46 protein-coding genes, 2 tRNA genes and 2 pseudogenes are annotated in these 48,150 nt (G+C 69.5%); 24 read left to right on the plus strand and 26 right to left on the minus strand.

Annotated elements, in window-relative coordinates; all coding sequences use genetic code 11:
* A pseudogene (locus tag ACYVD1_RS23525) lies at positions 1 to 319 on the minus strand (HNH endonuclease signature motif containing protein); the annotation flags it as partial.
* A 1,167-nt stretch (positions 320 to 1,486) separates the two neighbouring features.
* Here ACYVD1_RS23525 and ACYVD1_RS23530 point away from each other — a divergent pair.
* Positions 1,487 to 2,503, plus strand: a complete 1,017-nt coding sequence (locus ACYVD1_RS23530; protein WP_460776656.1) for a chitinase — start codon at positions 1,487 to 1,489, stop codon at positions 2,501 to 2,503.
* A gap of 140 nt (positions 2,504 to 2,643) precedes the next feature.
* Here the strand turns inward: ACYVD1_RS23530 and ACYVD1_RS23535 are convergent, their stop codons facing one another.
* On the minus strand, positions 2,644 to 5,271 hold the full coding sequence (locus ACYVD1_RS23535) for a bifunctional FO biosynthesis protein CofGH (RefSeq protein ID WP_460776657.1): 2,628 nt from the start codon (positions 5,269 to 5,271) through the stop codon (positions 2,644 to 2,646).
* A 99-nt stretch (positions 5,272 to 5,370) separates the two neighbouring features.
* On the opposite strand from ACYVD1_RS23535, the gene ACYVD1_RS23540 reads away from it, so the two are divergent.
* Positions 5,371 to 6,312, plus strand: a complete 942-nt coding sequence (locus tag ACYVD1_RS23540; RefSeq protein ID WP_460776658.1) for a lysylphosphatidylglycerol synthase domain-containing protein — start codon at positions 5,371 to 5,373, stop codon at positions 6,310 to 6,312.
* A 67-nt stretch (positions 6,313 to 6,379) separates the two neighbouring features.
* A complete protein-coding gene (locus tag ACYVD1_RS23545; protein WP_460776659.1) occupies positions 6,380 to 7,153 on the plus strand; it encodes a hypothetical protein in 774 nt (257 codons plus the stop codon).
* On the opposite strand, the gene ACYVD1_RS23550 is transcribed toward ACYVD1_RS23545, so the two are convergent.
* The 3 genes from ACYVD1_RS23550 to ACYVD1_RS23560 all read right to left on the minus strand — a co-directional run bounded on the left by ACYVD1_RS23550 (position 7,139) and on the right by ACYVD1_RS23560 (position 11,297).
* Positions 7,139 to 8,254 carry a glycosyltransferase family 4 protein gene (locus ACYVD1_RS23550; protein WP_460776660.1) on the minus strand — a complete coding sequence of 372 codons (1,116 nt, stop codon included), beginning with the start codon at positions 8,252 to 8,254 and terminating at the stop codon, positions 7,139 to 7,141. The genes ACYVD1_RS23545 and ACYVD1_RS23550 overlap by 15 nt on opposite strands.
* A complete protein-coding gene (locus ACYVD1_RS23555; RefSeq protein ID WP_460776661.1) occupies positions 8,251 to 9,171 on the minus strand; it encodes a glycosyltransferase family 2 protein in 921 nt (306 codons plus the stop codon). The genes ACYVD1_RS23550 and ACYVD1_RS23555 overlap by 4 nt, the downstream gene beginning before the upstream one ends.
* A 74-nt stretch (positions 9,172 to 9,245) precedes the next feature.
* Positions 9,246 to 11,297: a hypothetical protein gene (locus tag ACYVD1_RS23560; protein WP_460776662.1), complete on the minus strand. Its 2,052-nt coding sequence runs from the start codon at positions 11,295 to 11,297 to the stop codon at positions 9,246 to 9,248.
* A gap of 172 nt (positions 11,298 to 11,469) precedes the next feature.
* Here ACYVD1_RS23560 and ACYVD1_RS23565 point away from each other — a divergent pair, with 172 nt between their 5' ends.
* Positions 11,470 to 12,267 carry a TIGR03089 family protein gene (locus ACYVD1_RS23565; protein WP_460776663.1) on the plus strand — a complete coding sequence of 266 codons (798 nt, stop codon included), beginning with the start codon at positions 11,470 to 11,472 and terminating at the stop codon, positions 12,265 to 12,267.
* 49 nt (positions 12,268 to 12,316) lie between these two features.
* Here ACYVD1_RS23565 and ACYVD1_RS23570 read toward each other — a convergent pair whose 3' ends face one another.
* The 3 genes from ACYVD1_RS23570 to ACYVD1_RS23580 all read right to left on the minus strand — a co-directional run bounded on the left by ACYVD1_RS23570 (position 12,317) and on the right by ACYVD1_RS23580 (position 14,993).
* Complete coding sequence (locus ACYVD1_RS23570) at positions 12,317 to 12,541, minus strand: hypothetical protein (RefSeq protein ID WP_460776664.1); 225 nt, start codon at positions 12,539 to 12,541, stop codon at positions 12,317 to 12,319.
* 257 nt (positions 12,542 to 12,798) lie between these two features.
* Positions 12,799 to 14,013, minus strand: a complete 1,215-nt coding sequence (locus tag ACYVD1_RS23575; protein ID WP_460776665.1) for an amidohydrolase — start codon at positions 14,011 to 14,013, stop codon at positions 12,799 to 12,801.
* Between the two features lie 161 nt (positions 14,014 to 14,174).
* Complete coding sequence (locus tag ACYVD1_RS23580) at positions 14,175 to 14,993, minus strand: helix-turn-helix domain-containing protein (RefSeq protein WP_460776666.1); 819 nt, start codon at positions 14,991 to 14,993, stop codon at positions 14,175 to 14,177.
* A gap of 206 nt (positions 14,994 to 15,199) precedes the next feature.
* Between ACYVD1_RS23580 and ACYVD1_RS23585 the strand changes: the two genes are divergently transcribed.
* Together ACYVD1_RS23585 and ACYVD1_RS23590 are read left to right on the plus strand one after the other, a co-directional pair.
* Positions 15,200 to 15,679, plus strand: coding sequence for a PLD nuclease N-terminal domain-containing protein (locus tag ACYVD1_RS23585; protein ID WP_460776667.1), 480 nt, complete (start codon positions 15,200 to 15,202; stop codon positions 15,677 to 15,679).
* Between the two features lie 123 nt (positions 15,680 to 15,802).
* A complete protein-coding gene (locus ACYVD1_RS23590) occupies positions 15,803 to 16,516 on the plus strand; it encodes a peptidylprolyl isomerase (RefSeq protein ID WP_460776668.1) in 714 nt (237 codons plus the stop codon).
* 37 nt (positions 16,517 to 16,553) lie between these two features.
* Here ACYVD1_RS23590 and ACYVD1_RS23595 read toward each other — a convergent pair whose 3' ends face one another.
* Complete coding sequence (locus ACYVD1_RS23595; RefSeq protein WP_460776669.1) at positions 16,554 to 17,726, minus strand: cysteine desulfurase family protein; 1,173 nt, start codon at positions 17,724 to 17,726, stop codon at positions 16,554 to 16,556.
* Positions 17,727 to 17,810: 84 nt separating this feature from the next.
* On the opposite strand from ACYVD1_RS23595, the gene aroA reads away from it, so the two are divergent.
* On the plus strand, positions 17,811 to 19,151 hold the full coding sequence (aroA, locus tag ACYVD1_RS23600; RefSeq protein ID WP_460776670.1) for a 3-phosphoshikimate 1-carboxyvinyltransferase: 1,341 nt from the start codon (positions 17,811 to 17,813) through the stop codon (positions 19,149 to 19,151).
* Entirely contained in the window at positions 19,148 to 20,179 is a 1,032-nt protein-coding gene (gene rsgA / locus ACYVD1_RS23605) for a ribosome small subunit-dependent GTPase A (protein ID WP_460776671.1), read from the plus strand. The genes aroA and rsgA overlap by 4 nt, the downstream gene beginning before the upstream one ends.
* Positions 20,180 to 20,267: 88 nt before the next feature.
* Here the strand turns inward: rsgA and ACYVD1_RS23610 are convergent, their stop codons facing one another.
* The 3 genes from ACYVD1_RS23610 to ACYVD1_RS23620 form a co-directional block, all read right to left on the minus strand.
* Entirely contained in the window at positions 20,268 to 20,594 is a 327-nt protein-coding gene (locus ACYVD1_RS23610) for a hypothetical protein (RefSeq protein WP_460776672.1), read from the minus strand.
* Between the two features lie 113 nt (positions 20,595 to 20,707).
* Entirely contained in the window at positions 20,708 to 21,010 is a 303-nt protein-coding gene (locus tag ACYVD1_RS23615; RefSeq protein ID WP_460776695.1) for a DUF2087 domain-containing protein, read from the minus strand.
* A gap of 67 nt (positions 21,011 to 21,077) precedes the next feature.
* Positions 21,078 to 21,686, minus strand: a complete 609-nt coding sequence (locus ACYVD1_RS23620; protein ID WP_460776673.1) for a TetR family transcriptional regulator — start codon at positions 21,684 to 21,686, stop codon at positions 21,078 to 21,080.
* Between the two features lie 200 nt (positions 21,687 to 21,886).
* Between ACYVD1_RS23620 and hisN the strand changes: the two genes are divergently transcribed.
* The 5 genes from hisN to ACYVD1_RS23645 all read left to right on the plus strand — a co-directional run bounded on the left by hisN (position 21,887) and on the right by ACYVD1_RS23645 (position 26,630).
* Entirely contained in the window at positions 21,887 to 22,693 is an 807-nt protein-coding gene (gene hisN, locus ACYVD1_RS23625) for a histidinol-phosphatase (RefSeq protein ID WP_460776674.1), read from the plus strand.
* Positions 22,694 to 22,809: 116 nt separating this feature from the next.
* Entirely contained in the window at positions 22,810 to 23,355 is a 546-nt protein-coding gene (locus tag ACYVD1_RS23630) for a hypothetical protein (RefSeq protein WP_460776675.1), read from the plus strand.
* Positions 23,356 to 23,587: 232 nt separating this feature from the next.
* Positions 23,588 to 24,829, plus strand: a complete 1,242-nt coding sequence (locus tag ACYVD1_RS23635) for an ABC transporter permease (RefSeq protein ID WP_460776676.1) — start codon at positions 23,588 to 23,590, stop codon at positions 24,827 to 24,829.
* 10 nt (positions 24,830 to 24,839) lie between these two features.
* Positions 24,840 to 25,910, plus strand: a complete 1,071-nt coding sequence (locus ACYVD1_RS23640; protein WP_460776677.1) for an HlyD family efflux transporter periplasmic adaptor subunit — start codon at positions 24,840 to 24,842, stop codon at positions 25,908 to 25,910.
* Positions 25,911 to 26,630, plus strand: coding sequence for an ABC transporter ATP-binding protein (locus ACYVD1_RS23645; RefSeq protein ID WP_460776678.1), 720 nt, complete (start codon positions 25,911 to 25,913; stop codon positions 26,628 to 26,630).
* 120 nt (positions 26,631 to 26,750) lie between these two features.
* Here the strand turns inward: ACYVD1_RS23645 and ACYVD1_RS23650 are convergent.
* The 3 genes from ACYVD1_RS23650 to ACYVD1_RS23660 all read right to left on the minus strand — a co-directional run bounded on the left by ACYVD1_RS23650 (position 26,751) and on the right by ACYVD1_RS23660 (position 30,344).
* Positions 26,751 to 26,827, minus strand: a tRNA-Met gene (locus tag ACYVD1_RS23650).
* Positions 26,828 to 27,087: 260 nt separating this feature from the next.
* A tRNA-Met gene (locus ACYVD1_RS23655) sits at positions 27,088 to 27,164 on the minus strand.
* 222 nt (positions 27,165 to 27,386) lie between these two features.
* Positions 27,387 to 30,344 carry a UPF0182 family membrane protein gene (locus ACYVD1_RS23660; RefSeq protein WP_460776696.1) on the minus strand — a complete coding sequence of 986 codons (2,958 nt, stop codon included), beginning with the start codon at positions 30,342 to 30,344 and terminating at the stop codon, positions 27,387 to 27,389.
* 296 nt (positions 30,345 to 30,640) lie between these two features.
* On the opposite strand from ACYVD1_RS23660, the gene ACYVD1_RS23665 reads away from it, so the two are divergent.
* Positions 30,641 to 31,168, plus strand: coding sequence for a PPA1309 family protein (locus ACYVD1_RS23665; protein WP_460776679.1), 528 nt, complete (start codon positions 30,641 to 30,643; stop codon positions 31,166 to 31,168).
* 91 nt (positions 31,169 to 31,259) lie between these two features.
* On the opposite strand, the gene ACYVD1_RS23670 is transcribed toward ACYVD1_RS23665, so the two are convergent.
* From ACYVD1_RS23670 to ACYVD1_RS23680, 3 genes are all read right to left on the minus strand, one after another.
* Positions 31,260 to 32,327, minus strand: a complete 1,068-nt coding sequence (locus ACYVD1_RS23670) for a YlbL family protein (protein WP_460776697.1) — start codon at positions 32,325 to 32,327, stop codon at positions 31,260 to 31,262.
* Between the two features lie 359 nt (positions 32,328 to 32,686).
* The gene (locus tag ACYVD1_RS23675; protein ID WP_460776680.1) at positions 32,687 to 33,124 is read right to left on the minus strand and encodes a molybdenum cofactor biosynthesis protein MoaE; all 438 of its coding nucleotides are present in this window, start codon (positions 33,122 to 33,124) and stop codon (positions 32,687 to 32,689) included.
* 118 nt (positions 33,125 to 33,242) lie between these two features.
* Positions 33,243 to 34,313: an NAD-dependent epimerase/dehydratase family protein gene (locus ACYVD1_RS23680; RefSeq protein WP_460776681.1), complete on the minus strand. Its 1,071-nt coding sequence runs from the start codon at positions 34,311 to 34,313 to the stop codon at positions 33,243 to 33,245.
* A 120-nt stretch (positions 34,314 to 34,433) separates the two neighbouring features.
* Between ACYVD1_RS23680 and ACYVD1_RS23685 the strand changes: the two genes are divergently transcribed.
* The 5 genes and pseudogenes from ACYVD1_RS23685 to ACYVD1_RS23705 all read left to right on the plus strand — a co-directional run bounded on the left by ACYVD1_RS23685 (position 34,434) and on the right by ACYVD1_RS23705 (position 37,317).
* Positions 34,434 to 35,864, plus strand: a complete 1,431-nt coding sequence (locus tag ACYVD1_RS23685; protein WP_460752546.1) for a zinc-dependent metalloprotease — start codon at positions 34,434 to 34,436, stop codon at positions 35,862 to 35,864.
* The gene (locus ACYVD1_RS23690) at positions 35,865 to 36,440 is read left to right on the plus strand and encodes an NUDIX hydrolase (protein ID WP_460776682.1); all 576 of its coding nucleotides are present in this window, start codon (positions 35,865 to 35,867) and stop codon (positions 36,438 to 36,440) included.
* Entirely contained in the window at positions 36,431 to 36,802 is a 372-nt protein-coding gene (locus ACYVD1_RS23695) for a hypothetical protein (RefSeq protein ID WP_460776683.1), read from the plus strand. The genes ACYVD1_RS23690 and ACYVD1_RS23695 overlap by 10 nt, the downstream gene beginning before the upstream one ends.
* A 56-nt stretch (positions 36,803 to 36,858) precedes the next feature.
* Positions 36,859 to 37,060: pseudogene (locus ACYVD1_RS23700) on the plus strand (type II toxin-antitoxin system prevent-host-death family antitoxin).
* Complete coding sequence (locus ACYVD1_RS23705) at positions 37,057 to 37,317, plus strand: Txe/YoeB family addiction module toxin (protein ID WP_460776684.1); 261 nt, start codon at positions 37,057 to 37,059, stop codon at positions 37,315 to 37,317. The pseudogene ACYVD1_RS23700 and the gene ACYVD1_RS23705 overlap by 4 nt, the downstream one beginning before the upstream one ends.
* Positions 37,318 to 37,331: 14 nt before the next feature.
* Here the strand turns inward: ACYVD1_RS23705 and ACYVD1_RS23710 are convergent, their stop codons facing one another.
* The 6 genes from ACYVD1_RS23710 to ACYVD1_RS23735 form a co-directional block, all read right to left on the minus strand.
* Entirely contained in the window at positions 37,332 to 37,895 is a 564-nt protein-coding gene (locus tag ACYVD1_RS23710) for a M48 metallopeptidase family protein (protein WP_460776685.1), read from the minus strand.
* A gap of 348 nt (positions 37,896 to 38,243) precedes the next feature.
* A complete protein-coding gene (locus tag ACYVD1_RS23715) occupies positions 38,244 to 38,402 on the minus strand; it encodes a hypothetical protein (protein WP_460752525.1) in 159 nt (52 codons plus the stop codon).
* A 57-nt stretch (positions 38,403 to 38,459) separates the two neighbouring features.
* A complete protein-coding gene (locus ACYVD1_RS23720) occupies positions 38,460 to 38,738 on the minus strand; it encodes a WhiB family transcriptional regulator (protein ID WP_460752522.1) in 279 nt (92 codons plus the stop codon).
* A 205-nt stretch (positions 38,739 to 38,943) separates the two neighbouring features.
* Complete coding sequence (locus ACYVD1_RS23725; protein WP_460776686.1) at positions 38,944 to 39,294, minus strand: hypothetical protein; 351 nt, start codon at positions 39,292 to 39,294, stop codon at positions 38,944 to 38,946.
* A gap of 259 nt (positions 39,295 to 39,553) precedes the next feature.
* Positions 39,554 to 40,444 (minus strand): acyl-CoA thioesterase II, encoded by an 891-nt coding sequence (gene tesB, locus ACYVD1_RS23730; RefSeq protein ID WP_460776687.1) that lies wholly within the window; start codon positions 40,442 to 40,444, stop codon positions 39,554 to 39,556.
* The gene (locus ACYVD1_RS23735) at positions 40,437 to 42,545 is read right to left on the minus strand and encodes an ATP-dependent DNA helicase UvrD2 (protein WP_460776688.1); all 2,109 of its coding nucleotides are present in this window, start codon (positions 42,543 to 42,545) and stop codon (positions 40,437 to 40,439) included. The genes tesB and ACYVD1_RS23735 overlap by 8 nt, the downstream gene beginning before the upstream one ends.
* Positions 42,546 to 42,768: 223 nt before the next feature.
* Between ACYVD1_RS23735 and ACYVD1_RS23740 the strand changes: the two genes are divergently transcribed.
* Together ACYVD1_RS23740 and ACYVD1_RS23745 are read left to right on the plus strand one after the other, a co-directional pair.
* Positions 42,769 to 43,059, plus strand: coding sequence for a mycoredoxin (locus ACYVD1_RS23740; protein ID WP_460776689.1), 291 nt, complete (start codon positions 42,769 to 42,771; stop codon positions 43,057 to 43,059).
* Between the two features lie 110 nt (positions 43,060 to 43,169).
* Positions 43,170 to 43,658, plus strand: coding sequence for an ANTAR domain-containing response regulator (locus ACYVD1_RS23745; protein ID WP_460752503.1), 489 nt, complete (start codon positions 43,170 to 43,172; stop codon positions 43,656 to 43,658).
* Between the two features lie 55 nt (positions 43,659 to 43,713).
* Here the strand turns inward: ACYVD1_RS23745 and nudC are convergent, their stop codons facing one another.
* A complete protein-coding gene (nudC, locus tag ACYVD1_RS23750; protein ID WP_460776690.1) occupies positions 43,714 to 44,664 on the minus strand; it encodes an NAD(+) diphosphatase in 951 nt (316 codons plus the stop codon).
* A 120-nt stretch (positions 44,665 to 44,784) separates the two neighbouring features.
* Entirely contained in the window at positions 44,785 to 46,167 is a 1,383-nt protein-coding gene (locus ACYVD1_RS23755; RefSeq protein ID WP_460776691.1) for a dipeptidase, read from the minus strand.
* A gap of 84 nt (positions 46,168 to 46,251) precedes the next feature.
* Here ACYVD1_RS23755 and ACYVD1_RS23760 point away from each other — a divergent pair, with 84 nt between their 5' ends.
* The 3 genes from ACYVD1_RS23760 to ACYVD1_RS23770 all read left to right on the plus strand — a co-directional run bounded on the left by ACYVD1_RS23760 (position 46,252) and on the right by ACYVD1_RS23770 (position 47,867).
* Complete coding sequence (locus ACYVD1_RS23760) at positions 46,252 to 46,644, plus strand: ArsR/SmtB family transcription factor (protein ID WP_460776692.1); 393 nt, start codon at positions 46,252 to 46,254, stop codon at positions 46,642 to 46,644.
* 26 nt (positions 46,645 to 46,670) lie between these two features.
* Entirely contained in the window at positions 46,671 to 47,153 is a 483-nt protein-coding gene (locus ACYVD1_RS23765; protein ID WP_460776693.1) for an SRPBCC family protein, read from the plus strand.
* Positions 47,154 to 47,330: 177 nt separating this feature from the next.
* Positions 47,331 to 47,867 carry an EF-hand domain-containing protein gene (locus ACYVD1_RS23770; protein ID WP_460776694.1) on the plus strand — a complete coding sequence of 179 codons (537 nt, stop codon included), beginning with the start codon at positions 47,331 to 47,333 and terminating at the stop codon, positions 47,865 to 47,867.
* Positions 47,868 to 48,150: the final 283 nt, after the last annotated feature.

The raw sequence follows: 48,150 nt of genomic DNA on the forward strand, positions 1-48,150 counted from the left end.
GCGCCAGCTCGGCGCGCCCGTTGGCCTCAACGGGGGCCATCCCCACCGAGTGGATCAGCCAGTTCTGCACCGACCTCTGCCCACCCGCCTCCAACAGGGTCCCGGCCGCCTCCAGCTGCGCCAACCGGAGCAGCATCGCAAGCTGGGCCCGGTCGAAGTCCTCGAACACCTGAGAAATCACATCCAGGACCTGGCCGGCCGCACCCGTCGGGGGCACTTCCGCCATTTCCGAGGCGATCTTTCCCCGGGCAGCACCCATGGCGGCCACGGCGGGGGTGTTTCCCGCCGTGTTCCCGCACTGCCCGAAAGAAGAAGTCATACCACCAGGATATCAAGAAAGGCATAGAAAGGACCTATCCCGGAGGTGACAACACCCTTACCAGGCCACCCCGACCCGCCTTTCCCATTCCCCGGAAAGAAGCCTTCCAGGAAAGGGACCCAGCCTCCCTTGGCCGCATTCCTGGACAAAGCGGACAAATGTGTGCCCCTATGGGAATGATCTTGCTACCAGAGTCAATCTCGGCGCCGAAATTGCTACTGGTAGCAAGATCATCGGAAAAAGGCCCAGCGGGAGGGGTTCGCCGCGCACCTTGACCAGCCGCGACACCCGCAACCGGTCGGCTCCGGCGGAGTGGATCACTGGCCGCAGGCCGCGCTGTTCGGGGTTCGCAGGGGTGAGTGACCAGCCGCGACACCCGACCCGTCAACGCTCCGGCGCAGGGGCAGGAATCGGCCGCCAGGCCGACAGAATCCGTTTTTCGGGCGAAGCCCGAATTCGCCACGGGCCTCGACCACGCGTCCCCCTTTCCCGATAGCCGCCAACCCGCCGTCGCAGCGGAGCGGGTCAAGGTGGAGCGCCGTTGACGCGCGAAGCGCTCGATGGCGACGACCTTGACGCGCGCAGCGGAGACGGCCACAATCACGCGGCGGGAAAGGAGGGAACCCCAACCCGAAAGAAAACCCCAGCCGATAGGGAAAACCCACTCAACAGAACAGGTCAGGCTTGAAGAGGGGGCAGCCACAAAGACATCCCCCAATCCTGAAACACCCACCACCCACCCCCCGACACCATGAAGACGCACGATCAGCCGCTGGCGTTGAAGCGTTGGCACCGCTTGCAGTTGGCACCGCTTGCAGTTGGCACCGCTTGCAGTTGGCACCGCTTGCAGGTGACCGCAACCGCGAACGCCATCCCGAGACCCGGCCCTGGCCCCGAGGCCCGGCCCTGATCCCGAGGTCCAGCCCTGATCCCGAACCCCAGGAGCGGCGCACCCTAAGACAACGGTGCCGGAGGCGGCCGCAGGCTGCGGGCCGGTACCCGCCTGGTGCCCGTGGGGCATGAGTGGAACCGGGTGCCGAATAAAACTACAAACTTTCCTTACCATTCCCGTTGACGCGCCACCCCGGCAACTCTAAGGTCTCCTAACAATTACCGGCTCACAGAGCACCACCCTTCGTCACCCCGCTCGGCGAAAGGAGCACTCAGATGCTCAGCATCCGGAACACCAGGCTCGCCATGACCGGCGGCCTCGCTGCGGCGGCGACCATGCTGGTCTCCGCCTGCGGCTCCCCCAACACCGAACCCACGCAGGCCGAAACCGTGTCCGACGCCGTCGAAGTCCAGCAGGACGGCCAGTGGCTCACCGGCTACTGGCACAACTTCGACAACGACTCCACGGTGATGCCGCTCTCCGACATCCCCAGCGAGTACAACCTGGTGGCCGTCGCCTTCGCCGACAACCACCCTGAACTCGAGGGCGGCATCACCTTCGACCTGGCCAGCGACGAGCTCGACGGGTACACCGACGAGGAGTTCCGGGACGACATCGCCGCCATCCAGGACGAGGGCCGCAAGGTGATCATCTCGGTCGGCGGCGAGATCGGGCACGTGGACGTCACCAATCCCACCGAGGCCCACAACTTCGCCGACACCACCTACGAGCTCATGCAGGACTACGGGTTCGACGGTGTCGACATCGACCTGGAACACGGCATCGACGCCGAGCACATGACCGACGCGCTGCGCGATCTGAGCGACCAAGCCGGTTCGGACCTGATCATCGCGATGGCCCCGCAGACCATCGACTTCCAGACCCCCGACGAGGACTACTACCAGCTGGCCGACAACATCTCCGACATCCTCACCATCGTGAACATGCAGTACTACAACTCCGGTTCCATGGCGGGGTGTGACGGCAACGTCTACGAACAGGGCACGAGCGACTTCGTCGCGGCCCTCGCATGCATCCAGCTGGAGATGGACCTGGAACCGGAGCAGGTCGGCCTCGGCCTCCCGGCCGTCCCCTCCGCCGCGGGCGGCGGCTACCTGGAACCGAGCGGCATCGTCGACGCCCTCGACTGCCTGGAGACCGGCGACAACTGCGGCTCCTTCTCCCCCGAGAGCCCGTACGGCCCGATCGGCGGCGTGATGACCTGGTCGATCAACTGGGACGCCACCAACGACTACGAGTTCGCCGACACGATCTCCGCGGCACTCGACTGACCCCACTTCCGCGGGGCCACTCCCGACCCGCGGCAAGCGGCCCGTCGCACCTCCCATCCCCGACGGGCCGCCCAAGAAGAGGGGCGGGACGCCATCCCCCGGCGTCCCGCCCCTCGCCTGTGGCGCACACTCCGTTCGATTCAGGCCAAGGGAAGGTTGGGGCGCAGCACGCTGGGGGCGACGCCGTCGCTGGCCTCGGCCACTCGCTGGCGCTCCTCGGGAACCGGGCCGTACGTGGTGGTCCGCTGGCGCAGGGGGCGGCCCGTGGGCCCGACGAGTGCCTTGATGTCGCTGATCGTCTTGAACGACCCCTGCCCGGAGCCGGCCATGCGGCTGATGGTCTCCTCCATGAGGGTGCCGCCCACGTCGTTGACCCCGCCGTCGAGGAGCTGTCGGAAGGTGTCCTCGTTGAGCTTGACCCAGGAGCCCTGGATGTTGTCGATGTGTCCGTGCAGCAGCAGGCGGGCCAGGGCGTGCACCGCGCGGTTCTCGCGGACGGTGGGCCCTGTGCGGGCCAGCCCGGCGAGGTAGATCGGCGAGTTGGTGTGCACGAAAGGCAGCAGCACGAACTCGGTGAACCCACGCCTGCCGTTGCGCTCCATCGAACGCTCCTGTAGCGAGCGCAGCAGCTTGATGTGCGACACCCAGTGGTGCGGTGAGTCCACGTGCCCGTACATCATCGTGGACGTGGTCGGGATGCCCAGGTCGTGGGCGTTGGTGACGACGTCGATCCACTCTCTGGTGGGCAGTTTGCCCTTGGTGAGGATCCACCGGACCTCGTCGTCGAGGATCTCCGCGGCGGTCCCCGGGATGGAGCCGAGCCCGGAGTCGCGGGCCCGCGTCAGCCACTCGCGCACCGGCAGGTTGGTGCGGGCCGCCCCGTTGACCACCTCCATCGGACTGAAGGCGTGGACGTGCATGTCCGGAACGCGCTCGCGCACGGCGGCGGCGATGTCGAAGTAGGCGGTGCCGGGCAGGTCCGGATGGATTCCCCCTTGCATGCACACCTCGGTGGCCCCGGCCTTCCACGCCTCCTCAGCCCGGTCGGCGACCTGGTCCAGGGAGAGCGTGTACGCGTCGGCGTCGGTGCGGCGCTGAGCGAAGGCACAGAACCGGCAGCCGGTGTAGCAGACGTTGGTGAAGTTGATGTTCCTGGTCACGACGTAGGTGATGTCGTCGCCGACGGTGTCGCGGCGGACCCGGTCAGCCAGGCCGGTGAGCGCCTCGAGGGCGTCGCCGTCGGCGTGCAGCAGCGCGAGCGCCTCGGCGTCGGTGAGCCCGGACGGGTCGCTCTCGGCGCTGCGCAGAGCGGAGGCGATCTCGGGGTCCAGGCGCCTGGGCTCGGCGCCCTTGCGGTCCACGCCCGGGGTGAGTTCGTCCCAGTCGCCGTAGACCGCGTCGAAGTCACTGCGCCGGTCCGACGTGCGGCCTTCGGTGTCGATGTCCGTGTGCAGGTCGGTGCGGCCGGAGGAGACCAGGACCGCGTCGGGCTCCTGCCAGGGGCGGCCCACCAGCGGGGCGTCCTCGACCGCCAGGCCGGTCTCGGGGTCGGCCAGCGCGGCCACGTGCTGGGCCAGGCGCGGGTCCAGCCACGGTTCGCCGGCGCGGATGTACTCCGGGTAGACGGTGAGGCGCTCGCGCAGTGTGAACCCCTGGTCCGCGGTCCGGGCGGCGAGGTCGTCGATCTGGGGCCAGGGCCGCTCGGGGTTGACGTGGTCGGCGGTGAGCGGCGAGACCCCGCCCCAGTCGTCGATGCCCGCGCGGAGCATCAGCTCGTACTCGTCCACGCCGCCCTGATCGGCTGCGATGAGGTTGGGCGGGGCCTGGATGTGCGCCTTGGGCCCCATGACGAGGCGGGTGACGGCGATGGTCGCGGCCATCATGTCGCGCTCGGCGTCAGGGCGGTGCATCATCGCGGTGTCCGGTTTGGCCCGGAAGTTCTGGACGATGACCTCCTGGATGCCGCCGTAGCGGCGGGCGACCCCGCGCATCGCGAAGATCGACTCGGCCCGGTCGGCGACCGTCTCACCGATCCCCAGCAGGATGCCGGTGGTGAAGGGGACGCTGGAGCGACCGGCGTCCTCCATCGCGCGCAGCCGCACGGCCGGGTCCTTGTCGGGGCTGCCGTAGTGGGGCTGTCCCTTCTCGGTGAACAGCCGCCGTGACGTGGTCTCCAGCATCATGCCCATGGAGGGCGAGACCGGTTTGAGGCGCTGGAAGTCCGACCAGGTCAGCACCCCGGGGTTGAGGTGCGGGAGCAGCCCGGTCTCCTCCAGGATCATGATGGCCATGGCGCGGACGTAGGACAGGGTGTCGTCGTAGCCGCGGGAGTTGAGCCACTCCTCGGCCTGCTTCCACCGGTCCTCGGGCCGGTCCCCGAGCGTGATGAGGACTTCCTTGCAGCCCATTTCGGCGCCCTTTCGGGCGATGTCGAGGACCTCGTCCGGGGACAGGAAGGGGGCATCCAGGCGGCCGGGGACGGTGGCGAACGTGCAGTAGTGGCAGCGGTCACGGCACAGCCGGGTCAGCGGGACGAAGACCTTGCGGCTGTAGGTGATGACGCCCTCTCGCCCGGCGGCCGCCAAGCCGACGTCACGTACCCGTCCCGCGTAGTCCAGGAGGCGTTCGAGGTCCTCACCTCGGGCGTGCAGCAGCACCTCCGCTTCGGCGACGTCGAGGGTTTTCCCGTCCCGAGCTCGGGCCAGTGCCCTACGCGTCGCGGACGCCGTCGGTGTGGGGATGGGGACTGGGTCGTTCGCACCACTCATACCGGCCCACACTACGCGTCCGGTCCCGGCCGCCGACGGCCGCCACCCGGGGTCGGCGCTGAGCGGACACAGGCCGGTTTCCGGGAATAAAGTGGGCGCGTGCTGACTCGGCTTCGACGCAACATGTGGGTGCGCCTGGCGCTGCTCGCGCTGGTGTGCGCGTGTGCGGGCGTGGCTCTCCACGCCAACTGGACGCAGGCCCGTGACGCCGTCTCAGAACTCCCGCTGTGGGTGCTGCCCGCCGCAGTCCTGGCCGGGATGCTGGGGCTGGCCGCGCAGATGCTGGCGTGGCGCTCGCTGCTCGGCGGTCTGGGGTCGCCCCTGCCTCGGGCGGTCGCGGCACGGGTGATGTTCGTCGGGCAGCTCGGCAAGTACCTGCCCGGTTCGGTGTGGGCGTTCGTGGCCCAGGTGGAGCTGGCCCGGGACTGGCGGGTGCCGCGGTCGCGCGGAGCGGCGGCGACCCTGCTGGCTATCGCGGTGACGGTGGCGGTGAGCTTGGCGGTCGCCGCGGTGGCGCTGCCCCTCTCGTCCACCGAGGCCGCGCGCCGCTGGTGGTGGGCGCTGGCCGCCGCGGCGCTGCTGTTGGCGTGCCTGCACCCGCGCGTGCTGGGCTGGGGGATCCGGCTGGCGGCGCGGCCCTTCGCCCGGTTCCGCGAGGTGGCTGAGGCGGGACCGTTGGCTGTCAGGGAGGGTTCGGTCGCCGCGTCCGTGGGCTGGACGTTGGTGGCCTGGATACCGCTGGGCCTCCACGTGTGGCTGCTGACCTGGGCGGTGGGGGGCGACGCGGCGGCTTCGGTCGGACCCGCGGTGGGCGCCTATGCCCTGGCCTGGACCCTGGGGCTGTTGGTGGTGTTCGCCCCCGCGGGGCTGGGGGTACGCGAAGTCGTTCTGGTGGTGGCGCTGGCACCGGTGGTGGACGCGGGCGCCGCGCTGGTGGTGGCGGTGCTGTCCCGGTTGGTGATGACCGTGGCGGACGTGGGCTGGGCGGGTCTGGCGATCCTGGTGTCGAGGGCACCGGAGCCGGACTCCGAACCCGCATGAGCTCTGGGCCCCAGACAAATAGGAAAGAAACCTTTCACTACGGGCCGATCCGTTCTATGCTCGACCCGTGACTACTTGGGCCCCCCGCTTCCCACGTGTCCTGTCCGCGCTCGCCGCGTCGCTGACCCTCGTACCTCTGGTCACCGGTGCCGCCGACCAACCGCCCGAGGGCTTCCTCGAGCACCCGGAAGTCGTACCCGCGACGATCGAGTGCGATGAGGGCCCAGGCACCGTCTCGGTGGTAGGACAGGTCTTTCCGACCCTGAGCCGAACCGGTGGCGGGCAGGCGGACCTCCCCCTGAACGTCGCCGCCTCCCTGCCCGGGGACGGCGCGGAAGCCGACGGCAGCGCGCAGACTGACGGCGACGCAGACGCTGGCAGCGAAGCCATCGAACTCGAACTCTCCCTGGTGCCGCACCAGGACACCGTCCAGAACGTCACCGCCGACGAGATGGCGGCCGCCTCGGACCGAGCCGGGCGCCTGACCACGGAGCTCACGGGTGAGTCCGGCCACCTCGTGTCAGGGGACGACGACCCACTGCTGACCTGGGACGACTGGGATCCCCCGCTCGGCATCTACGAGGTCCACGTCGAGACCGGCGCGTTCACGCTGTCCGGGCCCGGAGACTGCGAAGTGGTGAGCCCCGGCCCCGTCAGTAGCATCCAGGTGGGCTCTGAGGACGAGTGGTCCGAGGCGGCTTCGGAGGCCGCGTCCGCCGATGAGAGCGGGTTGGCCGCCTACCTGCCTTGGGCGGTCGCGGTCATGGGGGTGCTCGGCGCACTCTGCCTGGCCGTCCCCGCCGTGCTGTACCTGCGGAAGGGGCGCTCAGCTGCCGAGTAGGCGCTCGGTGTACGCCTCCCAGTACGGCTCGGCATCCACCGGACGCGCACCCGCGCGGAGCCGCTCCCGCACCCCCGGCCCGTAGAACCCGGCCAGCGCCCGGGCCAGGTCGGCTGCGTCCCCCGGTTCGCACAGCAGACCGTCCACCCCGTCCGCGACGTGGTCGGCAAGGGTGCCCGCACGCGTGGCGACCACCGGCAGACCGTACTCGTGCGCCAGCCACACGTTCTGGGTCGCGGTGGCCGAGCGGTACGGCAACACGAGGGCGTCGGCACCGGAGAGGAGTTCGGGGAGTTCCTCCGCGGGCACGTAGCCCTCGCGGAAGCGGACCCGGTCGGCCACGTCCAGCTCTCCCGCCAGCGCGGCCAGGTCGCCGGAACCGCCCCAGAACTCTCCGGCGACGGTCAGGGTGACGTCGTCCGGCGCACCTTCAGCCAGTGCCCGCAACAGCACGTCCACGCCCTTGTAGGGCCGGACGATCCCGAAGAACAGCAGGTGGCGGCGTTCGGCGGTGTCCTCCTCCGAGCGCACTCCCCCGGTGTCGGGCAGGTGGGGCGGCATCTCCGCGACCACGGGTTTCCCACCGCCGAGAAGGCCTTCGGCGAGATGTCCCTGCTCCTCGGAATGGGTCAGCACCCCGTCCACCCGGCGCAGCAGCGCGCGGACCAGGGAGACGTCGATCGCCCGGCGCTCGTGCGGCAGGACGTTGTGGCACAGCGCCACGACCCGGGGGCCGCCCCCCGCACCCCTGCTCGCCGCCCTGATTCCGGCGAGGATCCCCAGGTAGGCGGGGACTTGGACCGGAGAGAAGAGGGTGAGCACCACGAGGTCGCTGTCGCGGGCCAGCCGCCGCCCCGTCCGCCACCAGCCGTCCGGCCGGTACCAGGCCAGATCGTGCCGGGCCTCGGGAAACGGTTCTCCCTCGGGTTCGGTGATGGTCTGCTCACCCGGGTACAGGAACGCCGGGTACTGCGCACGCCACGACTCGATCCGCACGCCGTGGCCGAGACCGCTCAGCCGGTGGGCGAGCTCGGTGGTGTGGCGGGCACCGCCTCCCTTGTAGGGGTGGACGGGACCGACGAGGGTGATCCGCTGGGTCACGGGTGCTCCCTGGAACGCACGATGAGGTCGGCCAGGAGCGCTATCGCCGCGATGATCAGCCCGGTCATGAGGATCATGACGGTGTTGTTGGGCATGTAGAGCGGATTGCGGACCTGGTCGTAGACGAACTTGGCCGCACCGATTCCCAGGAGCCACAGCGCAGGCGGCATGAGGACCTTCAGCGGGTTGAAGTACATGACCATGCGCAGCACCTGGAGGATGTACCGGTAGGCGTCGCGCACGAAGTGGAACTTGGACGTGCCCGCGCGCTTGGCGTAATCGATGGGCACGTACTTCACGGGGTGCTGGTTGGAAAGGAACGCCAGCGTGATGGTGGTGACGCAGGAGAACCCGGGCGGCAGCAGGCGCAAGTAGGGACGGGCGACGTCGCGGCGGAACACGCGCAGACCGGAGTTGAGGTCGGGGATCCGGGTGTTGGTGAGCCGCTCCGCGATCTTGCGGATCAGCCACTTGGCGGGTACCCGGAAGGCCTTGTGCGTGCCCATCTCCTGGGTCCGGGCGCCCACGACCTGGTCGATCTCGGGGTCGGCGTCGAGCATGCCCACGAGCTCGGGGATGCGCTCGTTGGGATAGCTCATGTCCGCGTCGGTCCACACGACGTACTCGCCGCGCGCCCGCTGGCTGCCGATCCGCCGCACGGTGCCCGAACCGCCGTTGTGCCCGAAGGCCACCACGCGCATGTGCGGGAAGAGGTCCGCAACCTCGCGCAGGCGGTCGAGGGTGCCGTCGGTGGAGGCGTCGTCGACCGCGAGCAGCTCGTACGGGTAGCCGGAAGCGTCCATCGTCGAGCAGATGCGTTTGATCTCGTCGACGACGTGCTCCTCCTCGTTGTAACAGGGGAGGACGATGGTGGCTCTGGGATGGTCGGTGCTCACTTCGGCGTCTGCGTAGCTCATACAGTTCTTCTCGGCGGGGTGATCGGAGGGTTCGGGGCCGGGCGGCCACGGGTCGGGCCGCCCATCGTGCCCGGTCACTGGGGGGCGGGCAGGACCGCGGTCCACACGCTTCCGGTGAAGGTCCAGTGTCCGGTCGGGGGTTCCATGAGGGTACTCGGGTCCATCTCCGCCACGACGTGGAAGTGCCTCTCCGGTTCCACCGAGGCGTCGGTGAACTCGTCGACGCGGTCCCATTCCGACCCCGCGAGTACCGCGTCTCGGCCGCGCTGGTGCACGGCGCTGACCACCCGGCCCACCGATTCCGGGCCGGCCTCGTCCAGGGCCGCGGTCGGCACACCGCACACGTTGCGCAGCAGGGGCATATAGCCACCGGCCATGTCGGAGTCAACCACGATGACCGAGGAATCAGGGGGTAGCGACGCGCAGAGGCGTTCGGTCTCGGCGGCCGATCCCACATCCTGCCGGTACCCCATGGCCCCCGAAGCGGCGGTGACGAGGGTGGGGCCCAGCAGGGAGGCGGCGGCGCTGGCGGCGACCACCGCGGGCAGGGACCGGACGAGGGCACCTCCCCGAGCCCGGCGCGAGGCAGCCTCGCAGTAACGGGTCAGCCAGGCCACGAACCAGACGGCGAAGAGGATGAACGCCGGGATCACCAGCACGATCAGCCGTCGGCTGGCCCAAGGGTGATCCGGGGTGATCGCCGGTCGCAGCAGGATCGTGGCGACCGTCCACACCAGCAGCATGGCGGGCAGCAGCCACTGGAAGTCGCGGCGCTGCGTGAGTCTGCGCAGGACGAGGGCCGCCCCGAGAGAGCCGAGCAGGACCGTACCCAGCCCCACGTACCAGCCCACCCAGTACAGGCTCATGTCGTAGTAGGTGCGGCTGCCCTCGATGGGCAGGCCCTCCATCTCCTGCACGGCCGCGACCCACTGGTCGGTGAAGTCGCTCCCGTGCCCGTAGTCCGGCCACAGGAGGGGCCGCACCGCGAAACCCACCATGACCAGCAGCGTGATGAGCGCCATCGCGCTGGGGAGCCACCGCACCCGTTCCGTGTGCGGTAGGCCGTACCGCCACAGAGCAGAGGTGAGCACGACCGTGGCGAAGACGACCACGGCGCTGATGATGAGCAGGGGGTGCAGCGAGTCGGACAGGTATTCCAAGTAGGGGTACGAGTAGCCGTATCCCGCGACCAGCCCGTAGACGACACCCGCACCGAGCCCGCCGAGCAGGGGCAGCGCCTGGCCGCGGCGGGCGACCAGGAGCAGCCCGATGAACCCCACCACCGGCAGCAGGTCGCGGATGGCGTCGATGCGCACCAGCACACCCAGACCGAACACGGCCCCCGCCGCGGCGGCGAGCGTCTGAGGTGCCCGCCACCGCTCAGTGAGTCTCCGGCGCCTGGACAGGGCGTCGAAGGCCAGGACCAGCCCGCCGAGGAGCAGGATCTGGGCGAGTGGCTCGCTGTAGGTGAACCGGCTGACCCACTGCTGCGGCAGGCAGACCGCCAGAACCAGGGCGGCCAGCGGGGCCCAGCGGGCACCGACCAGGCGCGCGGTGAGCCCGGCGAAGGTGAGGACGCCCAAGGCCCCCAGGACCGGGGTGGCCACGAGCATCCCGCCAAGGCCGCCCAGCCAGTAGCCGACCGACAGCACCAGCGGCGCCCCGGCCATGAACTGCGGCCAGATGACGTCGTCGCGTTCGTAGTAGGCGAGGCTCTGGTAGCTGAGGGCGGGGTCGTCGCCCGCGATGAGTTCGCGCTGCTGCGGGATGGGCAGGTAGCCGTTCTCCGCGATCCAGGCCGTGTACATGGCGTAGGAGGCCGGGTCCCGGCGAATGACCAGCGCTTCGGCGTGGAAAGCGATCTGCACCGCGGCGAAGGCCACCGTGATCACCAGGACCGCGATCACCGGCCACCAAGGCACATCCTCCTCGGCCGGCGGATCCGGGACGAGGCGCGGCAGCAGGGCACAGGCCGCGACCACGGCCGGGAGCCCAAAAACCAGACCGGTCAGCGGGGTGAAGTGGCCGAGAACCAGGAGGGGGAAGGCGACAAGGAGCCAGGCCGACAGGGCGATCGCGGGGAGCGCGGTCACACGGGCGAGGAGCCGTCCGGGAAGCAGGCGCATGAACGCAACTCTGGCAGCTCACCTGATGGTACGCACACCGCAGTACACCGCGGTCAGGCCTACAGTTTGGGCATTACCGCAGGTAGGCACCTGTGCCGACGCCGGTCCCGGCAACGTCGGCACGCCACTCGCGACGGGCGGCACCCACCGAAACACGCCCTAGCATGGCCCCATGTCCGAATCTCCCGCGCAGCTCTGGCGCGCCCTCGTCTCCACTGATCCCTCCCGCCCGTTCGTGACCGCCTACGACGACCTCGGCGACCGGATCGAGCTGTCCCGGGCCACGCTCGACAACTGGGTGTCCAAGACCTCGAACATGCTCGTGGACGGCTTCGGCACGCAGCCCGGCGACCGCGCGGCGCTCGCTCTGCCGCCGCACTGGCAGTCGTTTGCGTGGGTGCTGTCCTGCTGGTCGGTGGGCGCCTCGGTCGTACTCGCGGCCGACGGCATCGCCCCGGACACCGAGGTCGCGGTGGTCGGCCCGGACCTCCTGGAGGCCGCCTTGGACAGCGGGGCCGAGGAGGTCGTGGGAACGTCCCTGGACCCGTTGGGCCTGCCGTTGCCCGAGGCCCCGGCCATGGTCACCGACTACACCGTCGAGGTGCGCGGGCACGGCGACCACTTCTCCCCGTACCCGGTGGACCCCGGTGAACCCGCGGTCGAGGCCTCCGGGCAGACGCTGACCGGCACCGAGGTGGTGGCGGCCGGCCGGGCCCTAGCCGAACGGTGGAACCTGAACGGGGAGGACCGGTTGGCGGTCGTGGTGGACCCTGACGCCCCGCTGACCGACCTGGGCGCGGACCTTTCGGTACTCACCGCGGCGGTCGCCTCGGGGGTCCCCCTCGTGCTGACCCCGCCGCCCGCCGAGGACGGCCTGGACGCCTTCCTCAAGCGGATGGGTACCGAACGGGTGAGCGTCCTGTACGGAACCCGGCCCGAAGGCGAACTGCCCTTCCGCCGGGTGGGCTGAGGCACACCGGCCCCGGCCCGCACGTCCCTTCTCCTTCGAGCAGGGGCGGTCACCCCGGTCCGACCGGATCCGGTTTCCGCGCCCGCTCCGCCTGGGCCCCCTCGTCGGTACCGCGGTCATCCTTCTTGCCAGACCCGCGGTCGGCGCGGTCCCTCTCCTTGGCGTCGGCCCGAGCCTCCTTGCGGGCCTGGCGGGCGACGCGCTCCATGCGGGCGGCCCGCTCCATCTCGGCGCGGTAGTAGTCGGCGGCCTGGGCGGCCTGGTCCGGGTGCATGGTGTCCCCTCCGGTGCGTCCGTTACCGCCGGAGTTCCTTTCTCCGGCTGCTTACAGACTTCCGGTAAGGCACCAGCCGCCACATCGGGAGAGATCACCAGATACCGGCGCCGTGGCCTGCCTTAGGGGGCCGGGTCGCGGCGCCGGGGTGCCTTAGACGCGCCTCAGGCCTCCCTAGGAGGGCCATTCCCAGGGAGGCCGTCAGTAAGAGCGTCAGGCACAGGGAACCGGGAGGGGCTCGGGAGGCCGTGCGGGGTTCAGGACTCCCGGTAGTAGGGGTCGACCGCCTCGCCCCTGCGCTTCTCTTCGTCGTAGGTGTACACCTCGCGGCCGCCGACGAACACGCGCTGGGCACGGCTCATGATGTCGAGCGGGTCGCCCGACCACACCACCACGTCGGCGTCCAAGCCCGGCCTGAGGGAGCCCACCCGGTCGTCCAGGCCCATGATCTCAGCGGGGTTGACCGTGAGCGCACGGATGGCGGAGTCGCGGTCCATACCGTCCTTGACGCACAGGATGGCCTGGTAGACGAGGAACTCGATCGGGATGACCGGGTGGTCGGTGGTGAGCGCGACCTTGACGCCCGCGCGGTCCAGGATCCCCGGGTTGGCCAGAGTCTTGTTGCCGACCTCGACCTTGGAGCGGCTGGTCATCAGCGGTCCACTGATCACCGGGATGTCGCGGGCGGCGATCTCGTCGGCCAGCAGGTGGCCCTCGGTGCAGTGGTTGATGATCAGCCGGTACCCGAACTCGTCGGCCAGGCGGAGCGCCGTGTGCATGTCGTCTGCGCGGTGGACGTGCTGGCACCAGGGCAGTTCGCGGTCGAGGACCTTGACCAGCACCTCCAGGGTGTTGTCGCGGTCGAAGGGCTGGCCCTCCTCGACGGCGTGGTCGCGCTTGGCCTTGTAGTCCTGGGCCTTGGTGAACGCGTCGCGGATGACCGCGGTGACACCCTGGCGGGTCGACGGGAGCGTTTCCTTCTTCCCGTAGATCCGCTTGGGGTTCTCCCCCAGCGCGCTCTTGATGCTCACCGGCTCCCGCATGAGCCGGTCCTCCATGCTGCGCCCCCACGTCTTGATGGCCACGGTCTGACCACCGATGGGGTTACCCGAGCCGGGCTTGATCACGGAACTGGTGACGCCCCCGGACAGGGCGTCCACGAAGCCCTGGTCGGCGGGGTTGATGGCGTCCAACGCGCGCATGCGCGCCCCGTTTGGGTCGGTCATCTCGTTGGTGTCGTCACCGGCCCAGCCGATGGTCTCCTCGTGGATGCCGATGTGGCCGTGGGCCTCGACGAAACCGGGGAGGACCCACTTGCCCGCGGCGTCGACGATCTCGGCGCCCTCGGGAACGGTGACGTCCGCGGCCGCGCCGACGGCGGCGATCCGGCCGTCGGTGATGAGGACCGTCCCACCGTCGATGGGGTCTCCGTCGACGGGAACGACGTATCCGGAAGTGATAGCGATATCCATGGCGGGCAACCTAGCCCATCGGGGGGCGCGTTCCCAAGGCTCTCCCGCAACCGATGCCCTAACGACCTATCATCCGCTGACCCCGAGGGCAGCGAGCCACCACACAGAGTCACAGCCGATTGGCCGTCTTGGCCAGCGGCCCAGGGCCGACTCAGCAGCAGCTACCCGGCGGGCCAGCGCGCGGTGAGGAGTTCGGACTCCGGGGCCAGGTCGACGCCGGCCTCCTCGATGGAGTCGCGCACCATCCGGCAGTGGCCGACGTCCTCGCTGTCCCCCGTGAGGTCGCCGCCCTGCGCCGCGAAGGCGTAGACCATGCTGGGCCGGTCCGTGAACTCCATGATGCGGAAGGCCCCGCCGAGCCCCGGGTGATAGGGGGTCTGCTCGGGGATGACCGCGAGTCTCACGATGCCCGCCATGATGAGGTCGGCGAGGAAGTCGCGCTGACCGTTGAGGACGTCCGCGCCGCCCTGCGGGCGCAGGAGCACGGACTCGTTGAGGACGACCCGGAGAGCGGGCCCGCCCGGCCCGGTCATCGCCGCCCGGACAGCCATCTCCTCCTCGACCATGGCCTCGATGTCCTCGTGCTCCAGGTGGGGGTGGCTGGGCTCCAGGATCGCCCGCGAGTACTCGCGGGTGCGCAGGAAGACCGGGACCGCCATCGGCTGGTGCTCCCACAGCCGCGCGGCATGGGTGCCCAGTTCGCTCATGTCGCCGAACTCGTTCGGGAAGGCCTCGGCCTGGAGGGTGATGGCCCAGGCGTCGACCAGCTGGTGCTCGGTGCCGAGTGCGGTGTCGACCCGCTCCACCAGGGAGCGCGCCGGGCGGCACTGCGCATCCTCGACCTCTCGGAGCTTGTCGTCGCTGACCCCGACGCTCTTGGCGAGCTCGGCGCGCGAGAGGCCCCGGTCGGAGCGGGCGCGCAGCACCCGCGACCCGAAGGGGAGCCACATCGCCGACGGCAACGCGGTGTTCACGCTCATAACCTCTCCCGTCCTCGCCCAACACCTCCAGGGGTATGCGGTGACGTACCCTCGGAATCGACGCCCCAGCCCCTTCGTTCGACCTTCTCCCGTGCCGGGGCGGCTGGTCAAGCGACCGGGCGGGTGCGGCCATCCGTGATAAGTCAGTACATAGAAGGCATTGTCTCCCCGCGCCTGTCGAGTGTTTCCCCCGATTGGAAGGTCCGTTGGTCTACCTCGCCCTCTTCCTCGCAATAGTGTCGATCGGGTTCTGGGTCTACGCGTTGTTCGACTGCGTAGGGTCGGACGCCGAACGGGTCCGGCTTCTGCCCAAGCCGCTGTGGGTCCTGGTCGTGCTGTTCCTGCCGAAGTTCGGCGGGGCGCTCTGGTTCCTTCTGGGCCGTCCGCCACGGGACCCCGCGCTCGCCAGCGGACCGGCCGGTCCGCCCCCGCCCTTCCCCGAGTACGAGCACCCCGGGCGGGCACGCGCCGCCTCCCCCGAGGAGGACGAGGCGTTCCTGCGGCGCTGCCGTGAGCGCGCCGAGGAGCAGCGCCGCCGGGCTCGGGAGATCCAGGAGCGCGAGTCCCGGGAGTACCAGGAGCGGGCCCGAGGCGGGCAGGCGAACCGGGAGACCGAAGAGAACCTCGGTTCGCAGCCGGGAGAGCGGCGCGAACACGAAGGCGACGAGGACCCCGCGGGACCTTAGTCGGGACTTTCGTCCCGTTTTGGCCGCAGAGTTTCGGTCGAGCGCGCCTCGGGTGCTGGGACTCTCCCATTCCCAGTAGCCTGTGTGCCGCCCCGCCGCGAACCTGATCTCGGAAGTGAACCGATGTACCGCTTGACCCTGCCGGTATCGATCCTTGCCTGCACCGCTCTGCTCGCCACCGCGGCGTGCCAGGCGGACGACCCCGTGGAACCCGAAGCGGGCGACGAACAGACGTCCGAAACCACTGAGGAGAACGCCGACAACGGCACCGCGGAGAACGGTGCCGAAGAGGACGGGGAGGGTCCTCCCGACGTGGACGTCTCCGATGTCGAGGGCGCCACACTGCACACCAGCGAGGGTGACATCGAGCTGGCGCTCCATGCCGACGTCGCCCCGATGACCGTCGCCAACTTCGTCGGCCTCGCCGAGGGCGAGGGCGTGCCCAACCCGGAGACGGGCGAGGCCGAGTTCTACAACGACACGGTCTTCCACCGGGTGATCAGCGGATTCATGATCCAGGGCGGCGACCCGGAGGGCAGCGGCCGAGGAGGTCCGGGTTACCAGTTCGAGGACGAGCTCGACGACGACTACACGTTCGAGGAGCCCGGTGTGCTGGCCATGGCCAACTCGGGACCGGGCACCAACGGCTCCCAGTTCTTCGTCACCCTCGAACCGACCCCGCACCTGAACGGGGAACACACCATCTTCGGCCAGGTCGCCGACGAGGACTCGCTGGACGTCGTCGACGCGATCGGCGCGGTGGAGACCGACGCCGGCGACCGTCCCAACAGCGACATCGTGCTGGAAACCGTCACCATCGAACGCGCGGACGACTAGGGATCCTCCCCTCGGGAGAGGGCTACCCTCCGGAGGCTCAGCGCCGCCGTTTGGCCATGGCGGCGCGGGCTCGCTCCACGGCCGGGCCGATCTCCTCGACCAGCCGGTCCACGTCCGCGCTGGTCGACGTCCGGCCCAGGGACAGCCGGAGGCTGCTCAGGGCCACGTCGGGTTCGGCGCCCATGGCCAGCAGCACGTGGCTGGGCTGGGCCACCCCCGCGGAACAGGCCGATCCGGTGGAGCACGAGATACCCCGGGCGTCCAACAGCATCAGCAGCGCGTCCCCCTCACAATTCGGGAACGACAGGTGGGCGATCCCCGGGAGCCGCCGGTCCGGGTCACCGTTCACCACCGCGTCGGGCACGACCTCGCGGACCCGGCGCTCCAGTTCGTCCCGGAGCCCGGTCAGGTGCTTCACGTGTTCCTCACGGCCTTCGACGGCGGCGTGCACGGCGGTGGCGAGGCCGCGGGTGAGCGGCGCCGACAGCGTTCCGGAGCGGATGTCGCGTTCCTGTCCGCCGCCGTGCAGGACGGGCACAGGTGTGAGCCCGCGCTCGACCACCAGTGCGGCACTTCCCACGGGGCCGCCGAGCTTGTGGCCGCTCAGCGTCAGCGCGCTCACCCCGCTCGCGGCGAACGCCACATCCTCGACACCGACCGCCTGCACGGCGTCCGTGTGGAAGGGCACTCCGTACTCGGCGGCCACGGCGGCCAGCTCACGCACCGGCTGGACGGTACCGACCTCGTTGTTGGCCCACATCACGGACACCAGCGCCACCGATGCGGGGTCGCGCTCGATCGCCGCGCGCAGGGTCTCCGGCCCCACCCGGCCCACGGCGTCCACCGGAAGGGCCTCGTAGAGAGCTCCCTGGTGGTCGGCCATCCAGTGGGCGGGGTCCAGCGCGGCGTGGTGCTCCACGGCGCTGACCAGGATCCGCCTGCGCTGGGCGGATTCGGCGTTGCGCGCCCAGTAGAGGCCCTTGATCGCGATGTTGTTCGACTCGGTCCCGCCCGCGGTGAACACCACTTCGTGCGGCGTGGCCCCCACCGCCGCGGCGATGCGTTCGCGCGACTCCTCGACGGTCCGCCGGGCGGTCCGTCCGTGGCCGTGCAGGGAGGACGGGTTGCCGAGGGCACCGAGTTCCGCCGCCACATCGGCGATCACCTCGGGGCGGACCTCGGTCGTGGCTGCGTGATCCAGATACACCATTGCGCGTTCCAGGATACGTCCGCCCCACCCGCCCGAGGCCAAGGAGCCCCCATCCCCGTCTCCCACGCCCGATAACCTTGTGTCATGCCTGACTCCGCGTCCACGCAGCCCGACCAGACCGCCGCCACACCCGCCGGGGAGCACTGGCCTGCGCCCACCGCGGCACAGCCGGTACGCGCCCGGGTCTCCCTGCCCGGGTCCAAGTCCGTCACCAACCGCGCCCTGATCCTGGCGGCCCTGTCCGAGACCCCGTGTGTGGTGCGGCGTCCGCTGGCGAGCCGGGACAGCGAGCTCATGGTCGGCGCCCTGCGTGCGCTCGGTGTCGACGTCACCGAGATCGACGCCGACACCCCGGCCTCCGCGCCCGACCTGTCCGTCACACCGGCTGCCCTGCGCGGCCCGGCCAGCGTGGACGTCGGCAACGCCGGGACCGTCATGCGTTTCGTGCCGCCGCTGGCCGCCCTCGCCTCCGGTGACGTGCGCTTCGACGGCGACCCGCGCTCCCGCGAGCGGCCTGTCGGCGAACTCCTCTCCGCCCTGCGCGCACTCGGCGCGGACATCGACGATGACGGGCGCGGTGCCCTGCCCCTGACCATCCGCGGTTCCGGTGCGGTGCGCGGCGGCGACGTCACCCTGGATGCCTCGGGGTCCTCCCAGTTCGTCTCCGCGCTCCTGCTCAGCGGCGCCCGCTTCACCGAGGGCGTGCACGTGCGGCACGAGGGCCCGCCGGTCCCATCCCAGCCCCACCTGGACATGACCGTCGAGATGCTGCGGTCGGTCGGCGTCACCGTCACCACCGGTGAGAACTCGTGGCGGGTGGAGCCGGGTCCGGTCCGGGCCTCCGAGATCACCGTCGATCCCGACCTGTCCAACGCGGCCCCCTTCCTCGCCGCCGCCCTGGTCAGCAAGGGCGAGGTGACGGTCGAGGGCTGGCCGGAGCACACCACCCAGGCCGGTGACGCCCTGCGCGGGCTGTTCGCCCGCATGGGCGGCGAGGTCTCCCGGTCGGGGGCCGACCGCACGGACCTGACCCTGCGCGGTACCGGTGAGATCCACGGCATCACCGCCGACCTGCGCGACGTGGGTGAGCTCACCCCCACCGTCGCGGCCATCGCGGCCCTGGCCGACTCCCCCTCCCGATTGACCGGGATCGCCCACCTGCGCCGCCACGAAACCGACCGCATCGCCGCCCTCGCCACCGAGATCAACCGGCTGGGCGGTGATGTCGAGGAGCTGCCCGACGGCCTGGTGATCCGGCCGCGGCCGCTGCACGGAGGGGTGTTCCATTCCTACGACGACCACCGGATGGCCACGTCCGGCGCGGTCATCGGGCTCGCGGTGCCCGGCGTGGAGGTGGAGGACATCGCCACCACGCGCAAGACCCTGCCCGACTTTCCGGGCCTGTGGTCGGAGGTCCTGACATGAGCCGCACGCGGGGCGGGGGACGCCACCTGGACGAGGACGACATCCGCGTACGCGCCCGGGGCGGTTCCAAACCGCGCACCCGCAAGCGGCCCAAGCACGAGAACGCGGTCGAGGGCCTGGTCACCGCCGTCGACCGGGGCCGGTACCGCTGCTTGGTGAACGGCGTACCCGTCGTCGCGATGAAGGCCCGCGAACTCGGCCGGGGCGCCATCGTGGTCGGTGACCGGGTGGACGTGGTCGGTGACCTGTCCGGCAGACCGGACACCCTGGCCCGCGTGGTCCGGGTCAGGCAGCGCGCTTCGGTACTCAGGCGTACCGCGGACGACACCGATCCGGTCGAACGGGTGGTCGTCGCCAACGCCGACCAGCTCGCCATCGTCTGTTCCCTTGCCGACCCCGCGCCGCAGCCCCGCTTCGTGGACCGGTGCCTGGTCGCCGCCTACGATGCCGGGCTGGAGCCGCTGCTCTGCCTCACCAAGGCGGACCTGGCCGCACCCGACGAGATGCTGAGCACGTACAAACCCCTCGGGCTGCCGTACGAGGTACTCAGCCCAGATGGCGGCGTCGACCAGTTTCGCGACCGCCTCGCCGAGAAGACCACCGTGTTCGTGGGTTCTTCGGGGGTGGGAAAGTCAACCCTGGTCAACCGCCTCGTCCCGGGCACGGACCGGGCCGTCGGCCACGTGAACTCCGTGACCGGCCGCGGTCGCCACACGTCGACCTCCGCGCTCGCCCTCCCGTTCGAAGGGGGTTGGCTGATCGACACCCCGGGCGTGCGCAGCTTCGGGCTGGCCCACATCTCCCCCGAGGAGATCGTGGCGGGATTCCACGACCTAGCCGAGCTCGCCGAGGAGTGCCTGCCCGACTGTTCCCACCAGGCCGACGCGCCCGAGTGCGCGATCGAGGCGGCCATGGAACGGGGTGGAGCCGACCCGGAACGCGTGGCCTCACTCAGGCGCCTCCTGAGCAGCCGTGAGGGCGATGAGGACGCCGAGGCGGAGGCTGCGCCACCGGGCCCCCACACCTGACCGTGCGGGCCGCTCTCCGTGGTCGCTGCCAGCTCCGTGGATAGGGGCGGTTCTCAGCGTGCTGCCGGGGCCGGAGGCCCTGGACCGCTCACTCCGAGACGGTCCACTCGCCGTCCTCGCAGATGGGCGGCTCGTGCACGAACCTCTGTCCGTCCTCGGTCTCCGCCAGGACGTACAGGTCGTCTCGGCACTGGGTGTCGGCGAAGATCGAGAACGGCCACCAGCCCCAGGGCGGATCCGGATCATCCATCGGGGGAGTCATCTGCCGAACCATGCCGGGCTCGACCGCGAAACTGGCGAAGTCCGCCTGTCCCCATTCGGTTTCTGCTTCCGGGTCCTCCTCAGTGGTGACGAGGATCGGCACGTCCAGCCCGTTCCGGACATCGAAGCCAGCTTCCTCGGAAGTACAAGACACCAGTGTCAGAACCATCAGACCAGCGATTCCGGCCGCGGCAGAGCTCTTGGCTCGGGGCGAATTGGCGAGCATCCCTCCACCCTCGCAGCCCGCCACCCGTGCCCTGTACCGGGTCACAGGTCCACCGTCCCACCGCAGCGCCAGTAGCGGGTGCGGTCGTGCTCCATGAAGCCCTCGTCCGTGAGGCTTCGGCGCAGAACCACCAGGTCGGCGCTGAAGCGCCGAAGCACCTCGTTGACCTCGTCCTCTGTGTAGCGCACGCCGGGTTCGAAGGCGCGGGCGACCTGGTCGAGCAGGACGAGGCGGGCCGAACGGCGGACCGGGACGGACGTGATCCGCCCTTGGGGCATGTGGATCCGGAGCACCTCCCGGCGCTCGCTCTCGGTCAGCTCTCTCGGTCCCGGCCCTTCCCGCACCGCGGCCTCCACTGGTCGTTTCCTCAGGCACCCCAGCGCGTTGAGCCCTTGAGTGCCTTGGAGCCCCTCAGCCGTCTGCCCCGGCACCCCGACGGCCCACCGGCAGCATGCCGTGCACGACCATCTCCACCCGGTGCGCCGCCTGGTCCGCGTCGATGGGCTGGAGCGAGTACGACACGATCAGCCGCAGGGTGACATCGGCGACGACCTCGGTGACGGCGGGGTCCACGTCGGGGCAGCGCTCCCCAAGCGTCCACGAGATGCGCTCCCTCAGGGCGTCCAGGAGCGGCGCGGACCTGGTGGTGAGCACGGGCAGGAGCTCGTCGTCCCCGGTGACCACGGCGCGCAGCAGCGGGCTGTCGCGGGCCGCGAGCAGGACCATCCGGGTGGTACGGCTCACCGCGTGCGCGGGATCGTGGCCGTCGGTCTCCAGGACCCGCACCACGGTGTCCAGCAGCGCGTTGACCTCGCGCACCACCACCGCTTGGAGCAGGCCCTCCTTGCTGCCGAAGACGTTGTACAGGGTCTGCCTGGACACCTGGGCGGCTGCGGCGATGTCGACCATCCGGCGCTCGGCCCAGTCCCCCGCCAGCACCTCGGCGTATGCGGCGTCCATCAGCCGCTCGCGTACCCCGGTGCCCTCCCGGGGACGCCTGTGTCCGCTCACGGTTCCCATCCCCCCATCCTCGCATTCGTCCGCCCGGACCGGATCCCCGGACCGGCTTCCTCCCCGGAGCGCGGACCCTTCCGGTTCCCTGTTCGTCCCCGTTCCCGGCCGATACGCACGAACGCGCCCGCGCGCAACCTCTAACACTCTGGTCACGCGAGGGTGCCACTTTGGGCATGTTCGTGCCGGGGAGGGTAGCGTTACCGGCCATGGCGTCCTTTGACGATGATCTGCGGCTGGCCCACGTGCTCGCCGACGCTGCCGACGACATCGCGGTGAAGCGCTTCCGCGCGCTTGACCTGGTGGTCGACACGAAACCGGACCTCACTCCGGTCACCGAAGCCGACCGCATGGTCGAGGAGACCCTGCGCAGCGTGCTCTCCCGCGCCCGCCCCCGCGACGCGGTGGTCGGCGAGGAGTACGGCAAGAGCGGCAACAGCAACCGGGTGTGGGTCATCGACCCCATCGACGGCACCAAGAACTACGTGCGCGGCGTTCCGGTGTGGGCGACCCTCATCGCCCTTCTGGAAGGCGACCGCCCCGTGGTCGGTGTGGTTTCGGCCCCGGCGCTGCACCGTCGCTGGTGGGCCTCGAAGGGGGGCGGCACCTGGACGGGCCGCAGCCTCTCCAAGGCCGCACGCTGCCACGTCTCCAAGGTGACGGAGCTGTCGGACGCCTCGCTGAGCTTCTCCTCCTTGACCGGTTGGGAGGAGCAGGGCCGCCTGGAGTCGTTCATCGGGCTGACCAGGTCGGTGTGGCGGACCCGGGCCTACGGCGACTTCTGGTCGCACGTGATGGTCGCCGAGGGGACCGTCGACATCGCCGCCGAACCCGAACTCTCCCTCTGGGACGCGGCCCCGCTGCCGATCATCCTGGAAGAGGCCGGCGGCCGCGCCACCAACCTGCGCGGCAACGGTTTCGAGGACGGAGGTCCGCTGGTGTGCACCAACGGTGTTCTCCACGACCAGGTGCTCACCTGGCTCAACGGTGGTCCCACACCCCTGCACCGCCCCTGAGCCGAGGAGGACTCGCCCCCTGGGTCGACGAGGATCCCCGCCCCGGTCCGGATCGCCACCACTAAGCAATCACAAAAAGCACTCACGCAAGCACGCTAAGTAGTAGCGTGCGGCGTGTGCTGACCACGACCACCCACCGACGGCGCACCGTGCTCCTCTGCGGTGCGGCCCTCCTCCTGGGCACCGCCACCGCCTGCGGCGAAGGCCACGGCCACAGCCCCCAGCAGCTCAGCGAGATGATCGCCGAGACCGTGCGCGACTCCACTGACTCCGCCGATTCCGCCCTGCCCGGCCTCGGGGTACCCGATACCGCCTTCGACCCCGCCCGCTACGCGTGCGCACCCGCGGTCGACCCGGCAATCCCCGGCAGCTGGCGCAGCGAAGCGCCGCGCGCGGAAGTCGAGGCCGCGGACGAGGACACGGTCGAGCTCGGCCTGTCCGATTCCGAAGGGCAGCATTCCGGCGCCGTTCTGGTCACCGTGATCGACCCCGACGGAGGGACCACCTCGCACGAGGCGGAGCTCGCCGACGGGGAGTGGGCCCACTTGGACTACCCCGACGACTTCGGCTCCGACGGACTCGCCCCCGGGGTGCACACAGTGCTGTGGTCTGACGCCGAGAGCGGAGCGCCCATCACCTGCGACGGCTTCGAGGTCGACTGACACCGGCCGCCCCGGGCCCAGCCTCCGCCGTGCCCGCTCCGCTTCCCACGCGGCACCGGTTCCTCTTGGTTCCCGTCCGTGACACCGCGTGTCCGGGTTCGGCCACCAGAAATTCCGCCCGCAGGCGAACTGAAACCCGCCGCTCCCGCGATGGATCTGTTGTTACCCCGCACACCGCGGGGCCCCGGCACGGTCGTGTGCCGGGGCCGACAGACTCACGGGAAAGGGTTCCATGCTGCGTTCCCTCACCGCCGGGGTCGTGCTGGCCTTCGCCGGCTCCCGCGCCAACGTGGCCCGGACGATCCTGTCCTGCGCGGGCATCGTGGTCGGTGTCGGCGCGCTGATCCTGGTGGTCACCGCCGGCGACCTCGGCCAGCGATACGCCACCGCCTACAGCGAGGCCAACGCGGGCCGTGCCGCGACACTCGAGGTAGTCGCCTTCGACGGCCTCACCGACCTCGACGCGTTCGAGGAAGACCTCGGCAGGGCCGGAGCGCTGGAGACCTCGATCCACAACGGACCGGAGCAGGCCACGCCCCTACGCCAAGGCGACGACATCATCCGGGGCGTGAACGTCGTCGGGGTGGACGTGGCGCTCGAGGACATCCGCCGGATCAACATGACCGAGGGCCGGTGGTTCACCGAAGCCGACCTGGAATCCCGGGCACCGGTGCTGGTCGTCAACGAGGCCCTTGCCGACCACCTCGGCGATCTGGACGACGTCCACATCGGCGCCGAACAGTGGCTGGACACGCGCATCGTCGGTGTCTCACAAGGTTCCACGTTCGACTCACAGCAGTTCAGCGCCTACCTGCTGCGGTCACCCGCCTCCGGGCAGGTGGTCTTCGGCCCTTCGTGGAGCCCCGAGGCGGCCGGGGCACCGGACGGCGGCGTCACCTACCTGGCCCGTGTGGACCCCTCCGACCCCGCCGTGGAGAGCACGTTCGACAACAGCGCGTTCAGCGACCGCCTGGCCTCCGCGAGCTGGCGCTGGAGCATGACCGACCAAGACGAGCTCATGGTCTTCCGCACCGACCACGCGGAACAGACCAACGAGCTCATCGGCTACCTGTCCATGGGCCTGGTCGGGGTTGCTGTGATCACCCTCACCACGGGCCTGCTCGGCGTGCTCAACGTGGGTCTGGTGACCGTGCGGGAACGGCGACGCGAACTCGCCACCTACCGGGCGCTGGGCGCGAGCAGATTCACGCTCTTCGTGGCCGTGGTGATGGAGGCGGTGGTGGTCGCGGTCGTCGCCGGGCTGATCGCTCTGGCCCTTTCCTGGGCACTCGTCGCGGCGGGTGGGGCAGTCATCGGCAGCCTCGTGTGGCTGCCGCCCGACATCACCATGACGGTGCCGCCGACAGCCGCCCTGGTCGGGCTGGGCAGCGCGGCCCTCGTCGGGCTCTTGGCCGGGATCATCCCCGCGATCCGGGCGCTGCGCGCGTCCGTCGTCGCCGGGCTGCGGGAATAGGAGAGATCACGTGAAGAAGTGGATCATCATCGGCGCGGCCCTCACCCTGGTGCTGGGGCTGGTCGGCTCGGGCTACCTCCTGCTGTCCGGCCTGGGCGGGCCGACCGCCGAAGGGGACGAGCCTCTCGACCGGGCCGCGGCGGACGCGGGCGACGGATCGTTCGAGGTGGAACTCGGCACGATCAGTTCCCTGCTGGTACTCGACGCGACCATGCGCTCGGAACCGGGCGAACAGCTCAAGACCCGCGAGGGCGGCTCCGTCACCCACCTGTGGCTGGACGACGGCGCCACCGTCGAGGAAGGCGCGCCCATCCTCAGCCTTTCCGTGCCCTCGGACGGCGGATCGTCCGACCCCTCGGACGGCGGCTCTGAGGCCGATGCCGGGGACGGGGGTTCGGACGAGCCCGGAAGCGAGGAGGTCACCCTTCACGCACCCGGTTCCGGGGAGGTCAGCGGGTTGGACGACCTCCGGGTCGGTGACGTCCTGGCACCGGGCGCGACCGTGGCGACGGTGGCACCGGACGAATTCCGGGCGGTCGCATCGGTCCCCGCGAACGACTTGTACCGGTTCTACGACGAGCCGGACGACATCATGCTCCAGATCGACCAGGGCCCCCCGGCGGACGAGTGCGAGTTCCTCTCCCTCGGAGCCCCGGAAGGGGGTCCGGCTCCGGAACCCGAGCCGGAGGACGACCCCATGGACTTCGAGGAGCCCCCGGCGGACGTCGAAGGGGGCTCGGAGCTGTCCTGCCGGGTTCCCGCGGACCTTGAGGTCTTCGACGGGGTCCAGGGCCAGCTCTCCGTGAGTACCGGCGAGGCCACGGACGTCGTGGTCGCCCCGGTGGCGTCGATCCGCGGCACCTCCGAGGAAGGCGAAGTGATCGTGGTCGGCGACGGCGGTTCCGAGGAGACCCGCGAGGTCGCGCTGGGTCTGTCCGACGGCGAGTTCGTGGAGGTCACCGACGGGCTCAGTGTCGGCGAGAGCATCGTGAACCCGGTGCCGCTCGACCCGCGCTTCGACGTCCCCGGTCAGGTCGAGGACGAGGAAGAACACGACGAGTTCCTCGGGATGGGGGGCTAGATGGCCGTCAACACCCCGTACCCGGCGGCCGTCAACGAGCGGCTGTCCTCTCCCCCGTTGCTGCGGGTGGAGCGCCTGAACCGGCACTTCACGGTCTCGGGAACCCGCATCGACGTGCTGCACGACTGCACGTTCGACGTCGCCCGCGGTGAGGTCGCCGCCATCGTCGGGCAGTCGGGATCGGGCAAGTCCACACTGCTCAACGTCCTGGGCCTACTCGACCAGCCCAGCGGCGGCGACTACACGTTCGACGGCGTCGACACCACTGTTCTACGGGAGGGCCGCAGGGCACGGCTGCGCGGCGCGGGGATCGGGTTCGTGTTTCAGCAGTTCCACCTGTTGGAACGGCGGACCGCCCTGGCCAACGTGGGCGTACCGATGGTACTCGCCGGTGTGCCTCTGCTCAGCCGCCGCAGACGCGCCAAGGAGCTGCTGGAGTCGGTAGGGCTGGGGCACCGGATCCACTCCCAGCCGCACCAGCTCTCCGGCGGTGAACAGCAGCGTGTGGCCCTAGCGCGCGCCCTGAGCCGGGAACCCGCACTGATCCTCGCCGACGAGCCCACGGGCGCCCTGGACGCCGCAAGCAGCACCATGATCATGGACCAGCTGATCGACCAGTCCCGGGTGCGTGACGCCGCCGTCGTGGTGGTGACCCACGACCCCAAGGTGGCGGAGCGGGCCGACCGGGTCGTGGAACTCGTGGAGGGTCGCACGCGCTGATCCGCCCGCAAGGGGAGTCCGTCCTGAGGCGGGCTCCCCGGCCTACCGGGCTTTCCACGGACCGTCCGGGCGCGCAAAAAGGCGCCGGGTGGATTTCTCCACCCGGCGCCTTTTCCTTCTTGGTAGCGGGGACAGGATTTGAACCTGCGACCTCTGGGTTATGAGCCCAGCGAGCTACCGAACTGCTCCACCCCGCGTCGTTGTGATCTCCATTCTAGGGCCTTTCACCCTTGGCGGCAAATCAGTTTCTTGGAGCTAAACCGATCCGGAGATCCACCCGTTTGTACCGGCCAGTTGCCCGACCCGGCTTTCAGCTACTCTACCAGGCTTTCCTTGCGGTCCGTCCCGGCATTCTCACCGCGCACGCACACCGTCTCCGGCCTGCGCCCCCGACTCCCCGCCGAGGCGGATGAACCGGGAAAAACACCGGACCCGGGAGAAATCCCGGGTCCGATCTTGGTAGCGGGGACAGGATTTGAACCTGCGACCTCTGGGTTATGAGCCCAGCGAGCTACCGAACTGCTCCACCCCGCGTTGTTGTGTCTTCAGATTAGCGCGCCTCAGCCGGAAAGCCAAATCGACCGGCGGAGACGTGGCCCACCCCCTGCACCGAGCGCGCCTCGGACGGCCGTTCGGGCCCGCTACTCGTGCGCCACAGGCCCCGCACGACTCCAGATAACCGGAAACGGGGCGGGACCCCGAAGGATCCCGCCCCGTCGCACTCAGCGCCCCGCAGGGGCCCGGTACGGCTACGGACTAGTCGCCCGCGGCCTCCTCAACGGCTTCCAAGGCCTCGCGGAGGCGGTCGTTGGCCTCCTCGCTCGAGTCCTGGGCCTCTTCCCACGCCTCGACGGCCTCGTTGAGGGCGTCGGTCAGTTCGGTGTCGGTACCGCCGTCACCGTCACCGTCGCCCGCGTCAGCATCGGCCTCTTCCGGGTCCTCCTCTTCGGTACCGTCCTCGGTACCCTCACCGTCCGGGTCGGGCAGCGGCTCCTCGCCGCCCTCGAACAGGTTGTTCAGGGCGTCCTGGAGGTTGCTACCGATCGCGACCTCCTCACCGAACCCGACCATGACCTGCTGGAGCAGCGGGAAGGACGCCGCTCCGCCGCCACCGGCCTGCACGTAGAGGGGCTCCACGTAGAGCAGACCGCCGGCGAACGGCAGGGTCAACAGGTTGCCTCGGGTCACCTCGGCCTCGGACTGCTCCAGCGGAAGCAGGACCTCACGCACGTCGGCGTCCGAGTCGAACGCGTTCTGGATCTGGCCAGGACCGAAGATCACCGTGCTCCGGGGAAGCTCCAGGAGCTTCAGCTGCCCGTAATCGTCGGACTCGGGGTTGCTGTCCACCGCCATGAACGCGGCCAGGTTCTCACGGTTGCGCGGGACGAACGTGGACGTCAGCGAGAAGCTGGCCTCGTCAGCACCCGGGTAGTTGATGGTCTGGCGGTAGGGCGGCTCGGGCAGGTCGCCTTCCGCGGTCGGGTCGTCGGGAACCTCCCAGAAGTCCTGACCACCGTAGTAGGCCGCGGCATCCGTGACGTGGTACTCACGCATGATCTCGCGCTGCACCTTGAAGAGGTCGTCCGGATAGCGCACGTGCTGGACGAGCTCTTCACTCATCTCGTCCTGGCCGACGACCGCGCCCGGGAAGGCGTTGTCCCACGTCTGCAGGACGGGATCCTCCTCGTCCCAGGCGTACAGGGTGACGCTGCCGTCATAGGCGTCGACTGTGGCCTTCACCGAGTTCCGGATGTAGTTGACCTCGTTGCCCGGAAGGGCACCGACCTGCTGCGCCGAACCATCGGTGAAGGTGTCGGTCACGGCTTGGGTGAAGTCGATCCGGTTGGCGTACGGGTAGCCGTCGGACGTGGTGTATCCGTCGACGATCCACTGAACGCTGCCGTCGACGACCGCCGGGTAGGGGCGGCTGTCCACGGTCAGGAACGGGGCGACCTTCTCCACACGCTCCAGCGGGTCGCGTTCGTACATGATCCGCGAGTCGCTGGTGATCGCGCTGTTGAGCAGGATGCTCGTTTCCTGGTACTTGATCGCGTACAGGATTCGGTCGAAGAAGTTGTTGAGCGGGACACCGCCCTCGCCGTCGTACCTGTTGTACGCCTGCGAGCCTTCCTCGCCTTCCTCCGCGCCCTCGTCGACGGCCTCGGCGTCCTCTTCCGGGGCCTCTTCGGCACCGTTGTCGCCTTCGGTCGGGGCACGGCCCTCGTCCGCGTCCGGGCTCGCCTCGATGGCGTCCTCGGGAGTCGAGACGTCCTCGGCCTCCTCCTCGGCGTCGAGCGGGTAGTCGTACTCGTCCTCGGCCTGGACGATGACGTACTCGGCGCCCTCGCGGCCGTAGTAGATCCGCGGTTCGTACTCGCCCGTGACCTCGCTCAGCTCACCCCGCGGCGGGATGTTGAACTCGGTGAAGACCGGGCGGCCCTCGTCGTCGATCAGGTTGCCCGCGGCGGCGACCATGCCGTAACCGTGGGTGTAGATCAGGTGACGGTTCAGCCAGTTGTCCTGGTCGTCCGGCGGGCCCTCGAGCTCACGGGCGGCAACGATCGTGTCGACCAGGTTGCCGTCGCTGTCCGGGTAGCGGTCGACCTCCAGCACGTCCGGGAACTCGTAGAACCCACGGACCTGCTGCATCTGCTGGAAGGTCTGCGAGACCACGGAGGGGTCGGCCAGACGGACGCTCGGAATGGTGTCGGCCTCCGCCGCCAGCTCCTGCGGAGTGAGCTCCGTGGTGGCGTCGTAGGTCTCGACTTCCGCGTCCGCGATGCCGTACGCCTCACGCGTGTTCTCGATATTGCGTTCGATGTACGGACTCTCCAGGCGCTGCTCGTTCGGGTCGACCTGGAAGTTCTGGACGATCGCCGGATAGGCCACACCCACGACCAGGCCGGACAGCAGGAGCAGTCCGAGGGACGACACCGGGATCAGCGTGTTCTTGAAGACGATGTTGGCGAAGAAGAGGATCGCGCAGATCACCGAGATGACGGTGAGGATCGTCATCGCGGTCTTCACCGCGTTCACGTCCGTGTAGGAAGCACCGAACGTGTACCCGCGATCGGAGAACACCAGTCCGTAGCGGTCCAGCCAGTAGGACCCTGCGCGCAACAGCACGAAGAGGCCCAGCAGGACCGAGAGGTGCACCCGGGCGGCGGGGGTGGCGCGCTGACCGGAATCGTTCTGCAGCCGCACGCCGCCGTACAGGTAGTGCACGATGACGGCGGCGATGAACGCCAGGATGACGGCCGCGTACAGGTAGCCGAGCAGGACCCGCAGGAACGGGTAGGTGAACGCGAAGAACGCGATGTCCATCCCGAACTCGGGGTCGGCCATCCCGAAGTCGACGCCGTTCACGAACTGCAGGTAGGACCGCCAGTCACCGCTTGCGGCAGCACCGGCCAAGAGCGCCAGGGCACCGACCGCGATCCAGAAGAAGAGCTTGCGGTGCGGGTCGATGGACTCGCGATAGCGGTCCAAGCCCTGCTGTTCCAGGCTCATGGGACGGATACCGGGCCTGGACCGGTAGGCGAAGTAGATACTCGCGCCGACGATGACCGCCATGACGAGCGCTGCTACGGCGAACAGCAGGACTCGGGTCCACAGCTCGGTCAGGAAGACCGAGGTGTAGCCGACGGAGTTGAACCACTTGTAGTCGGTCCAAAAGTTCGCGGCGAGCATCAACCCCGCGATGATGACGACCACGGTCGCCGCGACTGGCGCGAGCAACCTTGATCGACGAGGCATACGCGCAGGTGGTGCGCCGGGCGATCGGAAGCTCACGCCTCCCCCTCGTTCTGGCTTGTTAGGTGCGGTCGGTGCGCGTGATGCGCCTTATTAGGGAAAACTTATTTGGTGGCTGCCGGGTTCCCGAAATCGCCCTCGACCCGGTGACAAGGCTGCATCGTTGGTGTATCGGTGACGTTTCCGGGCGCCACCTTTGCGACCCTACTGGCCGAGAACCGGCACGGCGAGGTTCCCGCATCGGCCACCATGGAAACGTGTCGAACATTCACGAAGCCGTCATGGACCTGGAACGCCACGCCGCGGAGCAGGGGTGGGACCGCCCGCTGGGGCTCTACGCCCTGGTCCCGACCTCGGAGCTGCTGGCCGCCGAGCCCGCTCTCGCGGGCATGCTGGGGATCGACTCCCCGGCCGACCCCGACGAGCTGACCCCGGTCGAGCAGGAGGCGCTGCCCAAGGACGTTCCCTTGGAGGAGGCGCTGGGCCGCATCCTGTGGCCCGAGGGCGTGGCCGGGTGCGCCCTGGTCATGGAGCGCCTGGTGGTGAAGGGGTCGGACGAGACCCTGGCCGCGGGCGAGGACCCGACCGCCACCGGTAAGGAGACCGAGGAGATCCGGATGGTCGCGGCGGTTCTGCGCGACGGATCGCGCCACTGCGCGATGCGGATGCGCAGCCACGACGCTGAGTCCGAGGTGCTCAACGGCCCGGACCTGATCCCGGCGCTGACCTCGGCGCTCGCCCTCACCCTGGACCTGGAGGAGGAGCCTCCCAAGAACGAGGGCTGACCCTCCCCGGCCGAACCGAAGACCCCGCGAACCACCGGACCCCCACGGCCCGTCCCGGCCGCGGGGGTCCACTGTCTTCCGGACGTGCCCCTTACTCACAGCGGGGCAGGTCGTCGCCGTCTTCGCGGATGGTGTCCAGCGCGTCCATCGCGTCAGTAAGGGTCTCGATGCTCACCACTTCGAGGTCGTTGCGCGCTGCGGACTGGGAGACCTGGTCACAGCTTTCGGACGCCACGAAGAAGTACTCGGCCCCGTCGCGTTCGGCGCTGACCATCTTCTGCGGGATACCGCTGACCCCGCCGACCTGGCCGTCCGAGGTGACAGTGCCCGAACCCGCGACGCTGACACCGCCGGTGATGCCCTCCTCGCTGAGCCGGTCGATGATCCCGAGGGCGAACATCATGCCCGCGCTCGGGCCGCCGATCTCACCCACGGCGATGTCGATGTCGACCGGGAAGTCCATGTCGTCGGCGATGAGCACGCCGACCGCCGCGGCGCCGTTCTCGCCCTCGACGGTGTCGAGCTCGACCTCCAGCTCCTCACCGTCGCGGTCCAGAACGAGCTCGACCGGGTCACCGACGTCGCGCTCGGCGACCCGGTCCACCACGTAGGCGCTGCCCACCAGTTCTTCGGGATCGTCTTCGGTGGCGCTCGTGGGCACCGGCCCGCCGTCGACCTCGATGATGAGGTCGCCGGGCTCGACGACGCCGTCGGCGGGCATGTCCTCGACGGTGTCGGCGACCAGCGGGATCGCTTCGTAGGCGAGGTTGACCTGGTTGAGCGCGGCGGCCGTCGCGTCGGTCTGGGAGTCGTTCATCTGGATGGTCTGCCGCTCACTCACCTCCTCAGCCGAACGCCCGGCGGGGAAGAGGAGTTCCTCGGGCAGGACCGCCTGGTCCGGTGACAGCCATGCCGTCACCAGGCTGAGGAGGTCGATCCGGTGTTCGGGTCCGCCCGCGTACTGGACGGTCACCATGGCGAGCGAGCCGTCGTGCACATAGTCGTCGGTGCCCTCGACCCCGATGATGGGCTGGCCGTCCTCCTGGTCCCCCAGCGTGTCCAGGGTGACCCCCGGCGCGGCCACCAGGTAGGGCATGGGCAGGAAACGGCTGCCGTACCCGAGCCCGGCAAGCAGGACGAGAGCGGCGACAAGGGTCATGACACGACGAACCATGCTGCACACCTTAGAGCCCTCCGGAGACCCTCCCGCGCTAGGGCATGCTCGGCGGACACATACCCTGCTGCGCGACGCCCCAGTGGCACTGTCACTACGCATCTCTCAGTCGACAGCCGAACCCCCGAGCGGCCCCGCTGTGCGATGCTGCCGAGCATGCGAGGAAGCGCACAGTAGGGGAACTCCTTCTTCGGCCTTGTGCAGGCACCACCCTCAACGGACACCTACGGCGCAGTACCACCTTCGCGACAGGCAGCATCCACCGAACACGCCCGAGGGCGCATCCGTGCCGCGGTTACCAAGGGGTTCCGCGCCCTACCGCCCAGGGGCGCCGCTCCCAGGGCTCAGGGAGAACCTACCCACTCGTTCTCTCCGCTCTCGAAGGCCTGGTTCTTCCAGATGGGCACCTGGGCCTTGAGGTCGTCGATGAGGCGGCGGCAGGCGGCGAAGGCCTCTTCGCGGTGTTCGGCTCCGGCCGCTACGACCACGGCGATGTCACCGATCTCAAGGTCGCCGACCCTGTGCACGGCGGCCATCCGCACGACCGGCCGGCCCGGGACGGAGGTGTCGGCCAGCACCTTCTCCATGACGGAGCGCAGCCGCGCTTCCACGGTCGGGTGGGCCGAGTAGGAAAGGGCGGAGACGTCCCGGCCGTGGTCGTGGTCGCGCACGGTACCGATGAAGACGGCCGTCCCGCCGACTCTGGCGTCGGTCACCGCCGCCAGGACTTCGTCCACGGACAGGGGCGTGTCGCGTACGGCCGCGAGAGTGATCTGTTCCACGTGCAAACCGTACCAAGCGGCCGTTCGCACGACACTCCTGCACGTGAACGGTGCACATGCCGGGGCGGGTGCACGCGGGGTCCGCGACTCGTCGTGGGCCCCGGACCCCGGACCCGGATCAGCTCTTACCGCGTTTGCGCAGGTGACGAATGGCTGCCGCGGTACCGATGGCCGCGGCGGCTGCACCCGCAGCACCCGCGGCGGTGATCGTGACCTCCTTGCGGCCGACGCTGCGCCCGGCGATCGCGTGCTTGCCGCTCTTGGACTCCAAGAGTGCCCCGAGAACGGACTCGTTGTCGTGGGCGGGCTTCCACCCCGCGTCGTGGAGCGCGCGACAGTCCACGACACACGGGTAGACCAGGAACTTGATCTCGCCCGCGGCGGCCGGGGTGATGCGGGCCTGGTGGAGTCGGCGAACCGCACCGAAGGCCAGGTTGGCGGGGACCTCGAAGTGCTTCATCCCAGCGATGTCCTCCACCTCTCCCTGAGTCAGGGATCCCTCGCTGGCCGCGGCGACCACACCCTTGTCGCCGGTCACGCCATGCAGGGCACAGAACGCCAGCGCGGAGGCCAGGTCTTCCTCGTGGCAGAACTGCCAGTGCTGTTCGTGGCCCTTGACGGTGAGCAGTCGCGGCGCGGAGAAGTGCCGACTCAGGAGCGTGTCCAGCTCCGGCCCCACCAGCGGGGCGGGGCGCACCACCGTGACGGTGAGCCCGGGGTGGGCCCGGCGGGCCCGCTCGGCCAGTTCCTCGATCTCGGCGAAGTCCCCCATCAGGCCTTCGCTGTTGTCCGAGACACGGCTGGCGTTCTCGGCCAGCGGCACCGGGTTGTCCGGGGCAGCGCCGTAGACCATAGTGCTGGTGATGAGAATGACCCGTGGGACGCCTGAGGCGGCAGCGGCGGTGAGGACGGTCTGGGCCGCACGAACGTTGTGCGCGCGGCGCTCCGCGGGTTTGGTGTCGAGGGACCGGTCGTCTGCCGTGTGCACGAGCACGTCGATCCCGTCCAAGCGGGAGACGAGTCCCGGGTCGCAGACATCCGCGATCCGCCAGGTGACCCCGCGCAGGTCAGCGAACTCTTCGTCGATGGCGACGACCTCGCGGGCAGCGATGGAACCTTCTGGAGTGGCCAGGCGTTGCACGAGGAGTCGGCCCACTCCGGAGGCGGCACCGGTGACCGCCACCGCCATGCCCGCCCTATCCGATGGGCTGTGCTCTGGGCGAACCTGGTTGCTTTCGGTATTCACTCCGGGCGACTCCCAGCTAACGTGACAGTGGAGACCAAACCTAATCCTGCCTGAGGTCTGATTGTGAGCGACCTGCCTTTCGGTTTCAGCATGCCGAACGATCCCGATGACGAGTCCGGACGCCGTTCTGGCGACTCCGGCTCGGGTGCCGGCAGCGGCCGCCCGGGCGGGGGGGACTCCGGAATGCCGGACGGCTTCCCGTTCGGCGATCCGCAACAGATGGCCAACATGCTCCGCCAGTTCGCGGACATGATGTCGTCCCAGCCCACCCCCGGTGTTCCCGAGGAGGGCAAGACCTCCTCGACGTCCGGCATCAACTGGGACATGGCCAAGAACATCGCGCGGCACACGGTGTCCCAGCAAGGGGACCCAAGTGTGCCGCCCGCCGACTACGCACGGATCGAGGAGGCCCTACGCCTCGCCGACCTGTGGCTCGACCAGGCTACCGACCTGCCCTCGGGGCTCCAGACCGCCCAGGCCTGGAGCCGGTCGGAGTGGATCGAGAAGACGATGGACTCGTGGGCGCAGTTGTGCGACCCGCTGACCGCCAAGACCGTCCAGGCCATGGGGCAGAACCTGCCCGAGGAGATGGCCTCCGTCGCCGGTCCGCTGCTGGGCATGATCCAGCAGATGGGCGGCATGATGGTCGGCCAGCAGGCCGGTCAGGCCATCGGTGAACTCGCCCAGGAAGTGATCGGTACCACCGACATCGGCCTGACCCTCGCCGGAGAGGGCAACGCCGCGCTGCTGCCCTCGGGTGTGGCCCGCTTCAGCGAGGGCCTGGAGATCCCCGACGACGAGGTCCGGTTGTACCTGGCCGCTCGTGAGGCCGCCGTGCACCGCCTCTACTCGCACGTGCCGTGGCTGCGCTCGCACGTGTCCCGCCTCGTCGAGGAGTACGCGGCCGGAATGTCCTTCGACGTCAGCGGACTCGAGGACAAGCTCGGTGAGATCGATATCTCCAACCCCGAGGCGTTGCAGGAGGTCATGTCGGGCGGGATGGGCCCCGAGGGCCTGCTCCAGCCGGAGGACACCCCGCAGCAGAAGGCGGCGCTGGCACGTCTGGAGACCACCCTCGCCCTGATCGAGGGCTGGGTGGCGACCGTGGTGTCGTCGGCCGTGTCCGACCGCCTGCCACAGGCCGGAGCGCTCGCCGAGACCACCCGCCGCCGCCGTGCCACCGGTGGCCCCGCCGAACACACCTTCGCCGCCCTGGTCGGCCTGGAGCTGCGCCCGCGCCGCCTGCGCGAGGCCGGTGCGCTGTGGTCCGCTTTGGAGGAGGCCCGTGGTGTGGAGGGCCGGGACGCCGTGTGGCAGCACCCCGACCTGATGCCCACCGGTGACGACCTCGACGACCCGGACGCCTTCGTGCACGGGCGGAGCGAGTTCGAGGGTGCGGACTTCGACATCTCGTCGCTGACCGAACCCGACGGCTCGGAGAAGCCCAAGCCCGGCGAGGAGACCGGCGAGGACGAGGACAAGGACGGCAAGTAGGTGACTCTGCACGCGGACGCCCGGGCGGTGCTGGGCGCGTGGCCCGCGCCCGACGAGGGGCAGGAGCGGCTGCGCGACTCCTATGTGAAGCACCTCGACGCACACGCCGACGGCATGTGGCGCGAGTGCCTGCCCGGCCACCTGACCGCGAGCTCGGCGATCATCTCGGCCGACGGTTCCAAGGTGGCCCTGGTCCTACACCGCGTCCACAGGATGTGGTTGCAGACCGGTGGCCACTGCGAGGCCGAGGACGCCACTCTGGGCGGTGCCGCGCTGCGCGAGGCCACCGAGGAGTCGGGGATCTCCGGACTCACCGTGCTCCCAGCCCCCGTACGGCTGGACCGCCACGCGGTGCCGTGCGGTGGCGGCAGCTTCCACCTGGACGTGCAGTACGCGGCCCACGCCCCGGCCGACGCGGTGCTGGTCCGGGACCCGGACGAGTCCGCAGACCTGGGTTGGTTCCCGGTCGATGACCTCCCTGAGCCCACGGACGACTCCGTGCGCGACTTGGTCAGGTCGGCGGCGGCCGCTGTGCGCGCCGCCGGTGCCCCTTCGAGGTCCGCGCCGTGTCCCTGATCACCGTCTTCGGCATGCTCGGCGGTCTGACCGTCGTCCTGGTCGCCCGCCGGGGCAAGAAGGCCATGGAGAAGCTCATCGCCGACGAGCTGGCCGGGCGTGCCGGCCCACGGGAGATCGCCCAGGCGCGTGTGGAACAGAAGCGGCGCTCCGTGCTCTTGGTCCAGGCGATCTGCGGTTTCGTGGCCGTACTGCTGGTGGCGGTGCTGGGTCGGGCCGCGGTGTCCGGCGACTGGGGCGGCATGACGGCCTACTACGCCGCCATCTTCAGTGTCGTGCTCGTGGTGAGCGGAATCGCCCTGCGACAGGTCGGCAAGGACCTCACGCGCGCCCGGGAGAGGCTCGACCAGCTCAACTCCTGACCCCGACCGGTTCACTGATCACCTACTCCGAGTCCCGCGCCAACTACGCGGCCACCATGGACGCGGTCGTGAATGTCCGCGAGGAGGTCATCATTACCAGAGCCGGACACGAGCCCGCGGTGATGATGTCCCTGGCCAAGTACGAATCCATCAGAGAGCGCCTACCTACTCCGCAGCCCGGAGAACGCTCGGCGCCTGGTCGATGCCATCGAGCAGCTCGAGTCCGGCCACGGGATTGAGCGGGGTCTCGCTGAATGAAGCTCGTCTGGGCGGAACACGCCTCGGGGGACTACGTCTGGTGGCAGGGGCAGGACCGCAAGGTCCTGAAGCGCCTCGACGCGCTGCTCAAGGACATAAGCCGACACGGCAACGAGGGAATGGGGAAACCCGAGCCGCTACGCCACTGTTTCCATGGCTACCGGTCACGGCGGATCACCGACGAGCACCGTCTCGTCTACCGGGTCCGCGAAGATGAGATCCGCATCGTGTCCTGCCCTTACCACTACGGGAAGTAGGCGCGCCCGACCGGTCACTCCTCGAAGGCGATCTCGTCGGCCTCGAGTGCCTCGTCCTCGGCGTGGTCGCACGTCTCGGACCGGCTGCCCGCGCTGAATCCCTCGAGGTAGCCGCGGGCGCGGTCGGCCTTGGGGTAGCGGCGGACCAGGTCCCAGAAGTCCCGGCCGTGGTGCGGGATGTGCAGGTGCGCGAGTTCATGGACCAGGACGTAGTCCACCACCCAGGCCGGCATTCCGGCGACGCGCCGGGAGATCCGGATGCTTCGGGTGTCCGGCGTGCAGGAGCCCCAGCGGGAATTCTGGTTGTCGACCCAGCGGACGCTGTCGGGGAGGAAGCTGCCGTCCAGGTAGCGCTCGGCCAGTTCGACCGCGCGTTCGTGGAGTTCACGGTCGCCCGGGCGGCGGCGTCCTTCGCGGGCCTCGAGTTTTTGCAGCATCTGATCCACCCAGCGCTTTTCCTCTGCGCGGGAGAACGTCGCGGGCACGAGGACGACCGTGGTGTCCCCGTCCCGGTAGGCCGACACGGTACGCCGACGACGAGGACTGCGTCGTACCTCGATTTTGGTGTTCGAGGGCACGAACTTTACGGTATCCGAGGGAGGCGCATCCGAACAGGTGTGGCTTGACCCGTTATGCCAGAGGTACGACACGATGTCCGTCTACGGCCCCCGAGGCGCGAATCGCCTGTCCATGGCGGGTTCAGCTCTGGCCAGGGCGACTTTTCGGCCGGTGACGGAAGACACATCGCGCCGATCCTCGGAGCCCCCACGTGAATTTGGTTATGAAAATGATACCGGGCGGCGCTCCCGTGGGGGAGGCCGCCCGGCCTCGTAGTTCGACCGGCTACGCCCGGATGACGGTTCAGTCGGGTGGGCCACCGGCTCGGCCCTGACCGCTCAGGGCGTTCCGGTACTGCTCACCGTCGGTCAACATAGCCGGGACCACGCGATTTCCATGATCGCCTGCTCCGCACGACGGTCCTCGCGCTGGCGAGCTCGAAGCTGCCGGGCACCAAGCCTTCTCACCTGTCGCTCCTTCGGCTCGTCCGTCGACCGCTCCACCATCTGCATCAGTTCCTGCATCATCGCTCTAAGAGTCCTTCTCGCTGGTTCGTGTGTGGGACTGCTCGACCGGGTCAGGGGTCAGGCCGCGACCGGGGCGGGGTGCTTCCTGGGGCGGCCACGGGGGCGCTTGCGCGCCACGACCTGCCCGGAGACGAGCAGCTGCCCGCCCCAGACCCCCCACGGCTCACGCCGCTCGAGCGCGTCCGCCAGGCACTGCTCCTTGATCGGGCAGGCTCCGCAGATCGCCTTGGCCTGCTCAACTTCGGCGGGGGCCTCCGCGAAGAACAGGTCCGGCTCCGCACGGCAGGGAATGTCGACCTCGCCCAGGTTGGGCGTTTCCAGGACCGACGCAAGCATCGGTGCCCTCCAAGATCTTTGATCGTTCGTACAACGCGGTCGGTGTTCAGTCACCGGATCCAGTCCGGTGCGGGACCTGGACTTGCGATGCCGCCGCTACTGCCCTCGTCTCTGGGAGACGGGAAGCCAACGGAGATACAAAGAAAGCCGCGGCCCCTTTTCTGGGGTCCGCGGCCACGGTCGGAACTCTCGGCCTAGTGTTGCCCTAGGCCGGAATCTTCCGTGGACACTCCCCCAGTGCGCCATACCAGCGCGGGGTTTCGTGCGATGCCTGGTCGAAGCCACCGTTGAGCTTGCCTCGATCAAGGGCAGGCTCGGACTCGTGGCGCAGGCCACCGAGAGCACCGGCTTCGGACACACCGCTCCCCATGGCCGACACACCAGCCCTGATGAGCTGGACGGCGTCGGCGGCGGCATTGCCACTTCCGGTGTTCAAACGGTTGCCAACGGTGGCGACCTTGATGGTGCTACCGCTCAGGGCGATGCCCGAAGCGACGCGCGGCGAGAACAGCTGCCAGGCAGCGATACCGGTGGTTTCCGTGTTCTTCGTGGTCATTGGATCGGGCACCTCCTTCAGAGTCGGGCACAGGGTCTTGCACCTGTACCGAGAGCGGTCATTGCGACGGTGTACACACTACGGACCGCCCCACAAGTCGGCAACCTATTTTTGACCTGCGAAAACGTCCGCATCTGGCCAGAACTTCGAGGGAATGACGAAGGGTCCGAGAGCGTTACCGGCACGCTCTCGGACCCCTGTCAGAACCCTCTGTCCGGGTCTTGGCTGGTGAAGGGCGGCGGGCCGCCCCGAGCCTGGGCTAGGCCCAGCCCTCCGCATCGACCACCCGGATCATCCCCTCCTGCATCACGGAGCAGACGAGCTGTCCGTCCCGGGTGTAGACCAGACCGCGGGCCAGTCCCCTGGCGCCCTGAGCGGTCGGGGACTCCTGCGCGTAGAGCAGCCACTCGTCCGCGCGGAACGGGCGGTGGAACCACATGGCGTGGTCGAGGCTGGCCATCGAGATGCCCGCGAAGGAGCGCCCGTGCCGCAGCAGCACCGTGTCCAGCAGCGTCATGTCCGAGGCGTAGGTCATCAGGCACACCTGGGTCATGCGGTCGTCGGGCAGCTTGCCGTTGACCTTGAACCACACCGGGTTGGAGGCGGTGCGCAAGTCGGGATCGCGCTCGGCCTCGAACGACATCGCACCCACCGGCCGCATCTCGATCGGGTGCCACTGCACGAAGTTGGGCACCTTGCCGAAGGCCTTGTGCAGCCGTTCACGGGTGCTGAGCAGGTCGTCGGGCGGGGGCACGTCCGGCATGGGGATCTGGTGGTCCAGCCCCGGCTCTTCCTTGTGGAAGGAAGCGGACAGGGTGAAGATCGCCTTGCCGTGCTGGATCGCCACGACCCTGCGGGTGGTGAACGAACGACCGTCGCGGACCCGGTCGACCTCGTACACGATCGGCACCGACGGGTCGCCCGGCCTTATGAAGTAGGCGTGCAGGGAGTGCACATGCCGGTCCGAGGGCACGGTCCGGCCCGCCGCAACGAGCGCCTGCCCCGCGACCAACCCGCCGAAGACCCGTTGGGGGCCCTCCGTCGGGCTGCTTCCGCGGAAGATGTTGACCTCGATCCGCTCCAGGTCCAAGACCCGCAGCAGGTCCTTCAGGGGCTGCCCGCTGGACCCGGCGTCGACGCGTTCACTCATCCTCTTCCTCTCCGTCACCGGCGGCCGACCCCACCGGTTCACGCCCCGCGACCAGCGCGAGTACCGCCTCACCGTAGCGGTCGAGTTTGACCGCTCCGACACCGGACACGGCCGAGAGCTGGGAGACGCTCGAGGGCTCCTGCTCAGCGATGGCCTGGAGGGTGGCGTCGGTGAAGATCACGTAGGCGGGGACCTTCTGCTCCTGCGCGGCCTCCCTGCGCCAGTCGCGCAGACGCTCCAGCAGCGCCTCATCGTAGGTGGACGGGCAGTCCAGGCAACGGCCGAGCTTGCGCTCGGGGGCGTCGGAGAGCACGTTCGAGCACACACGGCACCGCACGACCCCGCCCTTTCGGCGGTCCCGGCGGTTGGCGGTGGAGGGTGACGCGGGGCGCAGACCGTCGAGGAACCGCGACGGCTTGCGGGTCCTCCTTCCGCCGGGCGAACGCGACAGGGACCAGGACAGCGCCAGATGGGCGCGGGCACGGGTGACCCCGACATAGAAGAGCCTGCGCTCCTCCTCCACCTGGTCGTCGGTCTCCGCGTAGATGATCGGCATCATGCCCTCTGTGAGGCCGACGAGGAACACCGCGTCCCACTCCAGCCCCTTGGCGGAGTGCAGGGACGCGATGGTGACACCCTCGAACCCGGGTGCGTGCTCGGTGGCCATGCGCGCGTCGAGCTCCTTGACGAAGTCGGCCATGGTGGCGGCCCGGCCCTCGGTTCCCGCGCCCGCCGCCACGTCTTCGGCCAGCTGAGCCAGCGCCGAGAGCGACTCCCAGCGCTCCCTTGCCTGGCGGCCCTCGGGCGCCCTCTCCGTCAGCCCCATCTGGGAGAGCAGGTGGCGCACGGTCCGCACGAGGGGCTCGGCCTCCTCCTCGGCCGCGCCGTGCCGGGCACCGCGCAGGGTGTGCACGGCCTGCCTGATCTCGGGGCGTTCGAAGAAGCGCGCGGTGCCGCGCACGGTGAAGGGGACGCCCTCGTCGGTCAGAGCCTGTTCGTAGGCGGCGGACTGGGAGTTGGTGCGCAGCAGGACCGCGATCTCGCTCGCGGGGACCCCGTCCTCCAGGAGCACGCTGATCTTCCGTGCGACCCCGGTGGCCTCGGCGGGCTCGTCCTCGTACTCCTGGTAGATCGGGTCGGGGCCGTCGGGGCGCTGGGCCTGGAGCGTGAGGTGGTTCGCGGAGGCCGTTCCCCGGGCCTGCCCGATGACGTGGTTGGCCACTCGCACGACCTGGGGGGTCGAGCGGTAGTCGCGGACCAGCCGGACGGCCGCGGCGTGCGGGTAGCGGTTCCCGAACCCGGTCAGGTAATCCGGAGTCGCCCCGGCGAAGGAGTAGATGGTCTGGCTGGGGTCGCCGACCACGCAGAGGTCGTCGCGGTCGCCGAGCCAGGCGTCCAGGAGGAGCTTCTGGAGGGGGTTGACGTCCTGGAACTCATCCACCACGAAGTAGCGGTACTGGTCGCGGACGCGCTGGGCGATCGCCGGGTACTCGGTGATCATCCCGGCGGTGAGTTCCAACATGGACTCGAAGTCGAGGAGGTTGCGCTCGCTGCGCAGCTCCTCGTAGGCCTCGTAGACCCGCGTGACCTCGCCGGTGGACATCGGCGCCTGCCGGCCCGCCTTGGTCACGGCCTTGTCGTAGTCGCTGGGGCGTACCTGGGTGACCTTGGCCCACTCGATCTCGCTCGCGAGGTCGCGCAGCCCGATCCGATCCGGCTGCAGCCCCACCGAGTTGGCGGCACGCGCCACCGCCTGGATCTTGCTGTCGATCAGGGTGGGTTTCTCACCGCCGACCACTTGTGGCCAAAAGTAGGAGAGCTGACGGAGCGCGGCCGAGTGGAAGGTCCGGGCCTGCACCCTGGGGGCACCGAGAGAACGGAGCCGACCGCGCATCTCGCCGGCCGCGCGCGCAGTGAAGGTGACCGCGAGGATCTGCTGTTCGGAGACGATTCCGCTGGCCACAGCATGTGCGATGCGGTGCGTGATGGCCCTGGTCTTCCCCGTTCCAGCACCGGCCAGAATGCACACGGGGCCGCGCAAAGCACGCGCCGCCTCGGTCTGCTCCGGGTCCAGTCCCTCCAGGACGCGGTCGGGGTCCATGGTGCTCCTGACTCGGTTTGGGGCGGTTGTGCGCGCACAGTCTCTCAATTATCGGTTGTCAAGGGGAGCGGATCGACCGACCCTGGTTGTGGAATGGGGTGAACGAGCCAAGCAACACATTCCAGAACCAGTCGCCCTTGTGAGGCGTCCCACGTTGTGTCGTGCGGTCATGGGAAGCGGTTGGGTACCCCTTGGTGTTGGAACGGGGGGATCCATCCCGACCATGACCTTCGACCTGAAAGACGTGAGCGAGATGACGAGTACGGACACCGAGAAGTTCACCATGTACAGCACTCCCTGGTGCGGGTACTGCAGACGGCTCAAGAGCCAGCTCTCCCGCGAGGGGATCACCGTGCACGAGGTGAACATCGAGGACGATCCGGGGGCTGCGGAGTACGTCATGAAGGTGAACGGCGGCAACCAGACGGTTCCCACCGTGGTCTTCAGCGACGACTCCGCGATGACCAACCCGTCGCTCGCTCAGGTGAAGAAGAAGTTGGCCGAGCTGTCCTAGGACGAACGGCGCGGGCCGCTGCTGCGGCCCGCGCGGCGGGGGCCCTCCCTCAAGGGCTGACACCCCCGGGTCCGACCGGCGGTCCGGCCGACATCGGAGCTCGGACCATGATGACGGGGAGTGTTGAGTTGGGGGACCAAGTGAGGCCTCATGACATAGCGGTCACCGACACGGTGGACGTCGAAGTGGTGCGCCGCACCCCGAACGGGTGGCGTGTGGGCACAGGCCAGAACGGGCACGAGACGCCCGACCTGGTCAGCGCAATGGTCCTTGCGGACCTTCTCACCTCGGAAGCGGGCACGAACCGCCCTCGTACGTCGGCGCCCGGCCGGGCCCCCGAGGGAGCCACGGAGGTGGAGCGCCTTCGGCACACCATCACGCAGCTGGAACACGCCCTGCACTCGCGCGTCGTGGTGGAGCAGGCGATCGGTGTCCTCGCCGAACGGCACACGATGCCGCCGCGCGAGGCCTTCGAGAGACTGCGCTCCTCTGCCCGGTCCCGCGGACGCAAGGTCGCCGAACTGGCCCGGGACGTGGTGGAGAGCAGCACGAGCCCGCTGACCGTTCTTCCGGACGAGCTCAACACGGAGACCGGCTGACAGCACCCGGTGCGGGCTGCGGACCGTCCGATTCGGGGGGACGGACGGCCCGCGGTCACCAGCCGCCGGGGAGCTCCGCGCCGTACCAGTGCTCGACGAGAGTGCGGGCGATGGAGACCCGTCCGGGCAGGACGACCTCCGCGGCGTACACGGCCTCCGCCAGTTCGGAACGCGTGAACCAACGGGTCTCGGCGATCTCGTCGTCGGTGGCCTCGGTCTCGCCCACGGCGCGGGCGGTGTAGCCCATCATGAGGCTGCGCGGGAACGGCCAGGGCTGCGAGGACACGTAACGGGGCTGCTCGACGACCACGCCCGCCTCTTCGGCGACCTCGCGCACGACCGCCTGCTCCAGGGACTCCCCCGCGTCGACGAACCCGGCCAGCACGGAGAAGAGCCGGGCGTCCCAGTTCGGGTTGTTACCGAGGAGCGCTTCCTCCTGCCCGTCACGCTCCCGGTGCACCAGCATGATCACCGCAGGGTCCATCCGGGGGAACTGTTCGGTCCCCTCCGCCTCGCAGACCCGGACGTGCCCCGCCTTCTCGATACGGGTGCGCGCGCCGCAGCGCGGACAGAAGCCGTGGCTGGCGTTCCAGTTGGCGAGAGCGATCGCCCGGGTGAACAGGCCCGTGTCGTGGTCGTTCAGGATCGCGCCGACGTCGCGCAGGGAGGCGGGTTCGGCGACGGGGTTCGCGGCCAGGTCCGACTTGGAGCGGACCGCGAAGTAGGCGCGCTCGCCATCGGTACCCAGGAGGTAGCGCTCGCCAGCCGGGGCGTGCTGGGGGTCGGTGAGGACCAGTTCACGGGTCTGGCCAGTGGTGACCAGCGCTCTGGACTGCTTGGCCATGAGCGCCTTCCAGCCGTAGCTGCCGGGCTCCCCTCCCTCCAGGACCAGGACCCGGGTGCTCGGGTCCTGCCACGCTGCGGCCAACCATGCGTCGTCTCCGCGCCGGTGCCCGGCGGGGTCGACGGTAGAGCGGGAGAGGAGGGGTGCGGCTTCGGATTCCATACGGCCTTCCGGGTTCGTGGTTCACCTACTAGGTGTAGCGCCTTCGAGGGGATCGCGCACTGCCGTCAAGAAAACAGGGTAGGGAGTGCGGCCACCGCACGGGCGGCGGCCGCACCGGGCTCAGGCGCCCTTCGCGGCGCCCAACTCCTCCCACAGGTAGGCGGCGCTCTCGGCGCCCTTCAGCAGAAGGGGCATCTCGACCTTCTCGTTGGGGGCGTGGATGCGGTCCTCGTTGAGTCCCACGGCCACGAACACCAGCGGAGCGTCGAGGATGTCCGCGATATCCGCCTCGGGTCCGCTGCCGCCCTCACGGGTGAACAGGACCTCCTTGCCGAAGGCGCGGCCCATGGCGGAACGGGCGGCCTTCAGGGCGGTGGAGGACAGGTCGGAGGCGCAGGCACGCACACCCGGGCCGCCGAACTCCAGCTCGGCGCTGATGCCGTCGGGGGTCGCCGCCTCGACGTAGGCCCGGACGCGGTCCTGGATCTCCAGGGGCTCCTGTCCGGGCACCAGGCGGAAACTGATCTTGGCGTGCGCGGAGCGGGGAACGATGGTCTTGCCGCCCGTCCCGGTGTGGCCGCCCCACATGCCGTTGATCTCCGCTGTGGGTCGCAGCCAGACGCGCTCCAGGGTGCTGTAGCCCTTCTCGCCGCGGGCCGCCGCGGACGCCGCCGTGGCCAGCCAGCGCGCCTCGTCGAAGGGCAGGCGGGCGATGAGTTCGCGCTCTTCGTCACTGGCCTCGACGACACCGTCGTAGAAGCCGGGGATCGCGACGCGGTTGTCGGCGTCATGCAGGCCGGAGAGCAGGTCGCTCATGACCTTGAGCGGGTTGGGGACGGCACCGCCGAAGGAGCCGCTGTGCAGGTCCCGTTCGGGGCCGTACAGGTTGACCTCCACGTCGGTGACACCGCGCATGCCCACGCACATGGAGGGGGTGTCGGGGGCCCACATGGTGGTGTCGGAGATGACGGCGACGTCGCAGGCCAAGCGCTCGCGGTTGGCCTTCATCAGCTTGGCGAAGTGCACCGACCCGGACTCCTCCTCGCCCTCGACGAGGAGCTTGACCGTGACCGGAGGGGCGTCGGCGCCGGAGGCGGCCAAGGCGGCGCGCACGCCCAGGGCGTGGAAGAGGACCTGGCCCTTGTCGTCGGAGGCTCCCCGCGCGTAAAGGGAGGTGCCGCGCTCGGTGGGGACGAAGGGCTCGGTCTCCCACTCCTCGACGGGGTCGACCGGCTGCACGTCGTGGTGGCCGTAGACGAGCACGGTGGGCGCCTCGGGATCGGCCGCGGGCCACTCAGCGAACACGGCGGGCAGGCCGGGTGTCTCCCAGACCTCGACCGTGGGGAACCCGCTCTGGGTGAGGTGGTCGGCCAGCCACCCGGCGGAGCGGCGCACGTCCTCGTGGCGCTCGGGGTCTGCGGAGATCGAGGGGATCGCCAGCCACTCTTTGAGCGCAGCGAGGAACCCGTCCCGGTGGGCCTCGATGTAGGCGCGTGCGTCCATGTGCCGTCCTTGTCCTAGACATCCTTGTCGACATCGACCATAGAACCTGGACACACATGACCGACCACGCTAATCTAAAACCAAATGGTTGTAGATAACGAATCCAGTGAGCACGCGAGCGTGGACCGGTTGTTCCACGCCCTGTCCGACGCCACCCGCCGTGACATCCTCCACCGCTCAGTGGAGGGCGGCCTATCGGTGTCAAGGCTGGCCGGGTACTACCCGATGAGCTTCGCGGCAGTGCAGAAACACGTCACGGTGCTGGAGCGGGCCGGTCTGGTGAGCAAGGAGCGCCGCGGACGGGAGCAGCTCGTGCGCACCGAACCCGACGCCGTGCACCGGGCTCGATCGGCCCTCGACCGGATCGAGGACCTCTGGCGCGGACGCGTGGAGCGCATGACCCTACTGCTCACCGAGGCCCCCGAGGCCGGGGAGTCCGACCCGGGCGAGGACAAGGCAGAAGACCCAGGCGCTTAGGCAGCACCACGAGAGGAATTGACCCGATGAGCGTCACCAGTGTCGACAAGGACTTCGAGAACCGGACCCTCACCCTCGTTTGTGATCTCCCCGCCAGCGTGGAACGGGCGTGGGAGCTCTGGGCGGACCCGCGCCAGCTTGAGCGGTGGTGGGGACCGCCGACCTACCCGGCGACCATGGAGAAGCACGAGCTGACGCCCGGCGGCGACGTCACCTACTTCATGACGAGCCCCGAGGGCGACCGGCACCACTGCTGGTGGCGGATCGTCGCGGTGGAACCGCCGACCACTCTGGAGTTCCTGGAGGGGTTCGGGGAAGAGCCGGGCGAACCCGGGGGCATGCCGAGCGTCACCATCCGATTGGTGATCAGCGAGCACGGCGACGGCGCCCGTATGGTCTTGCGCTCGACCTTCACGTCGTTCGAGGCCATGGAGCAGATGATCGAGATGGGCATGGACGAGGGCATGAGCGCGGCGATCGGACAGATCGACGAGCTGCTCGCCGCCTGAGCCCCGAAGCGGCTCAGGCCTGGGCGGTGTCCGCGCGGCGTGACGATCGGCCAGCCGGGCAGGGCCCTCGACCCACCCGACTCCGGGTTTCCGGCGTTTCGGATGGAACCATTTGCGGTGTTCGGGACTCTGACGACACGGGGCGGGAAAGTCCCGTCCCGGACCCAGGAGGCCCGTGTGAGCACCAACCCCCAGATCGCCGCCAGGTTCGGCGACCTCTTCGACGTCCTGGACACCGACGATGACAAGACCGTGACCTGGAACGACTACCAAAGACTCGTGGACCGGTACGTGTCCGGCTACGGCCTGGAAGCGTCGGCACCCCGGGCGCAGGCCATCCAGACGGCATACGAGTCCCTGTGGCAGAAGCTGGCCGGACAGGCCGAGGAAGAAAGTCTGGACCGCGAGCAGTTCGTGGCCGCCATGCACGCGGCCGCGGAGGACCGCAGCCCGTCCAACGCGGCCGAGGCCGTGGCGGAAGCGGTGTTCGACCTGCTCGACGCCGACGGCGACGGCCGGATCAGCGAACAGGAGTTCCTGGTCTACGCCAACACCCTCGGCGCAGAGGAACAGGGCGCCAAGAAGCGGTTCGCGCACGTCGACACCGACGGCGACGGCGACATCAGCCGTGAGGAGTTCGTGCTGTCCGCCCGGCAGTACCTGTTCGGCAACGACATCGACTCCCCTGGCGGTTTCGTTTTCGGCGTGGTCTAATTCGGCACGGACTGACTCTCGTGCGAACTCCCAGCGAGTGAATTCCCAGGGGCCACAGCGCCCGTTCTCGCAGCCTGGATTTCCTCTATGCGGCTGGGGCTTCCCTTCCGGTCGGCAGTTCCTCCGATAGCTGCAGGGCTGCCCCTGGCGACTGGGGGTGTCCTCCTTTCCCGCCGCAAAATTGTGGCCGTCTCCGCTGCGCGCCTCAAGGTCGTCGCCATCGAGCGCTTCGCGCGTCAACGGCGCTCCACCTTGACCCGCTCCGCTACGACGGCGGGTTGGC

The sequence above is a fragment of the Nocardiopsis nanhaiensis genome, assembly GCF_054778635.1.

Coding starts and splice junctions, on each gene's coding strand:
- ACYVD1_RS23530 (WP_460776656.1), top strand. CDS start 1,487: ATGCTCAGCATCCGGAACACCAGGCTCGCCATGACCGGCGGCCTCGCT.
- ACYVD1_RS23535 (WP_460776657.1), bottom strand. CDS start 5,271: ATGAGTGGTGCGAACGACCCAGTCCCCATCCCCACACCGACGGCGTCC.
- ACYVD1_RS23555 (WP_460776661.1), bottom strand. CDS start 9,171: ATGAGCTACGCAGACGCCGAAGTGAGCACCGACCATCCCAGAGCCACC.
- ACYVD1_RS23560 (WP_460776662.1), bottom strand. CDS start 11,297: ATGCGCCTGCTTCCCGGACGGCTCCTCGCCCGTGTGACCGCGCTCCCC.
- ACYVD1_RS23565 (WP_460776663.1), top strand. CDS start 11,470: ATGTCCGAATCTCCCGCGCAGCTCTGGCGCGCCCTCGTCTCCACTGAT.
- ACYVD1_RS23570 (WP_460776664.1), bottom strand. CDS start 12,541: ATGCACCCGGACCAGGCCGCCCAGGCCGCCGACTACTACCGCGCCGAG.
- ACYVD1_RS23575 (WP_460776665.1), bottom strand. CDS start 14,013: ATGGATATCGCTATCACTTCCGGATACGTCGTTCCCGTCGACGGAGAC.
- ACYVD1_RS23580 (WP_460776666.1), bottom strand. CDS start 14,993: ATGAGCGTGAACACCGCGTTGCCGTCGGCGATGTGGCTCCCCTTCGGG.
- ACYVD1_RS23590 (WP_460776668.1), top strand. CDS start 15,803: ATGTACCGCTTGACCCTGCCGGTATCGATCCTTGCCTGCACCGCTCTG.
- ACYVD1_RS23595 (WP_460776669.1), bottom strand. CDS start 17,726: ATGGTGTATCTGGATCACGCAGCCACGACCGAGGTCCGCCCCGAGGTG.
- aroA (WP_460776670.1), top strand. CDS start 17,811: ATGCCTGACTCCGCGTCCACGCAGCCCGACCAGACCGCCGCCACACCC.
- rsgA (WP_460776671.1), top strand. CDS start 19,148: ATGAGCCGCACGCGGGGCGGGGGACGCCACCTGGACGAGGACGACATC.
- ACYVD1_RS23620 (WP_460776673.1), bottom strand. CDS start 21,686: ATGGGAACCGTGAGCGGACACAGGCGTCCCCGGGAGGGCACCGGGGTA.
- hisN (WP_460776674.1), top strand. CDS start 21,887: ATGGCGTCCTTTGACGATGATCTGCGGCTGGCCCACGTGCTCGCCGAC.
- ACYVD1_RS23635 (WP_460776676.1), top strand. CDS start 23,588: ATGCTGCGTTCCCTCACCGCCGGGGTCGTGCTGGCCTTCGCCGGCTCC.
- ACYVD1_RS23645 (WP_460776678.1), top strand. CDS start 25,911: ATGGCCGTCAACACCCCGTACCCGGCGGCCGTCAACGAGCGGCTGTCC.
- ACYVD1_RS23670 (WP_460776697.1), bottom strand. CDS start 32,327: ATGACCCTTGTCGCCGCTCTCGTCCTGCTTGCCGGGCTCGGGTACGGC.
- ACYVD1_RS23680 (WP_460776681.1), bottom strand. CDS start 34,313: ATGGCGGTGGCGGTCACCGGTGCCGCCTCCGGAGTGGGCCGACTCCTC.
- ACYVD1_RS23705 (WP_460776684.1), top strand. CDS start 37,057: ATGAAGCTCGTCTGGGCGGAACACGCCTCGGGGGACTACGTCTGGTGG.
- ACYVD1_RS23715 (WP_460752525.1), bottom strand. CDS start 38,402: ATGATGCAGGAACTGATGCAGATGGTGGAGCGGTCGACGGACGAGCCG.
- ACYVD1_RS23720 (WP_460752522.1), bottom strand. CDS start 38,738: ATGCTTGCGTCGGTCCTGGAAACGCCCAACCTGGGCGAGGTCGACATT.
- ACYVD1_RS23725 (WP_460776686.1), bottom strand. CDS start 39,294: ATGACCACGAAGAACACGGAAACCACCGGTATCGCTGCCTGGCAGCTG.
- tesB (WP_460776687.1), bottom strand. CDS start 40,444: ATGAGTGAACGCGTCGACGCCGGGTCCAGCGGGCAGCCCCTGAAGGAC.
- ACYVD1_RS23735 (WP_460776688.1), bottom strand. CDS start 42,545: ATGGACCCCGACCGCGTCCTGGAGGGACTGGACCCGGAGCAGACCGAG.
- ACYVD1_RS23740 (WP_460776689.1), top strand. CDS start 42,769: ATGACCTTCGACCTGAAAGACGTGAGCGAGATGACGAGTACGGACACC.
- ACYVD1_RS23745 (WP_460752503.1), top strand. CDS start 43,170: ATGACGGGGAGTGTTGAGTTGGGGGACCAAGTGAGGCCTCATGACATA.
- nudC (WP_460776690.1), bottom strand. CDS start 44,664: ATGGAATCCGAAGCCGCACCCCTCCTCTCCCGCTCTACCGTCGACCCC.
- ACYVD1_RS23755 (WP_460776691.1), bottom strand. CDS start 46,167: ATGGACGCACGCGCCTACATCGAGGCCCACCGGGACGGGTTCCTCGCT.
- ACYVD1_RS23760 (WP_460776692.1), top strand. CDS start 46,252: ATGGTTGTAGATAACGAATCCAGTGAGCACGCGAGCGTGGACCGGTTG.
- ACYVD1_RS23765 (WP_460776693.1), top strand. CDS start 46,671: ATGAGCGTCACCAGTGTCGACAAGGACTTCGAGAACCGGACCCTCACC.